General features: G+C 64.8%; 55 protein-coding genes and 1 pseudogene (2 of these 56 running past the window's edge). 23 read left to right on the top strand and 33 right to left on the bottom strand.

Annotation, left to right across the window (positions count from 1 at the left end; genetic code table 11):
• The 5 genes from JQ566_RS01330 to JQ566_RS01310 all read right to left on the bottom strand — a co-directional run.
• A protein-coding gene (locus JQ566_RS01330) for a globin family protein (protein ID WP_212368566.1) crosses the window boundary here: on the bottom strand, positions 1-164 show its 5' portion. It extends 265 nt beyond the left edge of the window; 164 of the gene's 429 nt are visible here — the first part of the coding sequence; it begins with the start codon at positions 162-164; the stop codon falls past the left edge of the window.
• Between the two features lie 180 nt (positions 165-344).
• A complete protein-coding gene (locus tag JQ566_RS01325; protein ID WP_212368563.1) occupies positions 345-1,724 on the bottom strand; it encodes an MFS transporter in 1,380 nt (459 codons plus the stop codon).
• A 340-nt stretch (positions 1,725-2,064) separates the two neighbouring features.
• A complete protein-coding gene (locus tag JQ566_RS01320) occupies positions 2,065-2,859 on the bottom strand; it encodes an ABC transporter ATP-binding protein (protein WP_212368560.1) in 795 nt (264 codons plus the stop codon).
• 12 nt (positions 2,860-2,871) lie between these two features.
• Complete coding sequence (gene ntrB, locus JQ566_RS01315) at positions 2,872-3,768, bottom strand: nitrate ABC transporter permease (protein WP_212368557.1); 897 nt, start codon at positions 3,766-3,768, stop codon at positions 2,872-2,874.
• 64 nt (positions 3,769-3,832) lie between these two features.
• Positions 3,833-5,155 carry a CmpA/NrtA family ABC transporter substrate-binding protein gene (locus tag JQ566_RS01310; protein ID WP_212368554.1) on the bottom strand — a complete coding sequence of 441 codons (1,323 nt, stop codon included), beginning with the start codon at positions 5,153-5,155 and terminating at the stop codon, positions 3,833-3,835.
• 678 nt (positions 5,156-5,833) lie between these two features.
• Between JQ566_RS01310 and JQ566_RS01305 the strand changes: the two genes are divergently transcribed.
• Together JQ566_RS01305 and JQ566_RS01300 are read left to right on the top strand one after the other, a co-directional pair.
• On the top strand, positions 5,834-6,673 hold the full coding sequence (locus JQ566_RS01305) for a formate/nitrite transporter family protein (RefSeq protein WP_212368551.1): 840 nt from the start codon (positions 5,834-5,836) through the stop codon (positions 6,671-6,673).
• Between the two features lie 67 nt (positions 6,674-6,740).
• Entirely contained in the window at positions 6,741-8,468 is a 1,728-nt protein-coding gene (locus JQ566_RS01300) for a bifunctional protein-serine/threonine kinase/phosphatase (protein ID WP_212368548.1), read from the top strand.
• A 13-nt stretch (positions 8,469-8,481) separates the two neighbouring features.
• Here the strand turns inward: JQ566_RS01300 and JQ566_RS01295 are convergent, their stop codons facing one another.
• On the bottom strand, positions 8,482-9,399 hold the full coding sequence (locus JQ566_RS01295; protein WP_212368531.1) for an intradiol ring-cleavage dioxygenase: 918 nt from the start codon (positions 9,397-9,399) through the stop codon (positions 8,482-8,484).
• 165 nt (positions 9,400-9,564) lie between these two features.
• On the opposite strand from JQ566_RS01295, the gene JQ566_RS01290 reads away from it, so the two are divergent.
• Positions 9,565-10,839 carry a serine hydrolase domain-containing protein gene (locus JQ566_RS01290; protein WP_212368529.1) on the top strand — a complete coding sequence of 425 codons (1,275 nt, stop codon included), beginning with the start codon at positions 9,565-9,567 and terminating at the stop codon, positions 10,837-10,839.
• Between the two features lie 52 nt (positions 10,840-10,891).
• Here JQ566_RS01290 and JQ566_RS01285 read toward each other — a convergent pair whose 3' ends face one another.
• The 3 genes from JQ566_RS01285 to JQ566_RS01275 all read right to left on the bottom strand — a co-directional run bounded on the left by JQ566_RS01285 (position 10,892) and on the right by JQ566_RS01275 (position 13,804).
• The gene (locus JQ566_RS01285; RefSeq protein ID WP_212368526.1) at positions 10,892-12,211 is read right to left on the bottom strand and encodes a TRAP transporter large permease; all 1,320 of its coding nucleotides are present in this window, start codon (positions 12,209-12,211) and stop codon (positions 10,892-10,894) included.
• Positions 12,208-12,723: a TRAP transporter small permease gene (locus tag JQ566_RS01280; RefSeq protein ID WP_212368523.1), complete on the bottom strand. Its 516-nt coding sequence runs from the start codon at positions 12,721-12,723 to the stop codon at positions 12,208-12,210. The genes JQ566_RS01285 and JQ566_RS01280 overlap by 4 nt, the downstream gene beginning before the upstream one ends.
• Before the next feature lie 82 nt (positions 12,724-12,805).
• Complete coding sequence (locus JQ566_RS01275; RefSeq protein ID WP_212368520.1) at positions 12,806-13,804, bottom strand: TRAP transporter substrate-binding protein; 999 nt, start codon at positions 13,802-13,804, stop codon at positions 12,806-12,808.
• A gap of 500 nt (positions 13,805-14,304) precedes the next feature.
• Between JQ566_RS01275 and JQ566_RS01270 the strand changes: the two genes are divergently transcribed.
• From JQ566_RS01270 to JQ566_RS01240, 7 genes are all read left to right on the top strand, one after another.
• Positions 14,305-15,762, top strand: coding sequence for a sensor histidine kinase (locus JQ566_RS01270; protein ID WP_212371438.1), 1,458 nt, complete (start codon positions 14,305-14,307; stop codon positions 15,760-15,762).
• A 175-nt stretch (positions 15,763-15,937) separates the two neighbouring features.
• Positions 15,938-16,759, top strand: a complete 822-nt coding sequence (locus JQ566_RS01265) for a FadR/GntR family transcriptional regulator (protein ID WP_212368508.1) — start codon at positions 15,938-15,940, stop codon at positions 16,757-16,759.
• Positions 16,760-16,910: 151 nt separating this feature from the next.
• On the top strand, positions 16,911-17,732 hold the full coding sequence (locus JQ566_RS01260; protein WP_249139154.1) for an ABC transporter permease: 822 nt from the start codon (positions 16,911-16,913) through the stop codon (positions 17,730-17,732).
• A complete protein-coding gene (locus tag JQ566_RS01255; RefSeq protein ID WP_212368505.1) occupies positions 17,729-18,535 on the top strand; it encodes an ABC transporter permease in 807 nt (268 codons plus the stop codon). The genes JQ566_RS01260 and JQ566_RS01255 overlap by 4 nt, the downstream gene beginning before the upstream one ends.
• On the top strand, positions 18,532-19,290 hold the full coding sequence (locus JQ566_RS01250; protein WP_028177800.1) for an ABC transporter ATP-binding protein: 759 nt from the start codon (positions 18,532-18,534) through the stop codon (positions 19,288-19,290). Before JQ566_RS01255 ends, JQ566_RS01250 begins: the two co-directional genes overlap by 4 nt.
• Complete coding sequence (locus tag JQ566_RS01245) at positions 19,287-19,619, top strand: hypothetical protein (protein ID WP_212368502.1); 333 nt, start codon at positions 19,287-19,289, stop codon at positions 19,617-19,619. The genes JQ566_RS01250 and JQ566_RS01245 overlap by 4 nt, the downstream gene beginning before the upstream one ends.
• A gap of 4 nt (positions 19,620-19,623) precedes the next feature.
• Positions 19,624-20,673: an ABC transporter substrate-binding protein gene (locus JQ566_RS01240; RefSeq protein ID WP_212368489.1), complete on the top strand. Its 1,050-nt coding sequence runs from the start codon at positions 19,624-19,626 to the stop codon at positions 20,671-20,673.
• A gap of 80 nt (positions 20,674-20,753) precedes the next feature.
• On the opposite strand, the gene JQ566_RS01235 is transcribed toward JQ566_RS01240, so the two are convergent.
• Complete coding sequence (locus tag JQ566_RS01235; protein ID WP_212368486.1) at positions 20,754-21,485, bottom strand: cytochrome c biogenesis CcdA family protein; 732 nt, start codon at positions 21,483-21,485, stop codon at positions 20,754-20,756.
• 207 nt (positions 21,486-21,692) lie between these two features.
• Positions 21,693-21,959, bottom strand: coding sequence for a hypothetical protein (locus JQ566_RS01230; protein WP_212368483.1), 267 nt, complete (start codon positions 21,957-21,959; stop codon positions 21,693-21,695).
• Positions 21,960-22,443: 484 nt separating this feature from the next.
• Between JQ566_RS01230 and JQ566_RS01225 the strand changes: the two genes are divergently transcribed.
• The 3 genes from JQ566_RS01225 (at position 22,444) to JQ566_RS01215 (ending at position 25,011) form a co-directional block, all read left to right on the top strand.
• On the top strand, positions 22,444-23,493 hold the full coding sequence (locus JQ566_RS01225; protein ID WP_212368480.1) for a LysR family transcriptional regulator: 1,050 nt from the start codon (positions 22,444-22,446) through the stop codon (positions 23,491-23,493).
• Positions 23,494-23,522: 29 nt separating this feature from the next.
• Positions 23,523-23,894: a helix-turn-helix domain-containing protein gene (locus JQ566_RS01220; protein ID WP_020608151.1), complete on the top strand. Its 372-nt coding sequence runs from the start codon at positions 23,523-23,525 to the stop codon at positions 23,892-23,894.
• A 295-nt stretch (positions 23,895-24,189) separates the two neighbouring features.
• Positions 24,190-25,011 carry an enoyl-CoA hydratase gene (locus JQ566_RS01215; RefSeq protein ID WP_212368477.1) on the top strand — a complete coding sequence of 274 codons (822 nt, stop codon included), beginning with the start codon at positions 24,190-24,192 and terminating at the stop codon, positions 25,009-25,011.
• A gap of 4 nt (positions 25,012-25,015) precedes the next feature.
• Here JQ566_RS01215 and JQ566_RS01210 read toward each other — a convergent pair whose 3' ends face one another.
• The gene (locus tag JQ566_RS01210) at positions 25,016-25,915 is read right to left on the bottom strand and encodes a LysR family transcriptional regulator (RefSeq protein ID WP_212368474.1); all 900 of its coding nucleotides are present in this window, start codon (positions 25,913-25,915) and stop codon (positions 25,016-25,018) included.
• Between the two features lie 96 nt (positions 25,916-26,011).
• Between JQ566_RS01210 and JQ566_RS01205 the strand changes: the two genes are divergently transcribed.
• Both JQ566_RS01205 and JQ566_RS34455 read left to right on the top strand, forming a co-directional pair.
• Positions 26,012-26,329: an antibiotic biosynthesis monooxygenase family protein gene (locus JQ566_RS01205; RefSeq protein WP_212368471.1), complete on the top strand. Its 318-nt coding sequence runs from the start codon at positions 26,012-26,014 to the stop codon at positions 26,327-26,329.
• An 18-nt stretch (positions 26,330-26,347) separates the two neighbouring features.
• A pseudogene (locus tag JQ566_RS34455) lies at positions 26,348-26,530 on the top strand (hypothetical protein); the annotation flags it as partial.
• Positions 26,531-26,606: 76 nt separating this feature from the next.
• Here JQ566_RS34455 and JQ566_RS01200 read toward each other — a convergent pair.
• The 3 genes from JQ566_RS01200 to JQ566_RS01190 form a co-directional block, all read right to left on the bottom strand.
• The gene (locus JQ566_RS01200; protein ID WP_212368468.1) at positions 26,607-27,686 is read right to left on the bottom strand and encodes an isocitrate/isopropylmalate dehydrogenase family protein; all 1,080 of its coding nucleotides are present in this window, start codon (positions 27,684-27,686) and stop codon (positions 26,607-26,609) included.
• A 111-nt stretch (positions 27,687-27,797) separates the two neighbouring features.
• Entirely contained in the window at positions 27,798-28,865 is a 1,068-nt protein-coding gene (locus tag JQ566_RS01195; RefSeq protein ID WP_212368465.1) for an alcohol dehydrogenase, read from the bottom strand.
• A gap of 145 nt (positions 28,866-29,010) precedes the next feature.
• On the bottom strand, positions 29,011-30,207 hold the full coding sequence (locus tag JQ566_RS01190; RefSeq protein WP_212368462.1) for a CaiB/BaiF CoA transferase family protein: 1,197 nt from the start codon (positions 30,205-30,207) through the stop codon (positions 29,011-29,013).
• Positions 30,208-30,401: 194 nt separating this feature from the next.
• On the opposite strand from JQ566_RS01190, the gene glgA reads away from it, so the two are divergent.
• The gene (gene glgA, locus JQ566_RS01185; protein ID WP_212368459.1) at positions 30,402-31,817 is read left to right on the top strand and encodes a glycogen synthase GlgA; all 1,416 of its coding nucleotides are present in this window, start codon (positions 30,402-30,404) and stop codon (positions 31,815-31,817) included.
• 141 nt (positions 31,818-31,958) lie between these two features.
• Here glgA and JQ566_RS01180 read toward each other — a convergent pair whose 3' ends face one another.
• From JQ566_RS01180 to JQ566_RS01170, 3 genes are all read right to left on the bottom strand, one after another.
• Positions 31,959-32,906, bottom strand: a complete 948-nt coding sequence (locus tag JQ566_RS01180; RefSeq protein WP_212368456.1) for an oxygenase MpaB family protein — start codon at positions 32,904-32,906, stop codon at positions 31,959-31,961.
• Positions 32,907-32,997: 91 nt separating this feature from the next.
• Positions 32,998-34,140, bottom strand: a complete 1,143-nt coding sequence (locus JQ566_RS01175; protein ID WP_212368453.1) for a DUF3734 domain-containing protein — start codon at positions 34,138-34,140, stop codon at positions 32,998-33,000.
• A gap of 70 nt (positions 34,141-34,210) precedes the next feature.
• Entirely contained in the window at positions 34,211-35,035 is an 825-nt protein-coding gene (locus JQ566_RS01170) for a 3-hydroxybutyrate dehydrogenase (RefSeq protein WP_212368438.1), read from the bottom strand.
• A 191-nt stretch (positions 35,036-35,226) separates the two neighbouring features.
• On the opposite strand from JQ566_RS01170, the gene JQ566_RS01165 reads away from it, so the two are divergent.
• A complete protein-coding gene (locus JQ566_RS01165; RefSeq protein ID WP_212368435.1) occupies positions 35,227-36,111 on the top strand; it encodes a LysR family transcriptional regulator in 885 nt (294 codons plus the stop codon).
• A 98-nt stretch (positions 36,112-36,209) separates the two neighbouring features.
• Here the strand turns inward: JQ566_RS01165 and JQ566_RS01160 are convergent, their stop codons facing one another.
• Positions 36,210-36,926 (bottom strand): peroxiredoxin-like family protein, encoded by a 717-nt coding sequence (locus tag JQ566_RS01160; RefSeq protein ID WP_212368432.1) that lies wholly within the window; start codon positions 36,924-36,926, stop codon positions 36,210-36,212.
• 82 nt (positions 36,927-37,008) lie between these two features.
• The gene (locus JQ566_RS01155) at positions 37,009-37,293 is read right to left on the bottom strand and encodes a hypothetical protein (protein ID WP_100236689.1); all 285 of its coding nucleotides are present in this window, start codon (positions 37,291-37,293) and stop codon (positions 37,009-37,011) included.
• 238 nt (positions 37,294-37,531) lie between these two features.
• Between JQ566_RS01155 and JQ566_RS01150 the strand changes: the two genes are divergently transcribed.
• The gene (locus tag JQ566_RS01150; protein ID WP_212368428.1) at positions 37,532-38,011 is read left to right on the top strand and encodes a cupin domain-containing protein; all 480 of its coding nucleotides are present in this window, start codon (positions 37,532-37,534) and stop codon (positions 38,009-38,011) included.
• A 132-nt stretch (positions 38,012-38,143) separates the two neighbouring features.
• Complete coding sequence (locus JQ566_RS01145) at positions 38,144-39,355, top strand: MFS transporter (protein WP_212368425.1); 1,212 nt, start codon at positions 38,144-38,146, stop codon at positions 39,353-39,355.
• An 87-nt stretch (positions 39,356-39,442) separates the two neighbouring features.
• On the opposite strand, the gene ccoS is transcribed toward JQ566_RS01145, so the two are convergent.
• From ccoS to JQ566_RS01095, 10 genes are all read right to left on the bottom strand, one after another.
• On the bottom strand, positions 39,443-39,610 hold the full coding sequence (gene ccoS / locus JQ566_RS01140) for a cbb3-type cytochrome oxidase assembly protein CcoS (protein ID WP_008138466.1): 168 nt from the start codon (positions 39,608-39,610) through the stop codon (positions 39,443-39,445).
• The gene (locus JQ566_RS01135; RefSeq protein ID WP_212368422.1) at positions 39,610-41,799 is read right to left on the bottom strand and encodes a cation-translocating P-type ATPase; all 2,190 of its coding nucleotides are present in this window, start codon (positions 41,797-41,799) and stop codon (positions 39,610-39,612) included. Before JQ566_RS01135 ends, ccoS begins: the two co-directional genes overlap by 1 nt.
• An 11-nt stretch (positions 41,800-41,810) precedes the next feature.
• Entirely contained in the window at positions 41,811-42,296 is a 486-nt protein-coding gene (locus JQ566_RS01130; RefSeq protein ID WP_212368405.1) for a FixH family protein, read from the bottom strand.
• Between the two features lie 16 nt (positions 42,297-42,312).
• On the bottom strand, positions 42,313-43,779 hold the full coding sequence (gene ccoG, locus JQ566_RS01125; RefSeq protein WP_212368402.1) for a cytochrome c oxidase accessory protein CcoG: 1,467 nt from the start codon (positions 43,777-43,779) through the stop codon (positions 42,313-42,315).
• A gap of 120 nt (positions 43,780-43,899) precedes the next feature.
• Positions 43,900-44,775, bottom strand: coding sequence for a cytochrome-c oxidase, cbb3-type subunit III (gene ccoP / locus JQ566_RS01120; protein WP_212368399.1), 876 nt, complete (start codon positions 44,773-44,775; stop codon positions 43,900-43,902).
• A gap of 6 nt (positions 44,776-44,781) precedes the next feature.
• The gene (locus JQ566_RS01115) at positions 44,782-44,946 is read right to left on the bottom strand and encodes a cbb3-type cytochrome oxidase subunit 3 (RefSeq protein ID WP_028135114.1); all 165 of its coding nucleotides are present in this window, start codon (positions 44,944-44,946) and stop codon (positions 44,782-44,784) included.
• A 13-nt stretch (positions 44,947-44,959) separates the two neighbouring features.
• Complete coding sequence (gene ccoO, locus JQ566_RS01110; RefSeq protein WP_212368396.1) at positions 44,960-45,694, bottom strand: cytochrome-c oxidase, cbb3-type subunit II; 735 nt, start codon at positions 45,692-45,694, stop codon at positions 44,960-44,962.
• A 12-nt stretch (positions 45,695-45,706) separates the two neighbouring features.
• Positions 45,707-47,356 carry a cytochrome-c oxidase, cbb3-type subunit I gene (gene ccoN, locus JQ566_RS01105; protein ID WP_212368393.1) on the bottom strand — a complete coding sequence of 550 codons (1,650 nt, stop codon included), beginning with the start codon at positions 47,354-47,356 and terminating at the stop codon, positions 45,707-45,709.
• A 441-nt stretch (positions 47,357-47,797) separates the two neighbouring features.
• The gene (locus tag JQ566_RS01100; protein WP_212368390.1) at positions 47,798-48,223 is read right to left on the bottom strand and encodes a CBS domain-containing protein; all 426 of its coding nucleotides are present in this window, start codon (positions 48,221-48,223) and stop codon (positions 47,798-47,800) included.
• Between the two features lie 38 nt (positions 48,224-48,261).
• On the bottom strand, positions 48,262-49,095 hold the full coding sequence (locus tag JQ566_RS01095) for a universal stress protein (RefSeq protein ID WP_212371433.1): 834 nt from the start codon (positions 49,093-49,095) through the stop codon (positions 48,262-48,264).
• A 214-nt stretch (positions 49,096-49,309) separates the two neighbouring features.
• Here JQ566_RS01095 and fixL point away from each other — a divergent pair, with 214 nt between their 5' ends.
• From fixL to JQ566_RS01075, 4 genes are all read left to right on the top strand, one after another.
• Positions 49,310-50,824, top strand: coding sequence for a sensor protein FixL (fixL, locus tag JQ566_RS01090; RefSeq protein WP_212368363.1), 1,515 nt, complete (start codon positions 49,310-49,312; stop codon positions 50,822-50,824).
• A 3-nt stretch (positions 50,825-50,827) separates the two neighbouring features.
• On the top strand, positions 50,828-51,445 hold the full coding sequence (gene fixJ / locus JQ566_RS01085; RefSeq protein WP_212368360.1) for a response regulator FixJ: 618 nt from the start codon (positions 50,828-50,830) through the stop codon (positions 51,443-51,445).
• A gap of 43 nt (positions 51,446-51,488) precedes the next feature.
• Positions 51,489-51,905, top strand: coding sequence for a response regulator transcription factor (locus JQ566_RS01080; RefSeq protein ID WP_212368340.1), 417 nt, complete (start codon positions 51,489-51,491; stop codon positions 51,903-51,905).
• A gap of 103 nt (positions 51,906-52,008) precedes the next feature.
• Complete coding sequence (locus tag JQ566_RS01075; protein ID WP_167407277.1) at positions 52,009-52,707, top strand: helix-turn-helix domain-containing protein; 699 nt, start codon at positions 52,009-52,011, stop codon at positions 52,705-52,707.
• Between the two features lie 63 nt (positions 52,708-52,770).
• On the opposite strand, the gene JQ566_RS01070 is transcribed toward JQ566_RS01075, so the two are convergent.
• The 3 genes in view from JQ566_RS01070 to JQ566_RS01060 are tightly spaced (at most 23 nt apart) and all read right to left on the bottom strand, a layout consistent with a single transcriptional unit that may run on beyond the window.
• On the bottom strand, positions 52,771-54,057 hold the full coding sequence (locus JQ566_RS01070; protein WP_212368338.1) for an MFS transporter: 1,287 nt from the start codon (positions 54,055-54,057) through the stop codon (positions 52,771-52,773).
• Positions 54,058-54,080: 23 nt separating this feature from the next.
• Positions 54,081-54,614, bottom strand: a complete 534-nt coding sequence (locus tag JQ566_RS01065) for a PRC-barrel domain-containing protein (protein ID WP_212368336.1) — start codon at positions 54,612-54,614, stop codon at positions 54,081-54,083.
• Positions 54,615-54,632: 18 nt separating this feature from the next.
• A protein-coding gene (locus JQ566_RS01060; protein WP_212368333.1) for an amylo-alpha-1,6-glucosidase crosses the window boundary here: on the bottom strand, positions 54,633-55,825 show its 3' portion. 1,012 nt of this gene lie beyond the right edge of the window; the window shows 1,193 of its 2,205 coding nt (coding positions 1,013-2,205); its start codon lies beyond the right edge, outside the window; the stop codon is at positions 54,633-54,635.

Genomic DNA, 55,825 nt, shown 5'->3' with positions numbered 1-55,825 from the left:
CCCATCAGCTTCTTGCGCTGCTCGGTCATGTCCTCGGGAAACATCGCGCGTACGGACGGCGCCACCTCGAACAGGCGGTCGTAGAACAGCACCGCGGCGGCTTCCGAAATCGGGGCGACCTTGGCGAAGCTCTGCTGAATGAGGGTAATCTGCTCGGGCGTCATAATGTTCTCCTGTCTGTTTCGGTCTGCCTTCGTCCGCGCCATTGCGGAAAAAGTTCATGGATCAAACGTCATCAGAGAGACTCCTCCCCGCGTACGGGGAGAAGCGACATTCGTGCCAAGTGTCTATCTTCTGAGCATGATCTTGTCGGAAAACCGCTTCACACTTTTCCGGATCATGCTCTACACACGCGCTTCGGCGAGGCTTGGCGCGCCTTCACCCTGCGGGCTGCGACGCAGGTAGAACCACCAGGTCAGAGCGAGGCAGGAGCCGTAGAAGGCGAGATAGATTGCGAGCGCGAGCTGCGGCCCGCCGGTCATGGCGATGGACTTGCCGAAACCGCTCGGGATCAGGTAGCCGCCGACGGCACCGATCGCGCCGATGAAGCCGACCGCCGCGCCGCTCTCGATGCTCGCGGTCTTCAGGGCAGCCGTACGCGCGACATCGCCCTTGCCGCGCACCTTGAACAGGTTCTCCTCGCGGAAAATCGAGGGGATCATGCGGTAGGTCGAGCCGTTGCCGATACCCGTCGTCACGAACAGGATCAGGAACATCGACAGGAAGCCGATGAAATCCTTCTGCCCGACGAAGTAGAGCACGCCAACCGTGGCGCCCGCCATCAGGATGAAATTCCAGAACGTGATGATGGAGCCGCCGACCCGGTCTGCGAGCCAGCCGCCGAGCGGACGCGACAGCGAGCCGACCAGTGGGCCGAGGAAGGCGATCGAGATCGTCACGGTGGGGAACTGCGTCTTGAGCAGCAGCGGGAACGCCGCGGAGTAGCCGATGAACGACCCGAACGTGCCGATATAGAGGTAGGCCATGATCCAGGTGTGCTTGCGCTTGACGATCGCGAGCTGGTTCTTCACCGACGATTTCGCCGTGGTGAGGTTGTTCATGAAGAACACCGCGCCAAACACCGCGATTCCGATCGGCAGCACCCACATCAGGCCGGCATTCTGCAGGAAGATGCCGTCGACGGGCGCCGCCTGGAACAGGTTGAAGACGGCGAGCGTCATCAGGATCGGGGTCAGGAGCTGCACGCTGGAGACACCGATATTGCCCCCGGCGGCGTTGAGGCCGAGCGCCCATCCCTTCATCCGGTCGGGGAAGAAGAAGGAGATGTTGGTCATGCTGGAGGCGAAATTGCCGCCGCCGAGGCCGGCGGTCGAGGCGATCAGCAGCATCAGCCAGAACGGCGTGTCGGGCTGGCTCACGAAATAGGCAAGCGACAAGGTCGGAATGAACAGGATCGCCGCGCTGAAGATGGTCCAGTTGCGGCCGCCGAACGTCGTCACTGCAAACGTATAGGGAAAGCGCATCAGCGCGCCGATCAGGCCCGGCACTGCGACGAGCTGGAACAGCTGGTCGGTGGTGTAGTGGAAGCCGGCCTGCGGCAGCTTGGTGGTGACGATGCTCCAGATCAGCCAGACCGAGAAGCCGATATGTTCGGCCACGATCGACCAGATCAGGTTGCGCCGCGCGATCGTCTTGCCAGTCGCATTCCAGAACGCCTTATCTTCGGGGCGCCAGTCAGAAATCCAAGCGGGACTCTTCGTCATTTCATATCCCTTCTAAGCTCACCGCTGCGTCGTTGCAGGCTCAGCCCCCGGCCACGGAGGCGCGCTCCGAGGCTTCACCCCCGGTGGCGAGTTCACGATGCTGATTGATGATGTTGAGGGACGTCGTCGTTGGCGTCGCGCAAAGACGTTTCAATTTCCGTGCCAGTTGCGCGCATGCTGGAAATACAGGGATTTCAGGACGTTATTCGTATTGCCAGAATTCTTTGCAGGGGCTTTGCCGCACGCTAGATTTGCGATTCGCTCAATCCTTGTGCGACGCACAAGGATTGAGCTTGATGTCGATTATTTGGGCGCGGGCATCTTTCGCATAAACCTTCGTTTAGGCGGCCTCAACGAAGCGATGACGCTCGTAGAGGAATTCGAGCACGCGCTGCCGGCACTTCAGATAGGTGGTGTTGGTCGCGAGCTCGAGCCGCTTGCGGGGCCGCGCCAGCGGCACCTCCAGCACCTCGCCGATGCGCGCGCTCGGCCCGTTCGTCATCATCACGATGCGGTCGGACAAGAGCACGGCCTCGTCGACGTCGTGGGTGATCATCAGAATGGTGTTGCCGAGCTTCTGGTGCAGCGCCATCACCGAGTCCTGCAAGTGGGCACGGGTCAGCGCATCCAGGGCGCCGAACGGCTCGTCCAGCAGCAGCACCTTCGGCTCCATGGCCAGCGCCCGCGCGATGCCGACGCGCTGCTTCATGCCGCCGGAGATTTCGGACGGACGCTTGTCCCTGGCATGGGCCATCTGCACCAGGTTGAGATTGTGCATCACCCAGGCGTCGCGCTCGGCGCGGGACTTGGTCCTGGCGAAGACCTTGTCGACGCCGAGCCTGACGTTCTCGTAGACGGTCAGCCACGGCAGCAGGCTGTGGTTCTGGAACACCACGGCGCGATCGGGCCCCGGCGAGTTCACCTCACGGTTTTCCAGCAGCACGCCGCCGGTGGTGGCACCGGTCAGCCCTGCGATGATGTTGAGCAGGGTCGACTTGCCGCAGCCGGAATGGCCGATGATCGAGACGTATTCGCCCTTTTCGATCGTGAGGTTGATGTCCTTCAGCACCTCCGTGGTGGCGGCGCCGCGGGTGAAAACCTTGTCGATGTGGTCGAGCTTCAGATAGGCGCTCATGTGTCCCTCTCCTCAGTTCTGCGCGGTGCCGCGGGTGACGAACTTGCCGAGGCCCGCGATCAGGCGGTCCAGCACGAAGCCGACGATGCCGACATAGAACAGCGCCAGGATGATCTCGCTGATATGCGAGGAGTTCCAGGCGTCCCAGATGAAGAAGCCGATGCCGACGCCGCCGATCAGCATTTCGGCCGCGACGATCGCAAGCCACGACAGGCCGATACCGATGCGAAGGCCGGTGAAGATGTAGGGCGCCGCCGCCGGGATCATGATCTTTGCGAAGAACTCGAGCGGATTGAGCTGCACCACCGCCGCGACGTTGCGATAGTCTTGCGGAATGTTGCGGATGCCGACCGCGGTGTTGATGATGATGGGCCAGATCGAGGTGATGAAGATGACGAAGATCGCCGAGGGCTGGCCGTCGCGGAACGCCGCGAGCGAGAGCGGCAGCCAGGCGAGCGGCGGAATGGTGCGCAGCACCTGGAACAGCGGATCGAGCCCGCGCATCGCCCAGACCGACTGCCCGACCAGCACGCCGAGCGCGATGCCGGCGATGGCGGAGAGCGAATAGCCGAAGGCGACGCGCTGGAGACTGGCGGACAGATGCCAGAACAGGCCCTTGTCGATGCCGCCATGATCGAAGAACGGATCGAAGATCAGTTCCTTGGTGTCCGCAAACACCTTCGACGGCGGCGGCAGCGCCGAGCCGGCGCGGCGGCAGACCAGCTCCCACACCAGCGTCAGCAGCGCGATCACGACCAGCGGCGGGATCACGCGAACAGCGGTCTCCCTTGCCATGCGCGCGTAGGTCTCGGCGCGCGGCGGCCGCTTCGGCGTCAGCGCGACGACCGGCGCAGCGGCTGCGGCAGGCGTCGCGGTCTCAACCTCAATCTTCGTGGCAGGCATGTTCATCGCAATCTCTCTCCGGCTTGGCTGGGACGATGCGGCCGCCCCAAAGGCGGCCGCAGGGGCTCCATCAGACTTCGACGCGCTTGATCGCGAGCGACTTCAGATAGGCCGCCGGATTTTCCGGATCGAACACCTTGCCGTCGAAGAAGGTCTCCTTGCCGCGCGAGGTGGAGGTCGGAATGTCGGCAGCGGCGACGCCGAGGGTCTTGGCCGCGTCGCGCCACATGTCCTCGCGGTTGACCTTGGCGATCAGCGCCTTGCTGTCGAAACCAGCCTCGTACTTGCCCCAGCGGATGTCCTCGGTCATGAACCAGAGATCATGGCTCTTGAACGGATAGGAGGCATGGTCGCGCCAATACTTCATGATGTGCGGCGAGTTCTCGACCACCTTGCCGGGGATGCCGTAGTCGAACTTGCCGGCGCTGCGGTCGAGGACGTCCTCGACCGGGCAGTTCATCCACTGCCGCTTGCCCATGATGGCCGCGAGCTCGGCCTTGTTCTCGGCCTTGTCCGACCACTGCTGGGCTTCCATCACCGCCATCAGCAGCGCCTTGGCGGCCTTGGGATATTTGTCGACGAAGGCGGCGCGCATGCCGAAGGATTTTTCGGGATGCTTATTCCAGAGCTCGCCGGTGTTGACCGCGGTGTAGCCGATCTTCTGGTGGATGAGCTGCAGATTCCACGGCTCGCCGACGCAGAAGCAGTCCATGGTCCCGACCTTCATGTTGGCCACCATTTGCGGCGGCGGCACCACGATGGTCTCGATGTCCTTGTCGGGATCGATGCCGCCGGCGGCGAGCCAATAGCGGATCCAGAGGTCGTGCGTGCCGCCGGGGAAGGTCATCGCGGCCTTCACGGCCTTGCCTGACGCCTTCTTCTTCTCCAGCGCCGCCTTGAAGGGCGATGCATCGACGCCGAGCTTGAGGTCGGCATATTCGTTGGCGACGGAGATGCACTGGCTGTCGAGATTGAGCCGCGCCAGGATGTACATCGGCGTCGGCTGGTTGTTCTGCGTCACCTTGCCGGCCGAGATCAGATACGGCATCGGGGTGAGGATATGCGCGCCGTCGATGCCATTGCCTTCGGAGCCGAGCACGAGGTTGTCGCGCGTGGTGCCCCACGAGGCCTGCTTCTGCACGTCGGTGTCGGGCATGCCGTATTTGGCAAACAGGCCCTTGTCCTTGGCGACGAAGAGCGGGCCGGCATCTGAAAGCGCGATGAAGCCGAGCTTGGCGCCCTTGACCTCAGGGCCCGCGTCCTGTGCGAAGGCGCCGGCAGGGAAATTCAGCTTGGCGGCAGCAAGAAGTGCAGCGGTCGAGCCGGTGGCCTTCAACAATTGACGGCGGCTGATACCAGTCGTTTCCGAGGGCCGGCGGGTGCGTTTGGTCATAGGCAGAGTCGTCCTTTGCGTCGTTGCTGAATGATTTTGCGGCTGTGCGCGCGAGCAGCCCGTCCGTCCGTGGCGCCGTTCTTGGCGCATGCGAACGCGCGACGGGGAGGACCCCCGTCTGGTGGCGTCAGCAAATCGGATGAGAAGTCTCGCGGGACGGCTTCAATGGCGTCGGCTTGGAACCATTCAAGCTTCGTGCCAAGCCCGTCGCCGGAGAAAAGCATAGAATAATCAGCACCTTAAAGAGGCCGCGCCGGACCGTCGCAGGAGAGTTCCGCATTTGAAATTTGCGATCTGCTCAATCCTTGTGCGGCGCACAAATCTTGTGCAGCCGCCTATACAAGAGGCCCCGACCGCATCATGAGCGGATCAGCCAGCGCCGCATCGTATTGATATATCTACATCTTTCTGGTGCACTCGGACGGCACGCAACTTGCATTACCTGTGGCGTCAACGACGACTGCGGCTTGCCGCATTGTTGCAGCCGCTGGCGGCTGCATCCCGGAAGCTCAACTGCTTCGCGGCCCTCCCGGCTTTAAAGTCCTCGTGACGCGATTCCCAAAGCTTCCACACTTTCCATAGCCCTCGTGCGCGGCAGGCCAGCCCGCACGGCCGATGACGTTCAGCCGCGCTCTCCGGAGCGTGTCGATCTCCCTTACGAAGCAAAAGGAACCATTGATGTCGTATCTCGCGCCTTCGGAATTCGTCACCAAGATGGTGGATGCGGGCGAGTCCAAGATCTTCATGTCCACCCGGGATACCATCATCCGCGCCTATATGGCCGGCGCCATCCTGGCGCTGGCGGCCTGGTTCGCCGTCACGATCAACGTGAGCACCGGCCAGCCGCTGATCGGCGCACTGCTGTTCCCGGTCGGCTTCGTCATGCTCTATCTCTTGGGCTTCGATCTCCTCACCGGCGTCTTCGTGCTCTCCCCGCTCGCCTTGATCGACAAGCGCCCGGGCGTCACGCTCAGTGGCGTGCTGCGCAACTGGGGCCTCGTCTTCGTCGGCAACTTCGCAGGCGCCTTCACCGTGGCCTTCATGATGGCCTTCGTCACGACCTTCGGCTTCACCCAGGCGCCCGACAAGGTCGGCGCGGCCATCGGCAATATCGGCGAAGGCCGTACGCTGGGCTATGCCGCGCATGGCGCGGCCGGCATGGCGACCCTGTTCATGCGCGGCATGCTCTGCAACTGGATGGTCTCGACCGGTGTCGTCGGCGCCATGATCTCGACCTCGGTCCCCGGCAAGGTCATCGCGATGTGGATGCCGATCCTGGTGTTCTTCTACATGGTGTTCGAGCATTCCGTCGTGAACATGTTCCTGTTCCCGTCGGGGCTGATGCTGCACGCCAAGTTCTCGATCATGGACTATCTGATCTGGAACGAGATCCCGACCGTGCTCGGCAACCTCGTCGGCGGCCTCGCCTTCACCGGCATGACCCTCTACGCCACGCACGTCATGACCTTGCCGAAGCGCCAGGCCGACAAGGCTGCGAAGCCCCGCATCGCGGCCTGATCACACGCACCTCAACAAGAGAGCCTCGCCCGTGTAGGGTGAGGCTCTCTTTGCCTTGGTGGCGACGATGACCCGCGGACTCCTGATTTCGATCGGCCAGCACTCCGACAAGGGTCGCAAGCCCGTCAACCAGGACTTTCACGGCGTCCTCATTCCGGAGGAGCCGCTGCTCAGCCTGAAGGGCATCGCGGCCGTCCTCGCCGACGGCATCTCCTCCAGCACGGTGAGCCAGATCGCCAGCGAGTCGGCGGTCAAGAGCTTCCTGATGGACTATTACTGCACGTCGGAATCCTGGACGGTGAAGACCTCCGCCCGCCGCGTGCTGGAGGCGACCAATTCCTGGCTGCATGCGCAGACGCGCAAGAGCCAATATGCCTATGACCGTGACAAGGGCTATGTCTGCACCCTCAGCGCCATGGTCATCAAGGCGGCCACCGCGCACATCTTTCACGTCGGCGACTGCCGCATCTACCGCGTCGCCGGCAAGACGCTGGAGCAGCTGACCGACGATCACCGCATCATCGTGTCGTCGGAGCAGACCTATCTCGGCCGTGCGCTCGGCATCAATCCGCAGCTCGAGATCGACTACCAGACCGTCGAGGTCCAGGCCGGCGACACCTTCCTGCTGGCGACCGACGGTGCGTACGAGTTCGTCGATGCGCGTTTCGTCACCAGTGCAATCAACGAGCATGCAGCCGAGCTCGACGGCGCGGCGAAGGCGATCGTCGAGGAGGCCTACCGGCGCGGCAGCGACGACAACATCACCGTGCAGATCCTGCGGATCGATGCGGTGCCGGAGGAATCCGGCGTCTTCGACCGGACCTCGACGCTGCCGCTGCCGCCTCTGTTGGAGCCGCGGGCCGTGTTTGACGGTTATCGGATCATCCGGGAGATCCACGGCAGCAGCCGCAGCCACATCTATCTCGCCACCGATGCGGAGACCGAGGAAACGGTCGCGCTCAAGATTCCGTCGATCGACCTGCGCGACAACCCGGCCTATCTGAAACGTTTCCTGATGGAGGAATGGATCGCGCGGCGGATCGACAGTCCATACGTGCTCAAGCCGCGGTCGAGATCGACGCGGCGCAACTATCTTTACGTCGCGACCGAGTTCGTCGAGGGGCAGACGCTGCGGCAGTGGATGCTCGACAACCCGCGTCCCGATCTGGAGACGGTGCGCAGGATCGTCGAGCAGATCGCCACCGGGCTTCGCGCCTTCCACCGGATGGAGATGCTGCATCAGGACCTCAGGCCCGACAACGTCCTGATCGACAAGACCGGCACCGCGAAGATCATCGACTTCGGATCGGTCAGGGTCGCGGGCGTCGCCGAAGCGGCGCCGAGATCGGCCGACGCGGAAATTCTCGGCACCGTTCAATATACGGCACCGGAGTATTTCCTCGGCGAGGGCGGATCGCCCCGGTCCGACATGTTCTCGCTGGCCGCCATCTGCTACCAGATGCTCACCGGGCACCTGCCCTACGGCACCCAGCTTGCCAAGATCCGGGGACGATCGGACGCGTGGAAATTGCGATATCGCCCCGCGATCGATGCCGAGCGCGGCATCCCGGGCTGGATCGACGGCGCCCTCAGGAAGGCGCTGCATCCCGATCCCTACAAGCGCCACGAAGATCTCTCCGAATTCGTCTTCGAACTCAGAAATCCCAATCCGGCCTATCTCGCCACGCGGACCACGCCTCTGCTGGAGCGCAACCCGCTGCTGTTCTGGAAGCTGACCACCGCGATCCTGGCCTGCACGGTCATCGTGCTGCTCGCAGTGCTCCGACTGCGATAGCCGGAAGGCCGGATCACGCCGGCTCTGCCGCCTTCGTCCCCAGCGGCTTCGGCGCCATGCCGCCGCCCGGCTTCAGGTGGAATTCGTAGCTCATCAGGTGCCACCGCCCGCTCGTCTTGGTGCCGTCCGGCATCGCCGGCTCGTTGCGCGGCTCGACCTTGGCGATCAGGTCGTCCTTCACACCGAACACCACGTCGGAGTCGAGATATTTGTCGCCGTCCATGAAAACGTGGGTGATCAGCGGCTCATAGCCTTTGGCATTGACCAGGAAGTGCACGTGCGCGGGGCGCATCGGGTGGCGATTGGTTTGCACAATCATCTCGCCGACCGGGCCGTCGGTCGGGATCGGGTAACTGCACGGCAGGATGGTGCGGAAGAAGAAGCGGCCGTCACTATCGGTGATGAAGCGCGCCCGTGCCGAGGCGCCGACCTCGTCATAGTTCGGCTTTTGGGAGTCGTAGAAGCCGTCGTCGTCGGCATGCCAGACGTCGACGGGGACGTTCGCAAGCGGCTTGCCCTTGAGATCGGTGACGCGGCTCTGCACGAACATCCGTTCGCCCGTCTGATTGCTCGGCGAGATGTCGGTGCCGTGCGCGGTCACCTTGTGCTCGCCGACATAGAACGGGCCGAGCACCGTGGTCTCCGTGGCGCCCTCGCGGTCGCGGTGATTGACGGCATCCACCAGCATGGAGACCCCGAGCACGTCGGACAAGAGGATGAACTCCTGGCGGGTGTCGGTGCATTTCTGCCCCGTCCGGGTCAGGAAATCGATGGCGTATTCCCATTCCTCGAAGGTGAGATCGGTCTTGCTCACGTAATCGTGCAGCGACTTCACCAGTTCCTGGAGCAGGAATTTTGCCCGCGGGTTCGGGGTCTGGTCGAAGCTCTTGATGACGGCTTCGGTAAGTTCGGTCTCGTTGAACTGGGTCATGGTGCGTTTGCCCTCGCGTTCTTCTCGTTTGGCCCAGGCGGGCTCCTTGGAGGCGTTCCGAGGTCGAGCCTACACCAGCCGGCGCGGTCTCGTTAAGTGCAACCGACTTGGAATTGGGCCGCCATTTCGGTATCAACTTTCCGACAAAACGCCCCGGAGGAACTGATGCTTGCCCCTAGCCCCGCCTCGCCCGAATCCGTCGGCATGTCCAAGGCCGCGCTCGACCGCGTCGATGCGCATCTCAAGCGCCGGTACATCGATGCTGGCCGTTTCCCGGGCACGCAGCTCCTGGTCTATCGCCGCGGCAAGATCGCCCACAGCTCGGTGCAGGGCTTCGCCGACGTCGAGCGCAAGGTGCCGGTGAAGGACGACACCATCTACCGCATCTATTCCATGACCAAGCCGCTCACCAGCGTCGCCTTCATGATGCTGGTCGAGGAAGGGCTCGTCGCGATCGATGAGCCCGTGGCCAAATACATTCCGGAATGGAAGGATCTCGGCGTATTCGTCGCCGGCACCTACCCGGCCTTCCTGACGCGGCCGCCGTCCCGGCCAATGCTGATCGTCGACCTGCTGCGCCACACGTCCGGGTTAACGTATGGCTTCCAGCAACGCTCGAACGTCGATGCAGCCTATCGCAGCGAGAAGATCGGCGAGGTCGAGAAGTCAGGCACGCTGCAGACCATGATCGAGGGGCTGGCGAAAATCCCACTGGAATTCTCGCCGGGCGAGTCCTGGAATTATTCCGTCGCGACCGACGTGATCGGTTACCTCATCGGCAAGATCTCAGGCGTGCCGTTCGAGCAGTTCCTTAAATCACGCATCCTCGATCCGCTCGGCATGACCGACACCGATTTCCACGTGCCGGCATCGAAGGCGCATCGCTTCGCGGCCTGCTACTCGGCGGACCCCGGCGGCGGCATGACCTTCCATGCCGGCCAGCGCCGCGAGGGCATCACGCTGCAGGACGATCCGACGACGAGCTCGTTCCTGTCACCGCCTTCCTTCATCTCCGGCGGCGGCGGCCTGTGCTCGACGGTCGCCGACTATCTCACCTTCTGCCGCGCGCTGCTCAACGGTGGCGAGCTCGGCGGCGTCAGGCTGATCGGGCCGAAGACACTGGCGTTGATGACGACGAACCACATCCCAGGCGACCGCGCGTTGCCGGAGGTGTCGCGCTCGCTGTTCTCGGAAGCGACCTATAACGGCATCGGCTTCGGCCTCGGCTTCGCCGTCACCATGCGCCCGGCCGAGACGCTGATCGCCGGCAGCCCCGGCGAATACAATTGGGGCGGCGCGGCCACGACCTCGTTCTGGATCGATCCGGCCGAGGAGCTGATCACCATCTTCATGACCCAGGTGCTGCCGTCGAGTGCCTATCCGCTCCGCCGCGAGCTGCGCAGCATGGTCTACGCCGCGATCACCGAGAGCAACCTGTAACCCATTGAACCGATCCCACGGCCGACGGCCGCGGGGTCCCCCTATCAGACGCTCATTTGAGCATCTCCGGCACGATCAGGCGCGGCAGGAACAGCGACACGCTGGGCCAAACGATGACCGCTGCCAGCACGAGCAGCATCGGTATCAGCATGATCACCGTGTCCTTCAGGGCATAGCGCAACCGCACGCCGGCGATCGAACAGGCGATCATCAGACAGAGGCCATAGGGTGGTGTCACCAATCCGAAGGCCAGCGATACGATGGAAATGATCGCGAACTGGACCGGATGGAGATCGACGGACTTGGCGAGCGGCTCCAGCACGGTGCCGACGATGATGATCGCCGGGATGGCGTCGAGGAAGCAGCCCACCACCAGGAAGCAGAAGGAGATGAAGAAGCCGGCCGCAACAGCGCCCATGCCCCATGTCGAAACATTGGCCAGCAGCTCCTGCGGGATCTTGTAGTAGGCGAGCAACCAGCCAAACGCGCTTGCGGTGCCGACACAAAACAGCGCCACGCCGGCAAGACGCCCGGTGTCGAGCAAGGCCTTGTATAATTCGCGCAGACCGGTCTCGCGGTAGAAGAATGTCGAGAGCGCGACGGAATAGAGCACCGCGACGCAGGCGGACTCGGTCGCGGTGAACCAGCCGAGCAGGATGCCGCCGACGATGATGAACGGCGTCATCAGCGCCGGTATCGACCGCCAGATGGCGCATCGCATCTCGACCCAGGTCGCCTTCGGATAGGTCGGATAGCCGCGGCGCACCGCATAGATGTGCACCGTCGCCATCTGCGCGCCCGCGATCAGCAGGCCCGGCACGATGCCGGCCAGATACATCGCCGCAATCGAGGTCGAGATCAGCCCACCCCAGACGATCATCAGAATCGACGGCGGGATGATGACAGCCAGAACCGCAGACACCGCGGTGATGGCGATGGAGAACGAAAGGTCGTAGCCCTCCTTGCTCTGCGCGTCGATGAAGATCTTGGACTGGCTCGCCGCATCGGCGGTGGACGAGCCGGAGATGCCGGCAAAGAACACCGACAGCACGACGTTGATCTGCGCCAGGGAGCCCGGCCAGTGCCCGACCATCGAGCGCGACAGTGCCACCAGGCGGTCGGTGATGCCGCCGATGCTCATCAGGTTGGCCGTCAGGAGGAAGAACGGCACTGCGAGCAGGATGAATGAATTGTAGGCATTGAAGGTCTCCTGCGCGAGCGTCATCAGCGACAGACGCGGCTCGATCAAAAGGATCGGCACGCAGGCCAGGCCGAGCGCGAAAGCGACCGGCACGCGCACGATCAGCAGGCCGATGAAGACCCCAAACAGCACCATCGCGGCCTGTCCGGCAGAAAGTACAGTGCCGCTCATCGCTGTGCCCCGACCAGAATGCGCATTTCATCCAGGATCTGTTCGCCCGCAAACACGATCCACGTCACGCCGGCCACCGGCCAGGCGACGTGGATCAGCCAGAGCGGCAGATCGGCCAGCTCCGACGTCCTGTTCCAGGCGAAGCGTGTGAATTCGATCCCGGCCCACACAAACACGAGGGCCAGTGCCAGCACGCCGAGCCGCGCGATGATCCGCACTGCGGCGTCCGACCGCCGCGACAGGTCGGGCCACACGTCGACCTCGAAATGCTGCGCCTCCCGGATGCCCACCATGGCGCCGATCATGATCGTCCAGACGAACAGGAACCGCGCCATCTCCTCCGTCCAGATGTAGGAGGGAATGAACGGCGTGTAGCGCGAGACGATTTGCAACGTGACGGGGATGACCAGGATGCCGACGCAGGCGGCCAGCAGGAACTCCAGCAGTTTCGCATAGGCCGCGGTGACGCGACGCCACAGCGACGGTGTGGACGGGACGTGCATGTCGGACATTGGAGCTCCGTACGGCGCTGATCCGCGACGTCCGGGCAGGAAGCGGGGCCTGCCCGGACCATCGTCGGCGGACAGAGCGACCTCAGACGACGTTGATCTTCTCGAAAATGCGTTCCGCGCCAATCTCCTTGGCGTAGGTGGCTATCGCGGGGTCGGCGAGCTTCTTCATGGCGTCCCGCTCCTCGAAAGGAACGCGCTTGAGCTTGCCGGTCTTCTCGAGCGTGTCGAGCTTGACGACCTCTTCGCTCGACTCGAGCTGACGGCCGTAATCGCCGGCTTCCTTGCCGGCCTTCATGATCGCGTCCTGCAAATCCTTCGGCAAGGTCTTGAGCGTCTTCACCGAGAAGCAGATCGGCCGGATCGACACGGCGTGCTGGGTCAGGCTGAGATGCGGGGCCACTTCGTAGAACTTCATGGCCTCGACGCCGGCCGCCTCGTTCTCGCCGGCCGATATCACGCCGTTCTGGATCGCGTTGTAGATTTCGTTATAGGCGATCACGGTCGGGCTCATGCCGACGGCCGCAAAGGTCTTCGACCAGATCGGCGCGCCCTGCACGCGAACCTTGAGGCCCTTGAGATCGGCGAGATTCTTGAGCGGCTTGTTGGCGAAGATGTTGCGGATGCCGCCGCCGGCATAACCGATCAGAACGACCTCGGCCTTGGCCGCGACCTCGTCGGCGATCGGCGCCAGGATGTTGGCTTCGACGACCTTGTTCATGTGCTCGATGCCCTTGAACACGAAGGGCGCATCGATGAACGGGGCCGCCTTGGCGAAGGTCGACATGTGAGCCGGCGAGACGATGCCGTAATCGACCGCCTTGCCCTGCGACATGTACTCGAAATACTGCTTCTCGAGGCCGAGCGAGGAGTTCTTGTGCAGGGTGAAGTTGACGGGCTTGCCGTAGTACTTCTTCACCAGCTCCTCGAACCGGATCAGCGCCCGGTTGAAGGCATGGTCGTCGTTGAACTGGACGGCGCCGTTCAACGTGATCGGGGCTTGCGCCCTGAGGATCGACGGCATGCCGATCGTGGCCGCCGCAGTGGTTGCACCGATACCAGCGAGAAATGACCTTCGCTTCATCGTCTCCCCTCCCTTTGATGCTCCAACCCTGTCGCCGGGCCGTGAGCGCAGCCGCCATGCGGCATGCGAGAGGCAAGCGTATGAAAAACCTCAGCGGGACGGAAGTCATTTCGCGTGCGCTCGCGGAAGTCTTCTTCGCGGGACTACGTCTGCACGACCTGTTGCACTGCAACTTGCACTCCAGCTGGCCGCGGCAACCCGCAGGTGGCTTCCGACCCGCGCATCGCGAGCGCCGATCGGGAGGGTCCGCTTGGCGGTGACCCAAGCGGCGCGTCTGCACTTGATCGGGATCGGCATCAGCTGAAGCGCAACGATCCCGGACCGAGCTGCAACATCCCGTCTCCGGACTGCTCGCGGTCGCGAAAATCGTGGCGCAGCGCAACTCCCGACCGTATGGTCTCGCAAAATCATAATCCGGCGCCGCCGCGCCGGAAGCGGGACGCCTGCGTTTGCCAAAGCTCACCCTGCCGGTCCGGCTCGCTCTCCTCGTCGCGGGAACGATGTTGCCGCTGATCGTCTTTGCCGTCGGCCTTGCCTATTCCAACTATCGCCAGGATCGCAGCGAGGCGACGCGCCGCGTGCTGGAGACGGTGCGAAGCATGCGCATCGCGCTCGATTCCGAGGTGCAGCGGGTAACCGGTGGCTTGCAGGTGCTCGCGCTCAGCGAAGCCCTGCAAAGCGGCGATTTCGACGGCTTCCGCCGGCTGGCAGTCGGATTCATCAGCCAATATGGCGGGGACAGCGTTCTTCTGCTGGCCGACAGATCCGGCCAGCAGCTGTTTTCGACCGTCACGACGGAAACGGCGAATCTGCCGCCGCGCAACAATCGCGAGATCGTCGAGCGGGTGTTTGCAAGCAAGGCGCCGCAATATTCCGACCTGTTCGTCGGTTCGACCAAGAAGCGGCTGATCGTGACCGTGGAAGTTCCCGTGCTGCGCAATGGCGACGTCGTCTATGCGCTCTCCTTCAGTCCGCCGATCGCGATGTTCCAGAAATTGGTCGAGCAGCAGCGGCCAAATGATCAATGGACGGTGTCGCTGCTGGACACCAAGGCTCGCGTGTTCGCGCGCACACCCAACCCTGCCGAGACGTTCGGCAAGCAGGCTTCCGGCGCACTCTACGATGCGATGTCCCGCACGCCGGAGGCCGCGCTTTCGACCGTTTCGCTCGACGGCGCCGCGCTGTCCTCCGCCTTCACCAGATCGCAGCTGACCGGCTGGACGGTCGTGGCCGGCGTCACCGAGAGCTCGCTGATCGCGCCGCTCTGGCGCAACATCGCGATCACGAGCCTGATCGGCGGCATCCTGCTGCTGGTTGGCCTCACCTTTGCAGTCAGGATGGCGACCGCGATCGCGCGCGGCGAGATGCTGCACAATCTGCTGATCGAGGAGCTCAACCATCGCGTCAAGAACACGCTGGCGCTGATGCAGGCGATCGCGGTGCAGACCTTCCGCAGCGCCAGCCGTGACGAGCGGACCAAGTTCGAGGGCCGGCTCGGCGCGCTGGCCGAAGCACATAATCTCCTGAGCCAGGAGAAATGGGCGGGCTCCGAGCTTCGGGACGTCATCGCCCGCGCGGTCCAGCCGTTCCTGCCGAGCAATTCCGACCGCATCCGCATGGCCGGCCCGGCCGTGCCACTGTCGCCGCGGCTCGCCGTGGTGCTGTCGATGATCGTGCACGAGATCGCCACCAACGCCGCGAAATACGGCGCGCTTTCCAACGAGACCGGCCGGGTGACGCTGGACTGGGAGGTCATCGCTGATGAGCCGAAGCCGCGGCTGCGGCTGATCTGGACCGAGATCGGCGGGCCGCCGGTCACGGCGCCGGTGCAACGCGGCTTCGGCTCGCGCCTGATCGAGCGCAGTGCGCGCGACCAGCTCGGCGGCGAGGCAACCGTCGACTTCCTGCCGCGTGGCGTGGTCTGCACCGTGATCTGCACGCTGGACGAGGCGGCCTGATCCACTCCCTCCCCCAAGCACATATCGCAACGCAGCACAGCTGGTCCTGCGACAATTGCGCTTGCCCTCATCCAATCATCCGATGTTAAACATCGGATGATTGTGCAGCGGCCGGGGCGTGGCCGCCAAAGACAAATGAACCGGCCGCGACAGGTCGGACGGGAGAAACGTACAAGTGGCAAGAGCGCGCCCGAGCCCCGTCGACAAGCCGGTCAAGCCCGGCCGCATTCGCACCGTGCTGACGACGCTCGGCCGCGAGATCGCCCAGGATCTCATTCCCGTCGGGACGACCCTGCCGCCGGAGCCTGACCTCGAAACCCGCTTCGGCGTCGGGCGCGGCGTGGTGCGCGAGGCCATCAAGACGCTTGCCGCAAAGGGTCTCGTCAGCGTGCGGCCGCGCCACGGCACGCACGTGCTGCCGCGCCACGAATGGAGCCTGCTCGACCGCGACGTGCTGAGCTGGCTGGTCGGCCAGGACGAACCGGATCGCGGCCTTTTGCTGGCGATCCAGGAGGTGCGCTCGATCATCGAACCTGCCGCCGCAGCTCTTGCCGCCGAACGCGCGACCAGGAACGACCGCTGGCGGATCGACACGGCCTTGGCTGCGATGCAGACCGCCAAGGACCAGGCCAGCGCCCTCGCAGCTGACAAGGCTTTCCATCTTGCCATCCTGGACGCGACCCACAATCCGGTACTCCAGGGCTTTCGCGGCGCGATCGATACCATCCTGAGCACCGTCTTCACTGTCGCCGTCGGCGGCCCCGGCGGCTGGTTCAGGGATAATCTACCGAACCACGCGGCGGCGGCGCGCGCCATCGAGAGCGGCAACCCGGAGAAGGCCCGCGCCGCGATGGAACGGCTGCTGGGCTACACCCGATTGAAGCTTTCGAGCCGGAAGTCGGCCAGCGCCGCGGCGACCCGTAAAGCGGGCGAATCGGACGTCCGCGTGACCAGGAAGTCGAGCACCAAGAGCAAGAGAAAACGCCATGGACCGTGACATGAACGGCTCGGCCCGAATCCTCGCTCCGCCCGGGAACGCGAGGGTCGCGACCGGCGGAGATAGGCGATTGCGCGAAACGTGGCTACGATGTCGGGAATGATCAGCGTGAAATGCCGGCACAGGCATAGCTGAGCGCCAGGGAGGTCAAATGCAGGTGACGGGCAGTCTGAAGGGCCGGTCGTCGCGGCTGATCCGCAGCGTCAACTCGCTGGTGGGAGCCGCGATGTTCGTCGCGCCGCTGCTTGCGCTGGTCGCGGTCTGGGCCATCGTCGTCCCGTTGTTCAACGTCAATCCGCGCGTGTTTCCCTCGGTCGGTGCGGTCGGCGCGGCCGCGCTGGACTCGATCCGCGACGGCACGTTGTTCGCCCATGTCGGCGCAAGTCTCTTGCGTGTCGGCCTGGGCACGCTGATCGGTATCGCAACTGCCGTGCCGCTCGGCATCGCCATGGGCGTCAGCCCGACCGTCGCTGCCTTCCTCACACCGCTGTTCCGTTTCTTCTCGGTGCTCGCCGGCATTGCCTGGATCCCGATCGCGACACTGTGGTTCGGCTACGGTTTTGGCGCGATCGTCTTCGTGATCTTCAACGCCGTGTTTTTCGTCGTCGCCTACAACACCCTGCTCGGCGTCAGGACCATTCCACACACGCTGCGCAACGCTGCCGCCTCGCTCGGCGCCGGCCGGTGGGCGCTGCTGACCGAAGTGCTGCTGCCAGGCGCGCTGCCCAATATCGTCACCGGCATTCGGACAGGCCTTGGCTTCGCCTGGCGCGGGCTGATCGCCGCCGAGATGATCGCGACCAATGTCGGGCTCGGCTACATGCTGTTCGTCGCACGCGACTTCTACCGCACCGAGGTGATCGTGTTCGGCATGATCGTGATCGGCGTGCTCTGGCTTCTGATCGACCGTCTGCTGCTGGTCCCGCTGGAACGCGCGACCATCGAGCGCTGGGGCATGGTGAGGCGCGCATGAATCCGATGCTGCAAATCTGGGCCGGCTACACCCGCCTGACCCGGCGCTGGCCGGGGATCGCCGCCGTCATTCCCTTCATCCCGGTGCTGGCGCTGTGGACCGCAGTCAGCGAAGCCGGGCTGTTTCCGCGCGCGTTCTTCCCGGGCCCGGCCGATGTCGTGCGCGCGTTCTTCACACTCACCTACAAGGGCATCCTGCCCGATTACCTCCAGGACAGCCTGGTCCGGCTCGCGACCGGCGCCGCGGTCGGCATGGCGCTCGGCATTCCCTTGGGCGTCCTGATCGGCACCAGCCGCTGGGCGCACCGCATCTGCTGGCCGGTGCTGCTGTTCTTCCAGGCCATCGGCGACATCGCCTGGCTACCGATCCTGTTGATCTGGTTCGGCTTCGGATTGACGACGATGACCTTCGTCATCGTCTACACCGTGCTGTTCCCGGTCGTGCTCAATACCGTGCTCGGCGTCGAATCCGTGCCGCGCGACCTCTCGCGCGCCGCGCTGAGCCTCGGGGCTTCACGCGCGCGCGTGCTGTGGGAGGTGACGCTGCCGGGCGCGCTGCCCAACATCATCACGGGCCTGCGCAACGGACTCGGTTATGGCTGGCGCGCATTGATCGCAGTCGAGATGATCGTCGGCACCTCCGGCATCGGATTCATGATGTTCGACGCCCGCCGCGCCGGCTCGACCGTCGAGATCCTGCTCGGCATGATCATTCTCGGATTGCTCTGGTACATCGTGGACGCCTGGATCCTCGCACCGCTCGAGCGTGCGACCGGCCAGCGTTGGGGATTGGTGACATCATGAAGACGCTTTCGCTGCGCAATCTCGGCAAGACCTATTTCGACCCCTATGCGGGCGCGCATGTCACCGCCGTGCACGACGTCTCGCTCGACGTCGAGCCCGGCGAATTCATCTCGGTGGTCGGTCCCTCCGGCTGCGGCAAGACGACGATCCTGAACATGATCGCCGGCTTCATCCCCTATTCGAAGGGGGACATCCTGCTCGACGGCAAGCCGGTGCACGGGCCCGGCCCCGAGCGCGGCGTCGTGTTCCAGTCGTTCGCGCTGTTTCCCTGGAAGACGGTGCTCGACAATGTCGGGTTCGGCCCGAAGATGCGCGGCGTGCCGAAGGCCGAGCGCGACCGCATCGCGCGCGAATATCTCGCGCTTGCCGGGCTCTCGCACGCGGCGCACCGCTATCCCAACGAGCTCTCCGGCGGCATGCAGCAGCGCGTCGGCGTGGTGCGCGCACTCGCCAACAACCCCGACGTCCTCTTGATGGACGAGCCGTTCGCCAGTGTCGACGCGCAGACGCGCATGACGCTCCAGGAGGAACTGACCCGCATCTGGCAGGAGCGCAAGCCGACGGTGATCTTCATCACCCATGACGTGGCGGAAGCGGTGTTCCTCGCCAACCGCGTCGTCGTGTTGTCGAAGGGACGCGTGCTCGACGAGATCGCGGTCGACCTGCCGCGGCCTCGCGTCTGGGACGACCTCGTCAAGGACGACCGCTTCAAGCAGCTCTCGGCGCGCGTGCTGCAGATGGTGCGGGCGGCATGAGCATCGCCTCCGAAGCCTTACGCTCGCCCAAGGGCCGCATCGTGCTCGGCGCGATTGCCGCATGGGCGCTGTTTCAGCTCTGGCTGACGATCGCAGCGCCGGGAAAGATTTCGCCGGAGCTGACGGGCACGTCGGAAAAGGTCAACGTGCAGATCGAGCTGCCGTTCACGCCGGAGCGCTTCCACGTGCTCGCGTTCCAGCAATACGGACGCGTCTCGGGCACGGACGAGCATTCGATCGAACTGCGCGGTGTCAAAAGAACGGACCTCAACGCCGTGGCCAGACCTTACTGGGTCACGGCGGTGGGGCCGATAAAAGAGGGAGGTTGAGGATATGAAACGACTCTTGCTGCTCGCGATCGCGCTTCTAGCCGGCATGGTGCCGGCGAGCGCCCAGACGAAGCTGAAGGCCGGCATGGTCACCGGCATCGACCAGATCGGCCTGCCGATCGCGCTCGAGCGCGGCTTCTTCGAGAAGTACGGGCTCGACGTCACGATCGCGCGCCCCTACGCGACCGGCGTCGACGCGCTGAACGCATTGCAGGCCGGCGAGAGCGAGATCGTGCAGGTCGGCGTGCCCATGATCGGCGCCGTGCTGCGCGGCATGGACCTCGTCGCACTCGGCAATTACAGCGGCAACGCCACCAAGGCCGGCTCCGATGCGACCATGGCGATCATCGCGCGCGAAGGTTCAGGCATCGTCAAGGGCGACCTGTCGACGCTGAAGGGCAAGAAGATCGCGGCGTCCTTCGGCACGATCAACCATCTCTACATCCTGGCGACGCTGGAGAAGGCCGGACTGAAGCCCGACGACGTGACGCTGGTCAACACGCCGCCGCCGGACATGACCGTCGCCCTGCTCGCCAAGGGCATCGACGCGTTCTCGGGCTGGGATCCCTGGCCGATCGTCGCCGGCAAGGATGTGCCGGGCGCGGTCGAGATCATCCGGGGCGGCGATGTGATCTCCTATATCGGCTTCAACGTCGCGCTTCGCCCCTGGGTGCAGGCCAATGGCGAGACCATCGAGAAATTCCTCGCGGCCGTCTCCGAGGCCGACCAATGGATGCGCAAGAACCCGAAGCAGGCGGCGCAAGTCGCGACACGCTGGATTCCGGGCCTCAAGCAGGAGGTCGCCGAGGCCGCGATGCAGTTCAACATCCAGCAGGCGGACCGCCGGCTGTCGGCGAACAACTACCGCGCGCTCTGGAGCGCCGAGGACCGGCTCTCCCGCCTCGGCATCCTCAAGTCGACCTTCGACGTCAACGCACACATCGAGCCGAAGCACATTCTCAAGGTCATGAAGGACCGTCCCGAGCTGTTCGCCGACCTGCCGCCGATCCCGGAGACGGCGGCGATCGCGCCGGGCTATGTGTTCAAGCCCTGAGCCGGTCTCGCCACGCTTTGGATTATCGTTCGAGCACGATCTTCCGGAGAACCGCCGCACGGTTCTCCGGAAACCGCGCCCTAACCAATCGTCTGCAGCGCCGGGAACGTCTCCAGCAGCCAGATGCTCACATTGGAGACCGCACCGGTGAGGAAGCCGATGCCGGTGATCACCATCAAGACGCCCATGGCGCGCTCGACATTGACGAGGTGGCCCTTCATGCGCGCGAACAGCGCGGAGAACTGCTCGATCATCAGCGCGGCGATCAGGAAGGGAATCCCGAGGCCTGCGGAATAGACCGCGAGCAGGCCGGCGCCCTTCGTCACCGTGGCTTCCGCCGCGGCGATCGAGAGGATCGCGGCGAGGATCGGCCCGATGCACGGCGTCCAGCCGAAGGCGAACGCGAGGCCCATGATATAGGCGCCCCAGAGGCCGACCGGTTTGGGGATCGGCAGCCGTCCCTCGCGCATCAAAAAGCCGATGCGCGTCAGGCCCAGGAAGTGCAGGCCCATGATGATGATGACGACGCCGGCGAGGATCGACAGCTCCGCCGACCAGGCGCGGATCAGCCCGCCGACCAGCGAAGCGCTGGCGCCGAGCGTCACGAAGATGGTGGAGAAGCCGAGCACGAACAGGAGCGCCGACATCATGATCGCGCGCTTGGAGACAGCGGCCGGCTCGTCGCTCTCGACATGCTCGATCGTGGCGCCCGTCAGGTAGACCAGATAGGGCGGAACCAGAGGCAAGACGCAAGGCGAGAGGAAGCTGACGAGGCCGGCAATCATCGCCGCCGGGATCGAAACATTTTGCATGATGCAGTCGGAGCCATCTCAGGCGCCGGTACGGCGCGCAAGGGATGCGCCCCGGCCCGGAGCCGAACCGGCTCTGGTGTAGCCGATGCCGGAGAATGCGCAACAGAGGCGCACAAAACCAAGGCTCCTCCCGATGCCCTCCGTGATCACAGATGCGGCATCGGGACGCGCACAAACCTCGCCAAAAAGCGAGATTCGGCGGCGCGGCTACTTCACCACGCGGAGCAGCGGACGCCGGGGCTGGTCCTGCGTCTGCTTGGAAGGGGGCGGCGGCTCACTTGCAGCGTTCCGCAGCATTTCGTCGCACAGTGCCTTGAGATCGGCACTGTCAATTCCTTTCAGTTTCATCCTGACATCGAGGATGACGATGGAGAGCATCTCGGCCGACTCACGGCTGTTGCACTCATTGAGAACCCTGCGGCACTCCTCGAGCGTCTCCAGCACCGACTGCAACTGTTCGTCTGAATGCGACACCGGCGTTCTTTCCGTTAATTCGGCCTGCGAGACGTATTTGTCACGCCCCCTTCGGCCCCCATGGAAGACCAAAGATAGCACGAGGCGACTGCGCCTCCGAACCTGATTTCAGTGTGTTTCTGCCGTGGAACCGCGACTTCGGCCGCCATCGCCATGCAGCACCATTGGAGATCGCCAAAGTGGTCTGGGCGCAAACGCCTGACGCGGTGTGATTGATCCATCGAGGGCGACGGCATCGGCGCTCGCGCAAGAATTTCCATTGCGGACAACGCCGGCAATCCCGCAGCCACTCCATGGCTCGCAACGGAACTCACGCCAAAACCCCTTAGTCAGGCCGATAGTCTGCCCGATTCCCAGCCCACGGCAGCACCCCAATACCACCTCCGCGGTAGTAAGGATGACGTTCAAAACTCGTCATTCCCCAACCCGTCGTGGTTGTGGTTTGCGCCAGATTCTGCCAGTTTAGCTTCCTGAAGGGACTTGTATGCACACCTTGGCGGAAAGGGGCGTTCCTCTGGCGGAACGCGCAAAGACAAATCTCAGCGGCCTCTCGGATTGGGATGCCGCCCGCATATTTTTGGAAGTCGTTCGCTGCGGAAGTTTTCGCTCGGCGGCCGAGCGCTTGTCGCTGTCGATCAACGCCGTGCGCCGACGGATCGACGATTTCGAACGCCAGACCGGCACCACGCTGTTCACCCGCGACGTTCACGGCACCCATCTGACCGATGAGGGCGCTCTCGTCGTTTCCGCCGTCGAGCGCATGGAAGCGGCCACCTTCGACGTGCTGCGCGCCAGCGATTCGATGGCCAACGCCTTGTCCGGCGAGGTCCGCGTTGCCGTCACCGAGGGGCTCGGCACGTTCTGGCTGGCCCCGCGCCTGGTCGAATTCCAGCAAGCCTATCCGAAGATCCTGGTGGACCTGCATTGCGCGATGCGCTCGGCCGACGTCTCGCGCCACGAGGCCGACGTCGCCATTCATCTGTCGCGTCCCTCGGCGCTCGACATCAAGCTGGTGCGGCTCGGCCGCATGCATCTGATGTTCTGGGCCTCCGAGAAATACATCGCAAAGCATGGCGCGCCGCGCTCGGCGGCGGAATTGATCAAGCATCGCCTGGTGCTGCAATTCGCCGACCAGCTCGCCGCCAAGGAATCCTTCGAGAGCTTCTTCCCGGGCGTTTCGGAACGTGACCTTCTGGTCATGAAGACCAACGTCTCAAGCGCCAACTACTGGGCGGTCGCGAATGGCGCCGGCATCGGCGTATTCCCGAGCTACGCCATTGCGCTTGGCGGGAAGTTGATTCCACTGGAGGTCGAGCTGAACCGACCGCTGGATATCTGGTTGTCCTACCACCCCGGTAGCGGCCGTATCCCGCGCGTGCGGCACATGATCGACTGGCTGATCGAAGCTTTCAGTCCGGCTCGTTTCCCGTGGTTTAAGGAAGAGTTCGTGCACCCGCATGAATTCAAGGACTCCTATATGGGCGAACCCCTGACCCAGCTCTTCGGGGGATTTTCAACCGAAGAACAAAGGTGAGAACGAAGATGAAAGCAGCGGCAAAAAGAATGAAGCAGCGCAGCGCCGGCAAGCCGGACATCGAGCTTGGCAAGCGGATCCGTCTGCGGCGCGTCGAGATGAAGATCTCGCAGGCTGAGCTCGGCGAGAAGCTCGGCGTCAGCTTCCAGCAGGTGCAGAAATACGAGAAGGGCGTCAATCGCGTCGGCGCGGCCCGGCTTCAGCAGATCGCCTCCGCCCTCGACGTGCCCGTGACCTTCTTCTACGACGGCGACAACAAGGCCCGCGAAGTCGAGAGCCTGCTCTTCCTCGACTCGGCCTTCAGCCTCCGCCTGCTGCGCGCCTACAGCAAGATCAAGGATCAGACGGTGCAGCGTCAGCTCGTCTCGCTGATGGAATCGATCGCGGCGAACGAGAGCTGAGGCCGATCGACGGTCTGGCCTTTATGGCCGACGTTCAATCCGTCGCGTCACGGGGGCGCGGCCGGATTGAACGAGATCGGACGAGATGTGCCTGCGCCCGCGCGCTTGTGCGCGGTCTGTCGGGACGGCCTGGCCGCCCTTCTTGGCCGCTCCTTCTTCTTGGTCGTTTGCCGCCGGACTTCGCACGCCATGCAATCGCAGCACAGGCGGATGCAGGCCGTCCCACCCTGCCCCGGTTGACCGCGGCGGCGCCTGCGCCGCACATTGCGCCCGGCCTACGACCAGCGAGCGCGCGATGCCCGACATTTTCAGCACCACCGGAACACCTTACGCCGATGGCAAGATCCTCACGCACAGGGCCGGTGGCGTCGGCGTGATCTCCTTCAACAATCCCGACAAGCGCAACGCGATGTCGCTGGAGATGTGGGAGGGATTTGGCGAGGCGCTGACGGCCTTGCGCGACGACGACACCGTGCGCGTCGTGATCCTGCGCGGTGCCGGCGGCAAGGCGTTCGTCTCGGGCGCCGACATCAGCCAGTTCGAGAAGGTCAGGCACAATGCGGCGGCGTCCGAGGAGTACGCCAAGCGCAGCGCCGCCCAGCGCGCGCTGCTCGCCGACTATCCCAAGCCGACCATCGCCTGCATCGACGGCTATTGCCTCGGCGGCGGCATGCAGGTCGCGATGCTCGCCGATATCCGCCTCGCCTCGCAGGGCAGCCAGTTCGGCATTCCCGCAGCCAAGCTCGGCATCGCCTATGGCTATGACGGCTTGCGGCATCTGGTGTCGCTGGTCGGCCCGTCCTGGGCGCGGCTCTTGATGTACACGGGCATGCGTATCGATTCCGCCGAGGCGCTGCGCATTGGCCTCGTGGAGCGCCTGTTCCCGGAGGGCGAGCTCTGGGGCGAGACCATGACGATTGCCGAGACGATCGCGCAGAACGCCCCGCTCGCGATCAAGGCCGCCAAGATCACCATCGCGCAGGTGCTGAAGGACGAGAGCCGGCGCGACATGGAGGCGATCAAGGCGATCGGCAATGCTTGCATGGACTCGGAGGATTTCCGCGAGGGCCGGCAGGCCTTCATGGAGAAGCGCAAGCCGCAGTTTAGGGGGAAGTAGCAGCTCAGGCAGCCCCGACGGCTCGCACGTGCTTGGGACTAGCGAACCGGGGGCTCTGCAATATCTCCTTCAAGGCCCGAACGTTCGCGGAACCCGCACCTTTGCGCCAGATGAGCGTTGTCCACGCCCGGTTCTCTGTTCTTCCCAGCGGGTGAACGCTTAAGAGTCTTCTGTCTGGGAAGGTGGCCAGGACGCTCTTTGGAATCAGGGCCACGCCCATGCCCGCAACGACGCAGCCGAGCATAGCGTGATATGACGCGAGCTCGATCGAACGTTCCGGCATTTCGTCTCGCTTTGCGTACCAGTCCTCGAGCCGCTTGCGATGCGGGCAGCCGTGTTCGAAGACGATGATCGTCCGTGGCAGCTTGCCGCCATTTTTGCCGATCGACGGATGATTGGCGGCCGCGATGATCACCAACTCTTCCTCGAAGGCTGGCGTCTTCTCAAATGGCTCGTCGACGATCGGCTCGGCAACGAGTGCTGCGTCGAGCTCGCCGGCGAGAATTGCGCTCGATAGAACCTGCGGATTGCCGGTGCGAAGCTCCAGAACGACCTCTGGATGGCGCCGGTGGTATTGGCTGAGCAGTCCCGGCAATCTCACAGCTGCCGTGCTTTCCATCGCACCGAGACGAAACGTACCACGAGGCTTTGCATCTTGCAGAGCATCGCGGGCTTCGTCCGCGAGCGCAAGCAACCGATTTGCATAGCCAAACAGCAGATGCCCTTGGGGAGCCAGATGCAGGCGCTTCCCCTCTCGAATGAAGAGAGCTACGCCGAGATCCTCTTCCAGCTGCCGGATACGGGTTGTGACATTGGACTGGACGCGATGCAACCGTGCGGCCGCCCGGGTCACGCTGCCTTCGCGCACGACGGCGGCGAATATCCGCAGATCGGACAGATCCATATATCTCTCTCTACGATCAATTATATCATAATTATTCATTTTATGTGATTTGTCGCCTCCGGTAAAGATCGCGGCTCCCACCCAGGAGGTTGTCTGATGATCGTCACTGTATTTCGTACCCGAATGAATCCCGGCGTGCAGGATGAATATGGGCCGATGGCAAAACGCATGAGCGAACTGGCGCGAGCGGTTCCGGGCTACATCTCGCACAAGGGCTTCGTTGCGGACGATGGGGAGCGGGTGACGATCGTCGAGTTCGAGACCGAAGAGGCGCTTCATCAATGGCGGATCGATCCTGAGCACCGCGAGGCAAAGAAGCGCGGCGTGGAGACCTTCTTCAGCGAGTTCAAGTTCCAGATTTGCAGCGTGATCCGGGAGCGGATGTGGACTTCGAAGGCAGCCCGCAGCGCTTGAACAGCGTTGAGGGATGCAAATGCCTGGGGCCGCTGCTGGTGGCGCCCGAACTGCTACGGCGCCTACGGCTATTATGGCGGGCCGCGGCGCTTCAACGTTTACGGTCCGCGTCCATGGGGCTGGGGCCATCGCCACTGGCACCGCTGGCAAATGATGAAGCGCGCGGCCCCTATATTTGCGGGTTATGCATCGCCCGGATAGTGCGCTCCCTCGCCCCGCTCATGTTCGCCGAAGCCTTGACGAAGCCGGATGCGGGGAGAGGTGAAAAACACGCGAACTAAAGCGCCGCGAGCACCGCCTTCGTAATATCCGCCGTGCCGTTGCTGCCGCCGAATTCCATCGGCTTGATGCCGCCGGCATAGACCTGGTCCACCGCACGCTCGATGGTCTCGCCGGCTTCCGCCGCGCTCTCGAGGCCGTGCTTGTCGGCGAGCCAGTCCAGCATCATCGCCGCGGACAGGATCATGCCGGTCGGATTGGCCTTGCCCTGCCCCATGATATCGGGGGCGGTGCCGTGGCAGGGCTGGAACACGGCATATTTGTCGCCGATGTCGGCTGAGGGCGCCATGCCGAGACCGCCGATCAGGCTCGCGGTGATGTCGGAGACGATGTCGCCGAACATGTTCTCCATCACCATCACGTCGAAATCCCAGGGACGCTTCACCAGCATCGCCGAGCAGGCATCGACATAGAGCCGGTCGGTCTTCACCTCGGGGTGCTTCTTGGCGATCTCGTCGAAGATGCCGCGGAAGAAGGCAAAGGCCTTGAACACGTTCGCCTTGTCGACACAGGTCAGCATTCCCGGCTTGCCGCGCGCCTTGCGCCGCTCGGCGAGGCGGAACGAGAACTCGAACAGGCGCTCGGATGTCCTGCGCGTGATCACCATGGTCTCGCGCGCATCCTCGTGGGTGACGACGCCCTTGCCCATCGAGGCGAACAGGCCCTCGGTGGATTCGCGGATCACGACGAGATCGATGCCCCGCTTGTCCGCGCCGACGATCGGGCTCGGCACGCCCGGAATGAGGCGCGCCGGTCGCACGCCGGCATAGAGATCGAAGATGAAGCGCAGCTCGATCTGCGGCGCGATCTCGGTGTTATCGGGATAGCGCACCGACGGCAGGCCGCAGGCGCCAAGCAGGATCGCATCCGCCTCCTCGCACAGCTTGATCGTCGTATCAGGCATCGACTTGCCGGTGGCGAGGTAATTATTGGCGCCGGCCGGCGCCTCAGTGAAGCGGAAACCGAGACCGGATTTGTCGCCGACCTTGCGCAGCACCTCGAGCGCCGGCGCCATCACTTCGGGACCGATGCCGTCACCGGCGAGCACGGCAATGTGGAAGGCGTTGTTTGCGGACATGGGGGTTCCTAAGAGAGATGTCATTCCGGGGCGGTCCGCAGGACCGAACCCGGGATCTCGAGATTCCGGGTTCGATGCTTCGCATCGCCCCGGAATGACGTAAAAGAGATATTACGGCGTCAGCACGGTGCGGCCGACGACGGCGCCCTGCTGCAATTGCAGCAGCGCGTCGTTGGCCTTGGCGAGCGGTTGCCGCGTCACCGGGATCGGCGGCACCTTCTTCGTCCGCACCAGCTCGAGCAGCTCCTGCGTTTCGCGCAAGTTTCCGACATAGCTGCCCTGGATCGTCACCGCCTTGATCGGGATCAGCGGCAGCGCCCAGGTCGCACCGCCGCCGAACAGGCCGACGATGACGAGCTTGCCACCCTTGGTCAGGCAGTCGAAGCCGAGCTGCGTCGTGGCAGAGTTGCCGACGAGGTCGATCACGGCGCGGATCGGGCCGCCCGCTTTCTTGGCAAGCTGCTCCAGTGCATCCGGCGCCTTGGGATCGACGGTCGCCAGCGCACCGGCCTTCTCGGCCGCCTCGCGCTTCCTGGCGTCGATGTCGACCATGATCGCGCCCTTGCCGCCCATCGCCTTCAGCAGCGACAGCGCCATCAGGCCGAGGCCGCCGGCACCGAACATCACGATCGGCGTGTCGAAATGCTGCTCGACCTTCTTCAGCGCGCTGTAGGTGGTAACGCCCGAGCAGGCATAGGGCGCGGTCGTCGCGGGATCGAGGCCATTCAGATTGAGCAGATAGCGCGGATGCGGCACCAGCATGTGGTCGGCATAGCCGCCGTCGCAATAGATGCCCAGCGAGCGCGGCGTCAGGCACATGTTCTCGTCGCCGCCAAGGCACGTCGCACATTTGCCGCAGCCGATCCAGGGATAGACCAGGCCGACATCGCCAATCTTCAGATCGCCCTGATCGGTCGGCTTCACGTCGGGGCCAAACGCCAGGACCTCACCGACCGTCTCGTGGCCCATGGTCAGCGGCAGGTTGATGCCGCGGTCCTTCAATGAGAGCGGCTTGCGGCCGTGGCCGAGATCGTAGCCGCCTTCCCAGATGTGGAGATCGCTATGGCAAACGCCGGCCGCCTTCACCTTGATCAGCACTTGCGTGCCCAATGGCTGCGGCGTCGCCTCGTCGACCTCCTGCAGCGGCGCCTTGAAATCGGCGACCTTGAAACTCTTCATTGGTGTCCTCCCGGCATGTTCTCGTTCTCTGCGCAGCATGCCATGGCCGGCGGAGCGAGACAAACTCGCTCCTGTCTAGTTTACGGCGATCAAGGATGGCAACCCGACGGCGCGCAAGGCCGCATTGCTTGCGGCACGAAGCTGTTCAGCCTGTCGCGGCCGTTTTGCCTGTCGGAATTGACGCGCCGCTGGCGAGGCCAATCTCCCCGCGCAATGCCTGCGTGTGCGCGCCGAGCACGGACACCGTGTTGGCCGGCCTCGTGTCGGCTCCCGACATCCGGAACGGCAGGTTGAGCACCCTAAACGAGCCGCCCTCGTCCCGCACCTCAGAGAGCGCCTGCCGATGCGCGAGCTGCGGATCGGCCAGCGCTTCTGACACGGTGCGATAGGCCGAGGCCGGGACCCCGGCAGCGCCAAGCGCGAGCAGGCACGCATCGGTCGAAAGCTGCCGCGACCAGACCTCGACGCCGTCCATCAACTCCGCCCAGTTCTCGCGGCGCTGAGCATAGGTGGCAAAGCGTGGATCGGAGACCCATTCGGGGCGGCCGATCACTCCCATCAGGGCCTGGAACGTCTTCTCGCTGGCGACCGTGATCATGACATAGCCGCTGGCCGTCTCGGTCGGTCCGAACATCGGGCGGGGCGGCGGCGTCACCGCGAATTGCGAGCTCTGCAACTCGGTCAGGGTCAAGGTCAGCATCGATTCCAGCATGGAGACGTCGATGTGCTGGCCGAGCCCGGTCACGGTGCGCTGATAGAGCGCAGACGCGATCGCGCCAAAACCGTAGGTGCCGGTGACGACGTCGGCGTGGTAGATGCCGCAGAAGTCGGGCCTGTTACGGCCGGGCTGGTAGGCGAGATGCGCCATGTCGTAGCCGGAGGCGGCGTGGATCACCGGGGCGTAGGCCGGCAGCTCGGCCGAGGGGCCGGTCTGGCCATAGCCGGAGATCGAGCAGTAGATCAGCCTCGGGTTGACCGCACGCAGCCTGTCGTAATCGAGCCGCAGCCGGTGCATCACGCCCGGGCGGAAATTCTCGACCAGGATGTCGGCGGTGGCGGCCAGCCGGCGCACTGCCTCCTTGCCGTCCTCGGACTTGAGGTCGAGAACCACGCTCTTCTTGCCGACATTGAGCTGGCCGAACGCGGTGCTGCAGCCCTTGCGCAGCGGCGGCCGGGTCCGCATGGTCTCGCCGCCGTCGGTCTCGATCTTGATGACCTCGGCGCCCATGTCGGCTAGCATGCGCGCGCAGTGGGGACCGGCGATCGTGGTCGAAAAATCCAGGACCCGCAAACCCGCCATGACCTTTGTCAACGTCCCCTCATGCTTATCTGGTAGCTGCATGCCTGCTCACGTCCTTGGGTCTCTTAGGAACCATCGAAGTTCTTTGTTGTTGGTGCGGCGACCCTAGAGGGCGGCGGCTGACTAGGAAAGTGTCTACCGAACAGACGCGTCGCGTGGGCGGGCTTTGAGAATTCCAGGACAACTGGACCCGTTCTTGCATAGCAGCGAACGGGATCGGAAGAGGGCAGCTGTTCTTGAGGGTCTTGTTCGTCACCACAGAGATGGACGACTTCGTCCGCGTTGGCGGACTGGGCGCCGTTTCCGCCGCCCTTCCCCGCGCCCTCCGCTCCTTCGCCGATATCCGGATCATGCTGCCCGGCTATCGCGACATCATCGAGCAACTCACCCACATTCAGATCGTTGGCCGCTGTCCTGCATTCGCGGAGATGCCGGCCTGCTCGCTCGGTCGGGCCGCGACCAAGGACGGCCTGCCGGTCTATGTGCTGTTGTGCTCGCAGCTCTACGACCGGCCCGGCAACCCCTATGGCGACGAGTCCGGGCGCGACTGGCCCGACAACGACATCCGCTTCGCGCGCTTCGCCTCGGCGGCGGCTGAGCTCGCCATGGGCAAGCTGGACAAGAATTGGGCAGCAGACCTGATCCATGCCAATGACTGGCAGGCCTCGCTCGTGCCGGCGTACCTTGCCTGGCAAGGCGCCAAGCTGCCGTCGATCCTCACCATTCATAACCTCGCCTATCAGGGTCTCTTCCCGAAGGACTCGCTGCGGCGGATCGGCGCACCGGAGAGCTCCTTCCACATCGACGGCGTCGAGTTCTACGACCAGGTCTCCTTTCTCAAGGCAGGCCTCGTCTACGCCTCGCACCTCACCACCGTCAGCGCGACCTATGCGCGGGAGATCACCACGGCCGAATTCGGCTGCGGCCTCGAAGGCCTGCTTCGTATCCGCTCCGACGCGGCCGAGCTGACCGGCATCCTCAACGGCATCGACGAGAGCTGGGACCCGCGCTCCTGCGCCCAGCTCGCCCAGCAATTCGGCGCCGGCGACTGGGTCGGCAAGAAGGCCAATGCAGATTACGTGCGCAAGCAGTTCGGCTTAGCGGTCTCGCGCGGCCCGATGTTCGGCATCGTCGCACGCCTCGTGCACCAGAAGGGCATCGACCTCGTGCTGTCGGCCGCCGACGAGATCGTCGATGCCGGCGGGCAGATCGTGGTCACCGGCTCCGGCGAGCCGGCGCTCGAGCAGGCCTTGATCAACGCGCATCGCCGCCGCCCCGACGCCATCGGGGTCGTGATCGGCTTCAACGATGCGCAGGCGCGGCGCATCTTCGCCGGCAGCGACTTTACCTTGATGCCGTCGCGCTTCGAGCCCTGCGGGCTCAGCCAGATGTATGCTCAGCGCTTCGGCTCACTGCCGATCGGGCACCAGACCGGCGGCCTCGCCGAGACCATCAGCGACGGCGAGACCGGATTCCTGTTCTCAAAACCCTCGCACGAATCTCTCCTCGGCGGCGTCCGCCGGGCCTTCTCGGCCTTCATGGCGCACGACCAGCTCGATACCATGCGCCGCAGCGCCATGGGACGATCGTTCTCCTGGAGCATCTCGGCCGGCAGCTACAGCGCGCTGTACCGCAAGCTGGCGTCGGTGTGAGGCACCGCTGTCATTCCGGGGCGCGCCGCTTGGCGCGAACCCGGAATCCATCGTTCCGCCGGAATGCTGGGAGAAATGGATTCCGGGTTCGCGCTCCGCGCGCCCCGGAATGACAAGCTGCAACAAGCTTGCCTCGAGACCCTATTTCCCGCGCACATCCATCTGCGGCCGGCCGATCCAGGCGCGGTTGAGGCACCGTGTCATCCAATCGGGCTGCCGCTCGCCGCGCAGCCGGGCCTGCGCTTCCTGGTAGGGACCGACATAGCGCAGCCGATCGGGCAATTTCGGATAGACGCGCCTGATCCATCGCAGCGCATTGTCGGCGGATTGGATCTCGCGCTCGTCGAGCTCAAAACCAAAGCCCGCGCGCAAGCGCTCGGGCAGCATCCTCGCGGTGAGCGCGCGATACCATTGCGGCGGCCGCAACCACGGACGGGCGCCGCTGAATATCTGCGCAGCGATCTCGCGCGCCGCAGGGCTGACGGTCAGCGTCTCCGACTGCGCCATTGCCGTGGTGTAGGCGACGAAGCCGGACCAGTCCGCCGGCAAATCATCCCCCGTCAATCCGAACAGGGCGCCGTACAGCCTGGCCTCACTCCAATAGCGATCGCGCTCCTCCGCCGAGAGTGGCGGCAGCACCAGATCATGTGCCATGAGCGCGGTCTCGACCAGCGTCGCATGGACCCAGCGCAGCGCGGGGATGTCGTTGGCGCAGTAGCGCGAGCCGGCCGCGAACGGACCCACGGTCTCGGGCATCTCGCCGACGATCATGCTGTGACGCCGATGCAGCTGCCGGGACGACAGCAGCGCCCGGTCCAGCGAGCCGAACACCATCGTAAAGACGATGTCGAAGGTGCGATGGAAGCGGCCTATCGGATCGGCAAGGGTGCGCGAATGTTCGGTGATCGCCGCCGCAACCCATGGATGGGCCAGCTGCAGCAGCAGCGCACGGCCGGCGCCGAGAAAGATCACGGCCTCCCGGTCGATCCGCCAGATCAGTGAGGCCGGACCGAACACGCCCGCGACCGGTCCCGCCGCGTTCGCACGCAACGTATCGAGCGACTCCTCCAGATCTTTCTCAGCGACCAATTGCAAGCCTCGCGACGAAGACCCGGCGACCATACTCCGGACCGCGCGCCTGCGAAATCGTCGTCGTGCAAAGCAATGACGAACAAGGCCCTCATTCCGCCGCCATCGGCATCTCGTCCGTATGCTCGTGCAGCACCACGCCGGCGAGCGGATCGAATTCGCCGATCCAGGGCTTGCGCGCCAGCACCGAGCGCGTGTGAGCATAGCCGGCGTGCCAGCGCCGCGTGATTCCCGACGGACTGAAGTCGATATCCTTGGTATGGGTCTCGCGCTCGAGTTGCGGCGCCAGCAGCCGCACCACGTGCATGCGGGTCGGGCAGCCGTAGCTCGTCAGCTCCCTCACCGCGGGATCGCTGCGCTCGCTCTCGGGCAGCCGCGCCGCGAGCTGGTTGATGACGTGGCGCAGGCGATGGGCCTGCTGCTGTCGCACTATCTGGCTGGCAATGCGGCTGGAATATTGCACGTCCTTGTGCCGGTTCAGCACCTCCGCCATCGTGGTCGGCTCGGGCCCAACGGGATTCCACAGATGCACGGAGAAGATCAGCGAATCCCTGCGCGGATTGTCGTCGAACACCGCTTCGGTCGGCGTGTTCGACAAAATGCCTCCGTCCCAATAGAGCTCGCCGTCGATGCGCACGGCCGGGAAGGCCGGCGGCAATGCGCCCGACGCCATGATGTGCTTGACCGTCAGCTCGCCGTCGCGGCTGTCGAAATAGCGCATTTCGCTGGTGCCGACATGAGCCGCACCGACCGTCAGGCGCGGCGCGCAGCGATTGGCCAGATCGAAATCGACCAGTTCGCTCAGCGTCCTCTCCAGCGGCGCGGTCGAATAGTAGCCGGCGCGATCGGCGCCCAGCGGATAGGAATCGCCGGCATGCGCCAGCGGATTGGGCCGAAAGAAGCCTGCAATGCCGTGGGTGACCGTCGACCAATAAGCCAGCTTCTCATTGAAGCCGGGAAACGTGGCGCGCCAGTCCCAGACCGGCCGCTGCTCCATCCGCTTCCAGAACTCCCTCAGGCGCGCCAGCCGGTGCTCCCTTGCGTTGCCCGCAATCAGGCTCGCATTGATCGCGCCGATCGAGGTGCCGATGATCCAGTCCGGCTCGATGCCGGCTTCGTGCAGGGCCTGGTAGACCCCGGCCTGGTACGAGCCGAGCGCGCCGCCGCCTTGCAGCACGAGCACGACCTGCCCCGGCAGGTCCTTGCGCTGAATGTTGTTCTGCGTGCCGTTCATGGTTCGCTCCTGATCAGGCTGCACTGCTCGGATATTCGCTGCCGGCCGCGGCCTGTTACGCCGGCTCATGTTAATGCGCGGTCCAGCCGCCGTCGACCGGCAGCGCGACGCCGGTGATCGAGGCCGCCGCATCCGTCGCCAGGAACACCGCGAGCGCGCCGAGCTCCTCGACGGTGGCAAAGCGCTTGTTCGGCTGCTGCGCGAGCAGCACGTCGCGGATCACCTGATCGCGGGAGATGCCGTGCGCCTTGGCCTGTCCCTCGATCTGCGCCTCGACCAGCGGCGTATAGACATAGCCCGGGCAGACCGCATTGCAGGTGATGTCCTCCTCCGCAGTTTCAAGCGCGGTGACTTTCGTGAGGCCGACGATGCCGTGCTTGGCGGCAACATAGGCCGCCTTGAACGGCGAGCCGACCAAGCCGTGCGCCGAGGCGACATTGATGATCCTGCCGAAGCCGTTCAGCCGCATCGCCGGCAGCGCGAGCCGCGTGGTGTGGAAAGCCGAGGACAGGTTGATCGCGAGGATCTGGTCCCACTTCTCGACCGGAAACCGGTCGAGCGGCGCGACATGCTGGATGCCGGCGTTGTTGACCAGGATGTCCAGCCGGCCGGATTGGGCCACCGTCGCCGCGATCATCTCGGCGATCGATTTCGGCCGCGTCATATCCGCCGGCGAATAGCTTGCCTTGACGCCGAACTCGGCGGCGATTTGCTCGCGCGTCCGGCCGATCTCGCTGGCGACGCCAAGGCCGTTGAGCACGATGTCGGCGCCGGCCGCCGCCAGAGCCCGGGCAATGCCAAGGCCGATGCCGCTGGTCGAGCCGGTGACGAGAGCCACCTTGCCGGCCAGCACGCGTGCAGGCTGAGCTGTCTGCGATTTCAGCGGGATGTTCATGCTGGATCTCCGTTCGCGATGGCCGGGCTTCGGGTCCGAGCCGGGGCCCTTCGCTGGAGCCTGGAGGATCGCCGGTCCAAACGGAAATACCGGCTGGCTTCCGAGTCCATACGTCCGCGCTATCGCGCCGAGCATGTCATTTCCTGCCCCGATCGGTTAGACTTGAAGCCGATCCTGCTGGGAGCCGATCCATGGAAATGCACCAGGTCCGCTATTTCCTCGCGGTGGCGCAGCTTCTGAATTTCACGCGCGCGGCCGAGGAGTGCAACGTCACGCAGCCGTCGCTGACGCGCGCGATCAAGCAGCTCGAGGCCGAGCTCGGCGGCGACCTGTTCCGCCGCGAGCGCCCCGCCGCGCAATTGACCGAGCTCGGCCAGCGCATGCATCCGCTTCTGAAGCAGTGCTATGACGCCGCAGCAGGCGCGCGCTCGCTCGCCTCCTCGTTCAAGAGCGGAGAGATCGGTGCGCTCCGCATTGCGCTGACGCATTCGATCGACCTCGCCTTGCTGATTCCGCATCTCAACGAGATCAAACGGCAGTTCAACCGGCTCGAGTTCCGCTTCCTGCGCGGCTCGGGCCGGGAGGTCGGCGACTTCCTGAAGAAGGGCGAAGCCGAGCTTGGCATCGCTGCGGAGATCGGCGAGGCCTGGGACCGCCTCGACGTCTGGCCGCTGTTCACCGAAAGCTTCGAGCTCGTCGTCGGCGACGGGCACCGCCTGGCCGGCCGCAGCTCGATCGAACTGGACGATTTACGATCGGAGCAGCTGCTGAGCCGGACCTTCTGCGAGCACGCGCGCCGCATCTCCGCAAGCCTGCGCGAACACGGCATCGACGTCGAGGGTCATGAGGTCTCGAACGAGCGCGATTTGATCGAGCTGGTCGAGGCCGACATGGGCGTCGCCATGGTGCCGCACACCTCGCCCGTACCGGAGCGGCTGACACGCGCCGCAGTCACCGGGCTGGACGCCCGCCGTACCGTCAACCTCTATGGGGTCGCCGGCCGGCAACGCACGGCCGTGGGCAATGCCGTGATGCGCATGCTGCGCGGCGCGGACTGGCGGGAGATCGCGGGGTAGCAGAGCGAGCGCTTTCGCCCAGGCGAGATGCGCATTGCCGTGCCCTCGCCCGTTGTGGGAGACGAAGCGACGTTGGGGAGAAGGGAAGAGAGCGTGCCTCAATTCTCCCGGTTCGCGCGCTCCAGTGCTTCGATCAGATCGTCAATCTCCATGCGCTTGCGGAAATCCGGATCGACGAAGCGGGCCTTCACGATGCCGTCGCGGCCGACCACGAACACGGCCGGGATCGGCAGCATCCAGCCGTCATTGCCGTGGAACTTGGCCATGTCCTGATAGGACAGCAGTTGCTGGATCTCGGTGCCGAGCCAGATCGCGAGGTTGAGCGACAGTGCATAGCCGTTGTCGAGATCGGTCAGGATCGGAAAGGGCGCGCCGGATTCGGCCTTGAGCTGCCCGGTATATTCCCGCGTCTCCGGCATGATCGCGACGACCTGCGCCCCCATCGCCTTGATGCGGTCCAGCGCCTGGACGACGGCGCGGACATTGAGCCGGCAATAGGGACACCAATGGCCGCGGAAGAACATCACCGCGACGGGGCCGCGCTCCAGCAGCGAGGCCAACGCGACGAGACGCCCGCCCTCGTCCGGCAGCATGAACGGCGGCATCGGATCGCCCGGCCGCGGCGCGGTCTCGCCACCGCCGTTTCCGTTCAATCGTACCACCAGGCGATCGACCGCCTCGCCATAGGCGGGAAAGACCTTGCGACTAGCATCGGCATAGGCGCGGAGCTGTTCGTTCAGCGTCCCGTCCATGTCGCGGCAGCGCTGGAAGGCGAGCCTGAGCTGTTCGGCGTCGGCTGGCGAGAGAGACGTCATCTTCCTGCTCCGGCATTCCTGGGCGAATATTAGTTTCCCGGTTCGGCCGCCCGCAAGAGGCGGCCGCGATGCCAGGATCGGTTCAGTTCACGTAGAAGTTGCCGGTGGGATCGAGCCGCCCCGAGGTAGAGTACAGCGTGCCCTTGTCCATGAAGAACACGGTGTTATCAGGCACCTTCTTCGCGTTCTTCATCATGGCCTCGTGGTTCTTCTCGGCCGGCGCCATGGCCATTGCCGACATCTTGCCGGGCCCGCCATAGACATAGGCCATGCCGGCCTTCAAATCCCAGGCCGCTTCCGAGAAGGCCGATGTCGCGATCACCGCGAAGGCGGCGGTAAAAATCAGGGTCTTGGACACTTTCGTCATGGGGTGCTCCTTGCGGATTGACGAGCACGCCCGCCAATCGGGCGCGCTGCCATCGGACGCCGGATGCTGCGAAAGCGGAAATGCCGATGCCCAATCGGTTCGATAGCCGCCGCCTATCGGCATAGCGCAGGGCTATCGCATCGAGAGCAGGCCGGCATTTCAAGACGGACGCGATCTCGACGAAGCTCCTGCCATAGCCCGCGACCATCAGGGTTGCGGCCAACAGAGGAGACTTTCCATGTCTAGGCATCTCACAGTGTCGCGCGTGGTTTGGACAGGCGTTGCCGTTCTCGGGGCGCTGACATTTGCAACGCCGGTCTTCGCCGGCGAATGCCCGGCCGGCAAGATCAAGCCGAACGCACAACAGATGGTCGATTACAAGCCCGTCGGCGTCACCGACGTGACGCTCGGCGCGATCGATCTCGGCAAGCAGCCCGCCCATATCGAGGGCCGCGAGCTGCGCTTCCGCAAGCTGACCATCGCGCCCGGCGGGATCGTGCCCTGGCACAGCCATGACGACCGCCCCGCCCTGATCTTCGTCCAGCAGGGCGAGATCGTCGAATACGCCTCCAACTGCGTCGATCCGATCGTGCACAAGGCCGGCGACATCCGCCCCGAAGTCTACGGCACCTCGCATTGGTGGAAGAACCTCGGCAAGGAGACCGTCATTCTCTATGTCGGCGACGTCCGCAAGGATCCGAACGACCATCACATGTAACGAGCGCCGAGTGTGCTGTCGTTCCGGGGCGCGAAGCGAACTCTGGTGCGCAGTTGCGCACCTGAGAACTCGAGATTCCGGGTCTGGTGCTCGCGCACCAGCCCGGAATGACAGTCGAAGGAGATGCACGCCATGACCGATCTTTCCACGCCCATCAAACCGGGCGCGATGATGGTGGAGGCGCATTCCCCAGGCCTCGCGCTGCGATCGCTTGTGATCGGCCTCACCGCCTTCCTGACCGTCGTCGATCTCTTCGCGACGCAGGCCATCCTTCCCTCGTTGACGCGGCACTACGGCGTCACGCCCGCAGCGATGGGCTTTGCCGTCAATGCCAGCACCTTCGGCATGGCGGTCGCAGGTCTCGTCGTCGGCTTCTTCAGCCCGCATATCGACCGGCGGACCGGCATCCTGCTCAGCCTGGCACTTCTTGCGATCCCCACCAGCCTGCTGGCGTTCGCGCCAAATCTTGCCGTCTTCACTGCCCTGCGCGTCGCGCAGGGCCTGTGCATGGCGGCCGCCTTCGCGCTCACCCTCGCTTATCTCGGCGAGCAATGCAGTGCCAAGGACGCCGGCAGTGCGTTTGCCGCCTACATCACCGGCAATGTCGCCAGCAACCTTGTCGGCCGGCTGATCTCAGCGGCCGTGGCCGATAGCCTCGGCCTCGCCTGGAACTTTTATTTCTTCGCAGCGCTGAACCTGGCCGGCGCGGTGCTGGTCTATTTCACCATCCAGCGCGTGCGGCCGATGCATGCGATGATGCCCGCGGCTTCGCCCCTTTCCGCCACCCTCGCGCACTGGCGCAATCCGCAACTGCGCGCCGCCTTCGGCATCGGTTTCTGCATCCTGTTCGCCTTCATCGGCACCTTCACCTTCGTCAATTTCGTGCTGGTGCGGCCGCCGCTGTCGCTGGGCATGATGGATCTGGGCCTCGTCTATGTCGTCTTCCTGCCGTCGGTCGTCACGACGCTTCTGGCCGGCAAGGTGGCCGCGCGGCTGGGAACGCGGCCCACGATCTGGAGCGCGCTCGCTGTCGCCGGGCTGGGCCTGCCCTTGATGCTGGCGCCGCATCTCGGCGAGGTGCTCGCCGGCATGGTGCTGGTCGGCGTCGGCACATTCTTCGCACAGGCCGCCGCAACTAGCTTCGTCGGACAGGCAGCAACCGACAGCCGCGGCATCGCCAGCGGGACTTATCTTGCATGCTACTTCTGCGGCGGGCTGGCCGGTACGGCCGTGCTCGGCCGGCTGTTCGACGCTTTCGGCTGGGCGGCCTGCGTCACAGGTGTCGGCGTGGCCCTCGCGCTGGCGGCCCTGCTCACCTTCGCCCTGAAGCCTAAAGCGCGATGAGATTTGGATGAATCGTCATCGCGCTTTAGATTTTTGCCTACGCATGATCTTTCCGGAAAACCGCTTCGCACTTTTCCGGATCATGCTTTAGCGCTTGACCGGAGCTTCCTGCGGCGGCTCGTCGTCGGCGATGGCGCGCCAGGCTGCGCCGTCGAGATCGTCGTACTGGCCGCTTCGGAGCGACCAGAGGAAAGCGACAAGACCGGCACCTCCGAGCATCAAGGCCAGCGGCACCAGGATGACCAGGATCTCCATCACACGATCTCCCGCGAGGCGCTGCGGGCGCGCAGCGAGTTCAGCATCACCAGGATCGACGACCCGCTCATCGCGGCCGCCGCAATCAGGGGCGTCACGACGCCGCTGATCGCAACCGGAACGGCAAGCACGTTATAGCCGATCGCAAGCCAGAGGTTCTGCCGCATCAAATGCAGCGCCTTGCGCGCAGCATCGATGGCGGCGACCACGGGAGCCAACGGCCGGCCGAGAAAGACGAGATCGGCGGTGGCCTGGCTGAGATGCGCGGCCGAGATCGGCGACATCGAGACATGGGCCGCCGCGAGCGAAGGGGCGTCGTTCATGCCGTCGCCGACCATCAGCACCTTGGCGCCGCGCTGTTTCAGTTCCTCGATCCGCGCGATCTTGTCGGCCGGGGTGACGCCGGCGCGCCATTCGGGAATGCCGAGCGCGTCCGCCGCCGCCTTCACCGCCGGCTCGCGGTCGCCGGAAAGGATCTCGATGCCGATGTTGCGCGCCTTCAGCGCCGCGATCACGGCCTGCGCATCGGGGCGCAGGCCCTGGCGGACGGAAAGGATGAATTGTGCGGGGCCCTTGCTGAAAGCCACGATGGAGGCCTCGGGATCGAGCGCGGCGCCGCCGACCAGCATCTCGGCACCGCAGAAGGACGGACGCCCGAGGCGAAGCTCGACGCCGTCGACGGTCGCGCGGACGCCCTGCCCGGACTCCTCCACCGCGCCGACCATCGGAGACTTCGCACCGGCAGCCAGCGCAACCGCAGCGGCGACCGGATGATGGCTCGACAGCGCGAGCCGGCCGGCAAGCTCGAAAATATCGGCGGGGATGTCGGCGGCATTCATGACTTCGAGCTCGGGCAGCGTCAGCGTGCCGGTCTTGTCGAAGATGACATGGTCGGCTTCGGCCAGCCGCTCGATCGCATCGCCCGCATTGAGCAGCACACCCGCCTTGAACATCGCACCCGAGGCCACCGTCTGCACCGTCGGGATCGCGAGCCCGAGCGCGCAGGGACAGGTGATGATCAGCACGGCAACGCCGGTCACGATCGCATCATGCCAGGAGGCACCCGCGATGACCCAGCCGAGAATGGTCAGGAGCGCGGTCGCATGCACCACCGGCGCATAGAGCCGCGAGGCGCGGTCGGCGAGCCGCATGTAGTGCGAGCGCGCGGCAAGCGCGTTGTCGAGCAGCCGCGTGATCTCGGCGAGCAGCGTCGCCTCGGAGGCCGCCGAGACCCGCACCCGCAGCGTGCCGGAGATGTTCATCGATCCGGCGTAGACCGGCGTGCCCTGCTCGGCCGTGACATAGAGCGTCTCGCCGGTGATCAGGCTCTGGTCGATCTCGGAACGGCCCTCGATCACGGTGCCGTCGACCGCACAGCGCTCACCGGGCCTGAGCAGCACGATGTCGCCGGGATTGATCGCTGCAACCGGCACCTGCGAGATCTCGTCGGGCCCTATGAACTTCGCGGCCGTCTCCGCCTTCAGCGCCGCGAGATTGCCGGCGACCGCGCGGGTCCGCCGCCGCATGTTCTGGTCGAGGAAGCGGCCGACCAAGAGGAAGGTCAGCAGCATGATCGCCGCGTCGAAATAGGCGTGCTCGGCGTGGTGGATGGTCTCGACCACCGACATGCCGAGCGCCAGGATCACGCCGATCGAGATCGGCACGTCCATGTTGGTGGTCTTCGCCGACAGCGCGCGCCAAGCCGAGCGGAAGAACGGCTGGCCGGCATAGGCCGCCGCCGGCAAGGCGATCAGCGCCGACAGCCAGTGGAAGAAATCGCGCTGCTCGGGCAGCATGTCCGAGGCGTTGCCCGACCACACCGGGATCGACAGCATCATCACGTTCATGGTGGCGAATGCCGCAACCCCGAGGCAGCGCAGCAGGAACCGCGATTCGGCGACCTCGGCGGCCTCCGCGCTCTCGGTCTCGAACGGATAGGCCTTGTAGCCGAGCTCCTCGAGCCGATCGATGAAGCTACCGGGGTCGAGCGTGCCCGCTTTCCATTCCAGCGCGACGCGGCGGTCGGTGAGGTTCACGCGCGCCAGCGTGACATCGGGGATTGCCGACAGCCCGCCCTCGATCTTCGCCATGCAGCCGGCGCAGTGAACGCCCTCGACCGCGAGATCGATGTGCTGGACGCCCCCGCCCGCATCGCGAACATAGTGGGAGAAATCGCGCGTGACCCGCATGACAAAACCCTTCAGTTCAGGATCACGCGGTTGCGCGACATGAACACGCGCGTCCCCCGCGCCTCGCCCTCGATCACCAGGTCCCATTGGCCCGGCGCGACGGACGCGGCATTGCCGCGATAGAGACCGATGCCGGCTTCGGTGAGCTCGACCGCGAGATCGGCGCGCTTGTCGGTCGGCCGCTCCAGCCGGCCGCCGAACTTCAGCCCGGAGATCGGCTGGCCGCCGGCATCGCGGGCCTCGACCTGGACCGAGGCGCCGCCGTCGTTGCGGCGCTCGATATGAGCGTTGACCTTCCATTTGCGCGCGGCCTGGTCCTGCGCCGCCGAGATCTCGCGGTCATAGACGAGGCCCGCGGCATAGGGGCTGTCGACATCGGTGCCGGGCAGCGTCGCGATCGCGAGCTTCATCATGGTCGCATTGACGCCGATCACGAGGCCGAAGAAAGCGACCAGCATCAGGAAGACCTTGGTTCCGGTCAGCGGCTTGGAAGCCATGGCAGTCTCCTGATCCTTAAGGCGAGACGAAATTGTCGGTGGCGGAAGCGACGACGCCGAGCCCGATGTCGGTGACGTGGAAGTGGACCGGAATCGACTTCTCCGGATTGTTGTCGGCCGGCGCGGTGACCAGAAGCCGAAGCTCGCTCGTCGAGTCGCGCGGGATCACGATCATCGGCCGATCCGGCGTCACCGAATCGACGCCGACGACGTGAATGGTCGAATTGACCGGCCCGTCAGCGTCGATCGCGATGACGCGGTCATAGCCGCTCTTGTTGAGCAGCCGGACCGTGTAGGCGTTGCGGATCGAGCCGTCGCTGAGCTTGACCGCGACCGGATTGCGGTCGTGCAGCACGTTGACGTCGAGCAGGCTGCGCGTGGCAAGCGTATAGACCATGAAGCCGCCGACCGCCGCGATGATGGCGCTGTAGACGATGGTGCGGGCGCGGACGATTCTATAGATCGGCGCCTTGCCTTCCTGGCGGCGGTGGATGTTGATGTCGTTGTCGTAGCCGATCAGCCGCTTCGGCCGGCCGATCTTGGTCATCACGTTGTCGCAGGCATCGATGCAGAGCCCGCACTGGATGCATTCCATCTGCGGTCCGTTGCGGATGTCGATGCCGGTCGGGCAGACCGCGACACACTGGTAGCAATCGACGCAATCGCCGACCTGCTGGCCGAGCGCGCGCAGCTCGGCGGCCTTCTTCACCGACGTGCGCTTCTCGCCGCGGTCGTAGCGGTAGGTGACGTTGAGCGCCCATTCGTCGGTGAGCGCCGCCTGGATCCGCGGCCACGGGCACATATAGGTGCAGACCTGCTCGCGCATGTAGCCGGCGAGCAGATAGGTCGTCGTGGTGAGGATGCCGATCCAGATATAGGCGATCATCGGCGCCTGGAAGGTGACGAGCTCCTTCACCAGGGTCGGGGCGTCATTGAAGTAGAGCACCCAGGCGCCGCCGGTCCACCAGGCGATCATGATCCAGATCGAATGCTTGAGCACGATCTCGGAGATGCGCTCGAGCTTCATCGGGTCGGTCGACGCATCCTTCTTCATCCGCTCGCGCCGGTCGCCCTCGACCAGGCGCTCGACGGCATAGAACAGGTCGGTCCAGACCGTCTGCGGACAGAGGTAGCCGCACCAGATGCGGCCGCCGATGGAGTTCATCAAGAACAGCGCCACCGCGGCGACGATCAAGAGGCCGGTGAAGTAGTAGACCTCCTGCGGCCACAGCTCGATGAAGAAGAAGTAGAAGCGGCTGTTGGGAAGATCGATCAGCACCGCCTGGCTGGGCGCGCCGAGGCCGCGATTCCAGCGTATGAAGGGCAGGAAATAGTAGACGCCGAGGCAGATCGCCATCAGGGTCCACTTGATCCGCCGGAACGTGCCGGAGACGCTCTGGGGGTAGACCTTCTTGCGGGCCGCATAAAGCGGCCCGACGTCGCCAGCTGGCTTGAGATCGTTCGGGTTGACGGTCTTGTTCATCGCGGGGTCTTCTCGAGAGGTGCGATTGAACCTAGACCGGGCGCCGGAAAGTCCCTTGATCCAACGCAAACGGGGGCGCTTTTCTTCGCCCCCGCCGGAAGTCGCCGGTCGTGGATCGGCCTATTTGCCGCCGCCGAGCGAGTGGACATAGACCGCCATCGCCTTGATGGTGGCCGGATCGAGCCGGCCTTCCCAGGCCGGCATCACACCGGCGCGGCCCTGGCCGATGGTCTCGATCAGGCTCGCCTCGTCGGAGCCGTAGAGCCAGATCTTGTCGGTCAGGTTCGGTGCGCCCATCTCCTGGTTGCCCTTGCCGGCGTCGCCATGGCAGGCGGCGCAATTCTCCGCAAAGATCTTCTGGCCCTTGGCGGCGTCAAAGCCGTTGCGGGTCGAGAGGCCCGACAGCGACCGCACGTAATTGGCGACGGTGACGATCTCGTCGCCCTTCAGCACGCCGTCCTTGCCGAAAGCGAGCATCTGGCCCTCATGCGTCTTGGCATGGCCGGAACGCGCGCCGAACTGGATGGTCTGCATGATCTGGTCGAGCGTGCCGCCCCACAGCCAGTCGTCGTCGTTCAGGTTCGGGTAGCCCTTCGCGCCGGCGCCGCCGGAGCCGTGGCACGGCGCGCAATTGTCGCCGAACACGGTCTTGCCCTTGGCGCGGGCGAGCGCCAGCAGAGCCGGGTCCTTCTCGATGTCGGCGAGCGAGGCAGCGCCCAGCGCCACCATCTTGTCACCGCGGATCTTCTCGAGATTGGCGAGTTCGACCGCGACGTCGGCGCGCGAGGAGTAGCCGAACATGCCCGTCGTGTTGCTGGCGATCAGCGGCCAGGCCGGATAGACGATCCAGTAGCCGATCGACCAGACGATGGTGAGGTAGAAGCAGATCACCCACCAGCGCGGCAGCGGCGTGTTGAGCTCCTTGATGCCGTCCCACTCGTGTCCGGTCGTGGACCTGCCGGAGACGGAATCGATGTCGCTAGAATGATCGGTCATGGTTCTCTACTCCTCCCGCAACGGCAGGTGCGCTGCTTTGTCGAACACAGCCTTGTTACGGGGCCAAAATGCGTAGGCGATGATCGCGAGAAAGATCGCGACGAACACCGGGGTCCAGATCGTCGTCACGAGATCGGACGCAAGATTATGGACGGTCAGGATGGCTTTCATCGTTCATGCCTTCTCAGCGAAGATTGGCTTTCTCGTTGTAGATCTTGAAGTCGACCAGCGTTCCGAGCATCTGCAGGTACGCGACGAGCGCGTCCATCTCGGTCGGCGTGCCGGTCTTGCCGTCGAAATTGCGCACGACGGCCTTGGCGTAGCGCTTGTTGAAGGCGTCGGTGCCGGCATTGTCCGGATCGGCCTGGGCCTTCAGGTCGGCGGCGGCACTGGCGATCTGCTCGTCGCTATAGGGTACCCCGACTGTCCTCAGCGTACGCATGTCGCCGGCGATCGCATCCGGATCGACCTCGTTCGCGCTGAGGAACGGATAGCCCGGCATCACCGATTGCGGCACGATCGCGCGCGGGTTGGTCAGATGGGTGACGTGCCAGTCGTCGGAATATTTGGCGCCGACGCGGGCGAGATCCGGACCCGTGCGCTTGGAGCCCCATTGGAACGGATGGTCGAACATGCTCTCGGCGGCCAGCGAGAAGTGACCGTAGCGCTCGACCTCGTCGCGCAAGGGCCGGACCATCTGCGAGTGGCAGAGATAGCAGCCCTCGCGGACGTAGACGTTGCGTCCGGCGAGCTCCAGCGGCGTGTAGGGCCTGACCCCGTCGACCTTCTCGATCGTGCTCTTGAGGTAGAACAGCGGGGTGATCTCGACGAGACCGCCGATCGCGATGACCAGCAGGATGCCGACGACCAGGATGATCGAGTTCTTTTCGAAGATTTGGTGGCGTGTCCAGAACGACATTGCTTGAGCTCCTCACTCCGCCGGCTGAAGAGCGACGGGCATCTGGACTTCCTGTTCGCCGACGCGAACCGTCATCCAGAGATTGTAGGCCATGATCAGCGCGCCGATCAGGAACAGGCCGCCGCCGGCGGCGCGGATGATGTAGAAGGGATGCATCGCCTCGACGGTCTCGATGAAGGAATATTCGAGGAAGCCGAGCGAGGTGTAGGCGCGCCACATCAGGCCCTGCAGGATGCCGGACACCCACATCGCCGAGATGTAGAGAACGATGCCGAGCGTGGCGACCCAGAAGTGCCAGTTGACGAGCTTCAGGCTGTAGAGGCCCTTGCGGTTCCAGGCCCACGGCACCAGGCAGTAGAGCGCGCCGAAGGAGACGAAGCCGACCCAGCCGAGTGCGCCGGAATGCACGTGGCCGATGGTCCAGTCGGTGTAGTGGCTGAGCGAGTTGACCACCTTGATCGACATCATCGGGCCTTCGAAGGTCGACATGCCGTAGAAGGCGACGGAGACCACGAGCATGCGCAGCACGGGATCGGTGCGCAGCTTGTCCCAGGCGCCCGACAGCGTCATCAGGCCGTTGATCATGCCGCCCCATGAAGGCATCCACAGCATGATCGAGAAGGTCATGCCCAGCGTCTGCGTCCAGTCCGGCAGCGCCGTGTAGTGCAGATGGTGCGGGCCGGCCCAGATGTAGAGGAAGATCAGCGCCCAGAAGTGGATGATCGAGAGCCGGTAGGAATAGATCGGCCGCTCGGCGCGCTTCGGGATGAAGTAGTACATGATGGCGAGGAAGCCGGCGGTCAGGAAGAAGCCGACCGCGTTATGGCCGTACCACCACTGGAACATGGCGTCCTGGATGCCGCCCCAGGCGATGTAGGACTTCGAGCCGAACACCGAGACCGGGAGCGCCGGATTGTTGCCGAGATGCAGGACCGCGATCGTCACGATGAAGGCGAGATAGAACCAGTTCGCGACGAAGATGTGCGGCTCCTTGCGCTTGAAGATGGTGGCAAGGAAGACGAGCAGATAGACGACCCAGACGATGGTCAGCCACAGGTCGGCGTACCATTCCGGCTCGGCATATTCCTTCGACTGGGTGACGCCGAGCAGATAGCCGGTGCCAGCGATCAGAATGAAGAAGTTGTAGCCCACCACGACGAACCACGGCGCGAGGTCGCCGGCAAGGCGCGCGCGGCAGGACTTCTGCACCACGTAGAAGGAGGTCGCGATCAACACGTTGCCGCCGAAGGCGAAGATCACGGCGGAGGTGTGCAGCGGCCGCAGGCGGCCGAAGCTGGTCCAGGGCAGATCGAAGTTCAGCGCGGGCCAGGCCAGCTGCGAGGCGATGATGAGGCCGACGAGAAATCCGGCAATGCCCCAGAACATCGCCATGAAGGCGGAGAACTTGATCGGCCCCATGTTGTAGTTGGGTCGGCCGTTGATCTCCGCCGGCGGCAGCGCCGCCGGCCGCTCGAAGTAGCGGTTGATGATGACGAACACCGCAGCCAGGCTCGCCGCCGCGCTGAGCGCGGCGTGGAAGGCGAAGGGCGCATCGAGCGCCTTGGCCGAGGCGATCACGCACAGGAACGCGGTGACTGCGAACACGACAGCCAAGCCGCTTTCACCTGATGTCATGGATTTGGAGATGGAGGGCTGGCTCATGCGGATTCTCTCTGAAAGAACACGCTGCCAGAAACCACATTCACCCTCGCGGGGAATTGATTGAAATCAAGATGGATGGATTTCTGTTAATGTGAGGCGGCTGCCAGTTGATGCGCCCTCTCTCCTTGCGGGAGAGGGCAGCGAGGAAGGTGCGGCAAACTCACTTGGGCGAGGGGTTGGTTCCGCGAGTCCAGAATCGTAGGGTGGGCAACGGCGCACTTGCGCCGTGCCCACCATTTATCCGACACCGCGACAGAAATGGTGGGCACGCTTCGCTTTGCCCACCCTACGACGCTCCCCGAGTCCAGCCTTGATTGGATTCGCCGAAGCAACTCCTCATCCGGCGCCATAGCCGATGCTTTGCTTCGGCGTTCTCAAGAACGGCCGCCGTAGGCGGCCCACGCCACCTTCTCCCGCAAGGGGAGAAGGGAAGCGGTCGCGTCACTCCCGCGCCGTCGCCTTGAGCGCCGCGATGACGTCCTCGCGGGCAATGATCCCGACCAGCTTCTGTGCACCGTCGAGCACGATGATGCTCCTGATGCGGTGCTCGACCATGATCTGGAGCACACGAGTGAGCCGCGTGTCGGGGCTGACATAGATGAACTCGGGCGTCATGACGTCGCCGATCTTGCGGCTCATCAGGTCATCGTAGCGCGGCAACATCTGGCTCGGCGTGAAGGCGAAGCACTTCAGGATGTCGAATTTGGTGACGATGCCGACCACTTGCCCGTCGTCTTCGACCGGATAGCTGTTGAAATCGTCGGTCTCGAACATCTCGCTGAGCTGGAACAAGTCGAGGCCGCGCTGCACCGTTTTGACGTTGCGCGTCATGTAGCCGTCGACGGTCTGTTCAAGAAATCTATACACGGCGCGTCCTCCTCGATTCGATATTGACGGGCCGGCGCTCAGTGCGACAGCAGCACGCTGCGAGCGGTTTGCGTTACCAGATACTGGGTGACGCCTCCCAGGATCAGCTCGCGAAATCTCGAATGACCATAAGCACCCGCGACGATCAGGCCGGCGCCGACGTCGCCGGCGACTTTCTCCAGTTGCGCCGCGGCGGCTTCGTGCCCCGCACCTTCCGAGACGCGTGCGGTCGCGGTGACGCCGTGACGGCCGAGCCAGGCGGCAACGTCGGTGACGCCGGCCAATACGGCCGAACGGTCGTCGCGCTGCTCTGGAATTTCAACGATGGTGACCTCCCTCGCCTTGCGCAGCATCGGCAGCGCGTCGGCCACCGCCCGCCGCGCCTCCGGCGTGTCCTTCCACGCCACCAGCACGTTGCGCAGGTCCAGCCAGCTGGCGCGATCGGGGACAACGAGAAGCGGACGGCCGGCCTGCATCACCAGGTCCTTGGGGCTCGCGAGCGAGAAAGCATCGGAGAAGGCCGGGCTCTGCCCCCCGCTGACGACGATATCGGCGCAACGGGCCTGTGCCAGGGCGAATCGTGCCGGAAAATCCATGGCGCTGCGCCACTCCGCATGTCCGCCGCGATTTTTCATGGCTGCGCGGAATTGTGCCTCCAGGCCGGCCAGCCGTTGCTTGACCGAAGCTTCGCCCGCATCGATCAGCGCTTGCGCCTCGGTGCCGTCGGTGAAGTAGAGCGGCGGCACGAACTGCGCCGCGGCGACCCCGACGATGGCAGCCTCGAATCGCTCGGCGAGCTCCCCCGCGACCTGAAGACGCGCCTCGTTGGGCTGATCGAGCGCCAAGCTGACCATGACGGTCGCGTATGTCATAGGGTATCTCCAGCAACACCAATTTTGTTGAATGCTAGACCTGCTGCCGCGCGGCAGGCTGAGATAGATCAAAGCAGGCGCCTCTGGCTCCCTCGCCGTTCTGTGGGAATTCCGCCAGTGAATTCAACGTCCGCGCTTGCCTCCAAGCGAGCCTTGGGCGAAATTACCGGAGCGGTAAAGGCATCCGCCTGCCCGCCGAGGACAGGAGCAGAGCTTGACGCCGAACCGCGTGACCCATCCGGCAGACGATGGTCGGGGCGAGCACTTCCGGGGCCGCATCGAAGGATTCGGGGTGGGCACCTGGGACCTTGATCTGCAGACGCGCGAACTTGAATGGTCGGACCTGGCCAAGCGGCTGTTTGGCCTCGAGCGCGACCGAACCGTCAGCTACGATCTCTTTCTTTCGCTGCTGGAACCGAGTGACCGGGACCAGCTCGTGAAGGCGATCGGGCGCACCTCGGGCGGCGGGGGACTTGACCTGTCCTTCAAGGTCGGCGGCGCGTCCGGGAACGGTCAATGGATCCGGGCCAGGGCCGGTGTGATCCGGGACGATGCGGGCACGCCACGTCACCTCAGCGGGATATTCCTCGACATCAACCAGGAAAAGCAGCTCGAGGAGGCCCTGCGCTCCCAGGAGAATCATCTTCGCTCGATTCTCGAAACGGTGCCCGACGCCATGATCGTCATCGATTCACGCGGCATCATGCAGCTCTTCAGCAGCGCCGCGGAGCGGCTGTTCGGCTACAGCAGGCAGGAAGCCATCGGACGGAACGTGAGCGTTCTGATGCCGGAGCCCGATCAGTCGCGTCATGACAGCTATATCGCGCGCTATCTCAAGACGAATGATCCGCACATCATCGGCATCGGCCGGATTGTGACGGGCAAGCGCCGCGACGGCACGACTTTCCCGATGCACCTGTCCGTCGGGCAGACGCAACGCGCAGGCGAGCCCTATTTCACCGGCTTCGTGCGCGACCTCACCGAGCACCAGCAGACCCAGGCGCGGCTCCAGGAGCTGCAATCCGAGCTCGTGCACGTGTCGCGGTTGACCGCGATGGGCGAAATGGCCTCCGCGCTCGCCCACGAGCTCAACCAGCCGCTGGCGGCGATCAGCAATTACATGAAGGGATCGCGGCGCCTCCTCACCGGCAGCAGCGATCCCAACGCGCCGAAGGTCGAAAGCGCGCTGGATCGCGCGGCGGAGCAGGCCTTGCGCGCCGGCCAGATCATCCGCCGCTTGCGCGACTTCGTCTCCCGCGGCGAATCGGAGAAGCGGGTCGAGAGCCTGTCCAAGCTGATCGAGGAAGCCGGCGCGCTCGGGCTCGCCGGCGCGCGCGAGCAGAACGTGCAGCTCCGCTTCAGCCTCGATCCCGACGCCGATCTCGTCCTCGCCGACCGGGTGCAGATTCAGCAGGTGCTGGTCAACCTGTTCCGCAACGCGCTCGAAGCCATGGCGCAATCGCCGCAGCGCGAGCTCGTCGTCGCCAACACGCGTGACGCCGACGGCATGATCGAGGTGGAGGTTTCCGACACCGGCATCGGCTTCCGGGACGACGTCATTCCAAACCTGTTTCAGACCTTCTTCACCACCAAGGACACCGGCATGGGCGTGGGACTGTCGATCAGCCGCTCGATCATCGAGGCTCACGGCGGCCGCATGTGGGCCGAGAGCAACGCGGCGGGCGGAGCAACATTCCGCTTCACCTTGCCGGCAACCGACGAGAGCTGATTCATGACGACCAAAGGAAATGTCTACGTCATCGACGACGACGCAGCGATGCGGGACTCGCTGAATTTCCTGCTGGATTCCGCGGGCTTCGCCGTCACCCTGTTCGACGACGCGCTCGCCTTTCTCGAAGCCCTGCCCAGCCTCAAGTTCGGCTGCGTCGTCTCCGACGTGCGCATGCCCGGCCTCGACGGGATCGAGCTGCTGAAGCGGATGAAGGCACAGCAAAGCCCGTTCCCGATCGTGATCATGACCGGTCATGGCGACGTGCCGCTCGCGGTCGAGGCGATGAAGCTCGGGGCGGTCGATTTCCTGGAAAAACCGTTCGATGACGACCGTCTCACCGCCATGATCGATTCGGCGATCCGCCAGGCCGAGCCCGCCGCCAAGAGCGAGGCTGTCGCGCACGACATCGCCGCCCGCGTCGCGTCCTTGAGTCCCAGGGAGCGCCAGGTCATGGAAGGGCTGATCGCGGGCCTCTCCAACAAGCTCATCGCCCGCGAATACGACATCAGCCCGCGCACCATCGAGGTCTACCGGGCCAACGTCATGACCAAGATGCAGGCGAGCAGCCTCTCGGAGCTGGTCCGGCTGGCGATGCGCGCCGGCATGCTCAACGATTGAGGCAAGTCAAGGCGCCTTGCCGGCGCCGTGCTAATCAGCCAGCATGATCGAGGTCAGCTCACATCATGCGCGGCTGCCGTCCTCCCCACAACTCACCGTCTTTGTGGTCGACGACGATGCCGCCGTCCTGGGATCCCTGCGGTTCCTGCTGGAGACCGACGGCTTCGCCGTGCGGACTTTCAGGAGCGGTACGGCGCTGCTCAATGTCGGCAGCGCGCTTGGGCCGGACTGCTACGTCATCGACTACAAGATGCCGGACATCAACGGCATCGAGCTGACCGGCCGCTTGCGCAAATCCGACCACGACGCGCCTGTGATCCTGATCACCGGCTATCCTGACGAGAACATCTCGGCCCGCGCCGCGACGGCGGGCATCAAAGACGTGATTTTGAAGCCGCTTCTCGACGAAAACCTGGTCAAGTGCATCCGCCACGCCATCCAGGACCGCCCCCGCGCCTGACCTACGGGATTCTACGTAAGGCGACCCCCTTAAGATATCTCGCGAAATTTTCGAAGCACCCGATACCGCGTAGGAAAGCGCCATCACAACGGAGATGGCGCAGATGCTGACCCAGACAATCAACACCCAGGCGATCAACACGCAAATCGGTGGCAAGATTGCCCCTGCCCACCCCGTTACCGACCAGTTCGGCGCGATCACGGGCCATGTCGGCCTGGTCGCCACCGAGTTCTCCTACGGCAAGGACGAGGAGATCTATGGCGAGGACGAGGCGGCCGAATATGTCTATCAGGTCGTCACCGGCGCGGTGCGCAGCTACAAGCTTCTCTCAGACGGCCGTCGCCAGATCGGCGCCTTCCATCTCCCCGGCGACGTGTTCGGCCTCGAATCCGGTCCCACTCACCGCCTCGCCGCAGAAGCCATCATCGACACCACCGTGCGTCTCGTGAAGCGCGCGAGCCTCGAGAAGGCCGCGGGCACCGACGTGCAGGTTGCCCGCAAGCTCTGGGCCATGACCGCCGGCGAGCTTCGCCATGCCGAGGACCACATGCTGCTGCTGGGCCGCAAGACCGCGATGGAGCGTGTTGCGACCTTCCTGCTCGAAATGGACCGCCGCCTCGCCGTTGCCGGCATGATGGCGCTGCCGATGTGCCGCCGCGACATCGGCGACTATCTCGGCCTCACCCTCGAAACCGTGTCGCGCGCACTGTCGCAGCTTCACGCCCAGGGCATTCTCGGTTTCTCCGGCGCCCGCCAGATCGTGCTGCGCAACCGCCAGCGCCTGCACAATCTCGACGCCTGATCGGTTTCTCCCCCGTGACTTGGCCGGCCGAACCCGTTTCGGCCGGCTTTTTGTTTGTCTCGGTCATGCCGTGCGCCGGGTTTCCGGCATCATCAGCAGGATCAGAAGCAGCCCCGTGGCGGCGACGCCGGACAGCCCGATGAACGCGGTGGCGTTGCCGAACTTGTCGCTGACATAGCCGCCCAGCGCCGTGCTCAGCGACGCGCCGATGCCGGTCGCGGTGCCGACGATGCCCTGCGCCAGGTTGAAGTGACCGCTGCCGAAGGCGACGTCGGCGACGATCAGCGGAATCATCACCGCGAACACCGCCGCAGTGAGGCCGTCGAACACCTGCACCAGCACCAGCAGATAGGGATCGCGCACGGTCGCGAACAGCAGGCCGCGAATCGTGAGCGCGCCGAATCCGATCAAGAGCAAGGGCCGCCGGCCCCACACTTGCGCCTGGCGCCCGACGGCCGGCGACAACAGCGCCACGATCGCCTGCGGCACGATGATGCAGGCGGCGACGAGCACGGTCGCCCATTGGCTCGACCGCGCCGTCACCGCGCTCGCCATCAGCGGCATCATCGCGGCGTTCGCGAGCTGCAACAGCAGCACACTGAGTGCGAAGACGATGAGCGGACGCTGCCGGATCAGGTGCCAGATATTGGTGTCGCCGCGATCGGCGGCTTCGGGCGGCATCTCGCCGTGACAGCGCCTGATGTCGACCTCATTCTCGCGGATGCGCGACAGCGCGATCAGGGTCGGGATCGCGAGCAGGAAGGTGACCAGGAAGACCGAGCGGCTCGACAGGAGATAGCCCGCCGTGCCCATCACCGCCGCCGCGACGCCGTTGCCGAGCGAAGCGAAGCGCGCGTTGCGGCCGAGCCGCTCGCCGATCGCGAGCGGACCGACGAGGCCGAGGCTGATCGCGGCGATCGCGGGCCCGAGCACGCAGCTCGCCATCGCATGCAGCGTGGCGGCGGTCGCCACGACGGGGAAGATCGGCATCGCGGCATAGGCGAGCGCGCAGGCGCCGATGGCCGCAATCGCGAGGGCGGCGACGAGACGTTCGGATTTCGCGGCATCGATGATCGCACCGCCGGGCATCTGGCCGATCAGGGCGACGATGCCGCCGATCGACAGCACGAGGCCGATCTCGACCTGGGTCCATTTCTGCGTCGTCAGATAGACCGCGATGAAGGGACCGAATCCGGTCTGCACGTCGGCGAGGAAGAAGATGAACCAGTCGAGGCCGCGCAGGCTCTGGCGCGACGGCGCCGGAATGCCTGCAGCCGATGGCGCAACGACCTTGTCCTGATCGGCGCGGCCGCCGCGATCTGCATGGTTCGGCTTCCTCGACAACAGCACGGGCGGTCAGCCCTCCCTGCACCTCACTGGATCGCTTGCAGCGGCTGAAGGCTGCCGGACGCGCCGAGCACGACGATCGGCGTGTCTTCCTTGTATTCCGGCGCGGCCGCGACCTGCGCCTTGGTCAATTCCAACGTGATGCTGTCCTTCTTGTTGGCGATCTTGCCGAAGCGCAGCGCGTTCCAGTCCACCACGATCTTGCGGCTGCCGACGCCGAGGAAGCCGCCGAAATCGATCGCCGCGGCGCGGACGTGACCGGTACGATCGACGATGACGTCGACGATGCGGCCCATGTCCTCGCCGGCGGCGCTGCGAACGTCGCGGCCGAGCACGCCGTGGGCCTCGCTCGCGCCGATGATGGTCACCGAGGGCGGCGGCGCGGCGTCCTTGGGAGTGACGGGCACGGTGGAAGCCGGCGGTTGCACCGTTGCCGGTGCCTTTGCTTCACTCGGGGGTGGAGGTGGCGCCGCGGGCGGCTCCTCCGCCGCGCGCGATACGGCGACCATCAATCCCGCGACGATCGCCACGCTCAGGACCAACCATCCGGTGGTACGCATGAATTCCTCCTCGCACCGCTAGCGCGCCAGCACGATCGAAACCTGGATCTGGCCGCGCGTACGCATCACCTCCAGTGCCACGTCGTCGCCGTGGCGGCTGACGCGAAGATCGACGCTGGACTCGCCGAGGCGCAGATCGCGCAGGATCACCTCGTTGAGGAACGCCGGCAGATGCGGATTGCGCAGGCGAATCTCGCCGCGCGCCACGTCGAATTCGAGGCCGAGCGCCGCCTCCAGCAGCGTGAACGGCGTCGCGCTGGCCCAGGCCTGCGGCGCGCAGGCGACGGGGTAGAGCGTCGGGCCGCGCCGCTTCTCGCGCCGGAAGCCGCAGAACAATTCGGGCAGCCGGCGCAGATCCATATAGGTCGCAGCATCGAACAGCCCCTTGAAGACATGCGCCACCGAATGCTTGAGGCCGTAGCGCGCGAGCCCGAGCGCGATCAGCGCATTGTCGTGCGGCCAGATCGACCCGTCATGATAGGACATCGGGTTGTAGCGCACCTCGCCTTGCGCGACGGTGCGGATGCCCCAACCCGAGAAGAAATGCGGCCGCATCAGATCGGCGGCGACGAGGCGCGCGCGATCCTCGCGGATCATGCCGCTGAACAGGACCTGCCCGGCGTTCGAGGTCCTGACCTTGCAGGGCTGCTTCTTGCCGTCGAGCGCGAGCGCATAGGTGCCGAGCTCCTCGCACCAGAACGCCTTCTCGAAGCGCTCGGCGAGCGCCCTGGCTTCTCTCTCGAGCTTGCGCACGCGGTCTGGCCTGCCGAGGCGCAGCGCGCAACGCGCGGCGAGCTGCTTGGCAGCAAAGACGTAGCCCTGGACTTCCGCGAGCGCGATATTGCCCTCTGCAAGCCGGCCGTCGGCATGGAAGATCGCGTCGTAGGAATCCTTCCAGCCCTGGTTGGCGAGCCCCTTCTCGGTCGCACGCTGGTATTCGACGAAGCCGTCCTGGTCGGGATCGCCGGGACCGTCGATCCAGGCCAGGCCCGCTTCGATCGCCGGCCACAGCTCGATCAACGTGGCCTCGTCGCCGGTGCGCTCGAAATAGCTCCCTGCGAGCAGCACGAACAGCGCGGTCGAATCGACGCTGCCATAATAACGCGCGAACGGCACCTCCCCGAGCGCCGCCATCTCGCCGCCGCGCGTCTCGTGCAGGATCTTGCCGGGCGCGGCGTCCGCGAACGGATCGATCGAAGTGGCCTGGAAAT

Origin of the sequence: Bradyrhizobium sp. SZCCT0231, from assembly GCF_018130245.1 — a bacterium.
Taxonomy (GTDB): domain Bacteria; phylum Pseudomonadota; class Alphaproteobacteria; order Rhizobiales; family Xanthobacteraceae; genus Bradyrhizobium; species Bradyrhizobium japonicum_F.
Note: the sequence above shows the minus strand (reverse complement) of the source record. Positions and strands in the feature narration are given on the sequence as shown.

Bases quoted from the DNA above. Each gene is read 5' to 3' on its own strand.
- JQ566_RS01325 (WP_212368563.1), bottom strand. From the start codon at position 1,724: ATGACGAAGAGTCCCGCTTGGATTTCTGACTGGCGCCCCGAAGATAAG.
- JQ566_RS01320 (WP_212368560.1), bottom strand. From the start codon at position 2,859: ATGAGCGCCTATCTGAAGCTCGACCACATCGACAAGGTTTTCACCCGC.
- ntrB (WP_212368557.1), bottom strand. From the start codon at position 3,768: ATGAACATGCCTGCCACGAAGATTGAGGTTGAGACCGCGACGCCTGCC.
- JQ566_RS01310 (WP_212368554.1), bottom strand. From the start codon at position 5,155: ATGACCAAACGCACCCGCCGGCCCTCGGAAACGACTGGTATCAGCCGC.
- JQ566_RS01305 (WP_212368551.1), top strand. From the start codon at position 5,834: ATGTCGTATCTCGCGCCTTCGGAATTCGTCACCAAGATGGTGGATGCG.
- JQ566_RS01300 (WP_212368548.1), top strand. From the start codon at position 6,741: ATGACCCGCGGACTCCTGATTTCGATCGGCCAGCACTCCGACAAGGGT.
- JQ566_RS01295 (WP_212368531.1), bottom strand. From the start codon at position 9,399: ATGACCCAGTTCAACGAGACCGAACTTACCGAAGCCGTCATCAAGAGC.
- JQ566_RS01290 (WP_212368529.1), top strand. From the start codon at position 9,565: ATGCTTGCCCCTAGCCCCGCCTCGCCCGAATCCGTCGGCATGTCCAAG.
- JQ566_RS01285 (WP_212368526.1), bottom strand. From the start codon at position 12,211: ATGAGCGGCACTGTACTTTCTGCCGGACAGGCCGCGATGGTGCTGTTT.
- JQ566_RS01280 (WP_212368523.1), bottom strand. From the start codon at position 12,723: ATGTCCGACATGCACGTCCCGTCCACACCGTCGCTGTGGCGTCGCGTC.
- JQ566_RS01275 (WP_212368520.1), bottom strand. From the start codon at position 13,804: ATGAAGCGAAGGTCATTTCTCGCTGGTATCGGTGCAACCACTGCGGCG.
- JQ566_RS01270 (WP_212371438.1), top strand. From the start codon at position 14,305: ATGTTGCCGCTGATCGTCTTTGCCGTCGGCCTTGCCTATTCCAACTAT.
- JQ566_RS01260 (WP_249139154.1), top strand. From the start codon at position 16,911: ATGCAGGTGACGGGCAGTCTGAAGGGCCGGTCGTCGCGGCTGATCCGC.
- JQ566_RS01255 (WP_212368505.1), top strand. From the start codon at position 17,729: ATGAATCCGATGCTGCAAATCTGGGCCGGCTACACCCGCCTGACCCGG.
- JQ566_RS01250 (WP_028177800.1), top strand. From the start codon at position 18,532: ATGAAGACGCTTTCGCTGCGCAATCTCGGCAAGACCTATTTCGACCCC.
- JQ566_RS01245 (WP_212368502.1), top strand. From the start codon at position 19,287: ATGAGCATCGCCTCCGAAGCCTTACGCTCGCCCAAGGGCCGCATCGTG.
- JQ566_RS01240 (WP_212368489.1), top strand. From the start codon at position 19,624: ATGAAACGACTCTTGCTGCTCGCGATCGCGCTTCTAGCCGGCATGGTG.
- JQ566_RS01235 (WP_212368486.1), bottom strand. From the start codon at position 21,485: ATGCAAAATGTTTCGATCCCGGCGGCGATGATTGCCGGCCTCGTCAGC.
- JQ566_RS01225 (WP_212368480.1), top strand. From the start codon at position 22,444: ATGCACACCTTGGCGGAAAGGGGCGTTCCTCTGGCGGAACGCGCAAAG.
- JQ566_RS01220 (WP_020608151.1), top strand. From the start codon at position 23,523: ATGAAGCAGCGCAGCGCCGGCAAGCCGGACATCGAGCTTGGCAAGCGG.
- JQ566_RS01215 (WP_212368477.1), top strand. From the start codon at position 24,190: ATGCCCGACATTTTCAGCACCACCGGAACACCTTACGCCGATGGCAAG.
- JQ566_RS01210 (WP_212368474.1), bottom strand. From the start codon at position 25,915: ATGGATCTGTCCGATCTGCGGATATTCGCCGCCGTCGTGCGCGAAGGC.
- JQ566_RS01205 (WP_212368471.1), top strand. From the start codon at position 26,012: ATGATCGTCACTGTATTTCGTACCCGAATGAATCCCGGCGTGCAGGAT.
- JQ566_RS01200 (WP_212368468.1), bottom strand. From the start codon at position 27,686: ATGTCCGCAAACAACGCCTTCCACATTGCCGTGCTCGCCGGTGACGGC.
- JQ566_RS01195 (WP_212368465.1), bottom strand. From the start codon at position 28,865: ATGAAGAGTTTCAAGGTCGCCGATTTCAAGGCGCCGCTGCAGGAGGTC.
- JQ566_RS01190 (WP_212368462.1), bottom strand. From the start codon at position 30,207: ATGCAGCTACCAGATAAGCATGAGGGGACGTTGACAAAGGTCATGGCG.
- JQ566_RS01175 (WP_212368453.1), bottom strand. From the start codon at position 34,140: ATGAACGGCACGCAGAACAACATTCAGCGCAAGGACCTGCCGGGGCAG.
- JQ566_RS01170 (WP_212368438.1), bottom strand. From the start codon at position 35,035: ATGAACATCCCGCTGAAATCGCAGACAGCTCAGCCTGCACGCGTGCTG.
- JQ566_RS01165 (WP_212368435.1), top strand. From the start codon at position 35,227: ATGGAAATGCACCAGGTCCGCTATTTCCTCGCGGTGGCGCAGCTTCTG.
- JQ566_RS01160 (WP_212368432.1), bottom strand. From the start codon at position 36,926: ATGACGTCTCTCTCGCCAGCCGACGCCGAACAGCTCAGGCTCGCCTTC.
- JQ566_RS01155 (WP_100236689.1), bottom strand. From the start codon at position 37,293: ATGACGAAAGTGTCCAAGACCCTGATTTTTACCGCCGCCTTCGCGGTG.
- JQ566_RS01150 (WP_212368428.1), top strand. From the start codon at position 37,532: ATGTCTAGGCATCTCACAGTGTCGCGCGTGGTTTGGACAGGCGTTGCC.
- JQ566_RS01145 (WP_212368425.1), top strand. From the start codon at position 38,144: ATGACCGATCTTTCCACGCCCATCAAACCGGGCGCGATGATGGTGGAG.
- ccoS (WP_008138466.1), bottom strand. From the start codon at position 39,610: ATGGAGATCCTGGTCATCCTGGTGCCGCTGGCCTTGATGCTCGGAGGT.
- JQ566_RS01135 (WP_212368422.1), bottom strand. From the start codon at position 41,799: ATGCGGGTCACGCGCGATTTCTCCCACTATGTTCGCGATGCGGGCGGG.
- JQ566_RS01130 (WP_212368405.1), bottom strand. From the start codon at position 42,296: ATGGCTTCCAAGCCGCTGACCGGAACCAAGGTCTTCCTGATGCTGGTC.
- ccoG (WP_212368402.1), bottom strand. From the start codon at position 43,779: ATGAACAAGACCGTCAACCCGAACGATCTCAAGCCAGCTGGCGACGTC.
- ccoP (WP_212368399.1), bottom strand. From the start codon at position 44,775: ATGACCGATCATTCTAGCGACATCGATTCCGTCTCCGGCAGGTCCACG.
- JQ566_RS01115 (WP_028135114.1), bottom strand. From the start codon at position 44,946: ATGAAAGCCATCCTGACCGTCCATAATCTTGCGTCCGATCTCGTGACG.
- ccoO (WP_212368396.1), bottom strand. From the start codon at position 45,694: ATGTCGTTCTGGACACGCCACCAAATCTTCGAAAAGAACTCGATCATC.
- ccoN (WP_212368393.1), bottom strand. From the start codon at position 47,356: ATGAGCCAGCCCTCCATCTCCAAATCCATGACATCAGGTGAAAGCGGC.
- JQ566_RS01095 (WP_212371433.1), bottom strand. From the start codon at position 49,095: ATGACATACGCGACCGTCATGGTCAGCTTGGCGCTCGATCAGCCCAAC.
- fixJ (WP_212368360.1), top strand. From the start codon at position 50,828: ATGACGACCAAAGGAAATGTCTACGTCATCGACGACGACGCAGCGATG.
- JQ566_RS01080 (WP_212368340.1), top strand. From the start codon at position 51,489: ATGATCGAGGTCAGCTCACATCATGCGCGGCTGCCGTCCTCCCCACAA.
- JQ566_RS01075 (WP_167407277.1), top strand. From the start codon at position 52,009: ATGCTGACCCAGACAATCAACACCCAGGCGATCAACACGCAAATCGGT.
- JQ566_RS01065 (WP_212368336.1), bottom strand. From the start codon at position 54,614: ATGCGTACCACCGGATGGTTGGTCCTGAGCGTGGCGATCGTCGCGGGA.